The 57,671-nt window shown below is 38.6% G+C and carries 57 protein-coding genes and 1 other RNA gene (1 of these 58 cut by a window edge); 33 read left to right on the top strand and 25 right to left on the bottom strand.

The window, feature by feature from the left end; genetic code table 11:
• The 3 genes from ASF86_RS00765 to ASF86_RS00775 form a co-directional block, all read right to left on the bottom strand.
• Nucleotides 1-1,005, bottom strand: the 5' portion of a protein-coding gene (locus ASF86_RS00765; RefSeq protein WP_017391687.1) for a CitMHS family transporter. 333 nt of this gene lie to the left of the window's left edge; the window shows 1,005 of its 1,338 coding nt (coding positions 1-1,005); it begins with the start codon at nt 1,003-1,005; its stop codon lies beyond the left edge, outside the window.
• Nucleotides 1,006-1,574: 569 nt separating this feature from the next.
• Nucleotides 1,575-2,900, bottom strand: coding sequence for a hemolysin family protein (locus ASF86_RS00770; RefSeq protein ID WP_017391686.1), 1,326 nt, complete (start codon nt 2,898-2,900; stop codon nt 1,575-1,577).
• A gap of 110 nt (nt 2,901-3,010) precedes the next feature.
• On the bottom strand, nt 3,011-4,000 hold the full coding sequence (locus ASF86_RS00775) for a LysR family transcriptional regulator (protein WP_003653025.1): 990 nt from the start codon (nt 3,998-4,000) through the stop codon (nt 3,011-3,013).
• A gap of 587 nt (nt 4,001-4,587) precedes the next feature.
• On the opposite strand from ASF86_RS00775, the gene ASF86_RS00780 reads away from it, so the two are divergent.
• Complete coding sequence (locus ASF86_RS00780) at nt 4,588-6,192, top strand: isocitrate lyase (protein ID WP_003653024.1); 1,605 nt, start codon at nt 4,588-4,590, stop codon at nt 6,190-6,192.
• Nucleotides 6,193-6,251: 59 nt separating this feature from the next.
• Here the strand turns inward: ASF86_RS00780 and ASF86_RS00785 are convergent, their stop codons facing one another.
• Both ASF86_RS00785 and ASF86_RS00790 read right to left on the bottom strand, forming a co-directional pair.
• Nucleotides 6,252-6,722, bottom strand: a complete 471-nt coding sequence (locus ASF86_RS00785; protein ID WP_056478528.1) for a copper resistance protein NlpE — start codon at nt 6,720-6,722, stop codon at nt 6,252-6,254.
• 187 nt (nt 6,723-6,909) lie between these two features.
• Nucleotides 6,910-7,233: a hypothetical protein gene (locus ASF86_RS00790; protein ID WP_005042208.1), complete on the bottom strand. Its 324-nt coding sequence runs from the start codon at nt 7,231-7,233 to the stop codon at nt 6,910-6,912.
• Nucleotides 7,234-7,434: 201 nt separating this feature from the next.
• Between ASF86_RS00790 and ASF86_RS00795 the strand changes: the two genes are divergently transcribed.
• The 8 genes from ASF86_RS00795 to ASF86_RS00830 all read left to right on the top strand — a co-directional run bounded on the left by ASF86_RS00795 (nt 7,435) and on the right by ASF86_RS00830 (nt 13,196).
• Complete coding sequence (locus ASF86_RS00795; protein ID WP_056478530.1) at nt 7,435-8,310, top strand: urease accessory protein UreD; 876 nt, start codon at nt 7,435-7,437, stop codon at nt 8,308-8,310.
• A gap of 100 nt (nt 8,311-8,410) precedes the next feature.
• A complete protein-coding gene (ureA, locus tag ASF86_RS00800) occupies nt 8,411-8,713 on the top strand; it encodes an urease subunit gamma (RefSeq protein WP_056478531.1) in 303 nt (100 codons plus the stop codon).
• Between the two features lie 11 nt (nt 8,714-8,724).
• Nucleotides 8,725-9,033, top strand: coding sequence for an urease subunit beta (locus tag ASF86_RS00805; protein ID WP_056478533.1), 309 nt, complete (start codon nt 8,725-8,727; stop codon nt 9,031-9,033).
• Between the two features lie 37 nt (nt 9,034-9,070).
• On the top strand, nt 9,071-10,771 hold the full coding sequence (ureC, locus tag ASF86_RS00810; protein WP_056478535.1) for an urease subunit alpha: 1,701 nt from the start codon (nt 9,071-9,073) through the stop codon (nt 10,769-10,771).
• Between the two features lie 72 nt (nt 10,772-10,843).
• Nucleotides 10,844-11,326 (top strand): urease accessory protein UreE, encoded by a 483-nt coding sequence (gene ureE, locus ASF86_RS00815; RefSeq protein WP_056478536.1) that lies wholly within the window; start codon nt 10,844-10,846, stop codon nt 11,324-11,326.
• Complete coding sequence (locus ASF86_RS00820) at nt 11,313-11,978, top strand: urease accessory protein UreF (RefSeq protein WP_056478537.1); 666 nt, start codon at nt 11,313-11,315, stop codon at nt 11,976-11,978. The genes ureE and ASF86_RS00820 overlap by 14 nt, the downstream gene beginning before the upstream one ends.
• A gap of 24 nt (nt 11,979-12,002) precedes the next feature.
• Nucleotides 12,003-12,617 (top strand): urease accessory protein UreG, encoded by a 615-nt coding sequence (ureG, locus tag ASF86_RS00825; protein WP_017391680.1) that lies wholly within the window; start codon nt 12,003-12,005, stop codon nt 12,615-12,617.
• A 9-nt stretch (nt 12,618-12,626) separates the two neighbouring features.
• Nucleotides 12,627-13,196, top strand: a complete 570-nt coding sequence (locus ASF86_RS00830; protein WP_056478538.1) for a HupE/UreJ family protein — start codon at nt 12,627-12,629, stop codon at nt 13,194-13,196.
• Nucleotides 13,197-13,237: 41 nt separating this feature from the next.
• On the opposite strand, the gene rsmD is transcribed toward ASF86_RS00830, so the two are convergent.
• Together rsmD and mrdA are read right to left on the bottom strand one after the other, a co-directional pair.
• Nucleotides 13,238-13,789 (bottom strand): 16S rRNA (guanine(966)-N(2))-methyltransferase RsmD, encoded by a 552-nt coding sequence (rsmD, locus tag ASF86_RS00835; RefSeq protein WP_056478540.1) that lies wholly within the window; start codon nt 13,787-13,789, stop codon nt 13,238-13,240.
• On the bottom strand, nt 13,789-15,798 hold the full coding sequence (gene mrdA, locus ASF86_RS00840) for a penicillin-binding protein 2 (RefSeq protein ID WP_056478542.1): 2,010 nt from the start codon (nt 15,796-15,798) through the stop codon (nt 13,789-13,791). Before mrdA ends, rsmD begins: the two co-directional genes overlap by 1 nt.
• Nucleotides 15,799-16,033: 235 nt before the next feature.
• On the opposite strand from mrdA, the gene ASF86_RS00845 reads away from it, so the two are divergent.
• From ASF86_RS00845 to ASF86_RS20210, 4 genes are all read left to right on the top strand, one after another.
• Entirely contained in the window at nt 16,034-16,552 is a 519-nt protein-coding gene (locus ASF86_RS00845) for a hypothetical protein (RefSeq protein WP_005042185.1), read from the top strand.
• Nucleotides 16,553-16,611: 59 nt separating this feature from the next.
• Nucleotides 16,612-17,925 carry a membrane protein gene (locus tag ASF86_RS00850; RefSeq protein WP_017391677.1) on the top strand — a complete coding sequence of 438 codons (1,314 nt, stop codon included), beginning with the start codon at nt 16,612-16,614 and terminating at the stop codon, nt 17,923-17,925.
• Nucleotides 17,926-18,011: 86 nt separating this feature from the next.
• Nucleotides 18,012-18,665, top strand: coding sequence for an adenylate kinase (gene adk, locus ASF86_RS00855; RefSeq protein WP_003652994.1), 654 nt, complete (start codon nt 18,012-18,014; stop codon nt 18,663-18,665).
• 72 nt (nt 18,666-18,737) lie between these two features.
• A complete protein-coding gene (locus ASF86_RS20210; protein ID WP_162234628.1) occupies nt 18,738-18,875 on the top strand; it encodes a hypothetical protein in 138 nt (45 codons plus the stop codon).
• Nucleotides 18,876-18,912: 37 nt separating this feature from the next.
• On the opposite strand, the gene nth is transcribed toward ASF86_RS20210, so the two are convergent.
• Both nth and ASF86_RS00865 read right to left on the bottom strand, forming a co-directional pair.
• Nucleotides 18,913-19,602, bottom strand: coding sequence for an endonuclease III (nth, locus tag ASF86_RS00860; RefSeq protein ID WP_056478545.1), 690 nt, complete (start codon nt 19,600-19,602; stop codon nt 18,913-18,915).
• Complete coding sequence (locus ASF86_RS00865) at nt 19,603-20,394, bottom strand: RnfABCDGE type electron transport complex subunit B (protein WP_045434527.1); 792 nt, start codon at nt 20,392-20,394, stop codon at nt 19,603-19,605.
• Nucleotides 20,395-20,666: 272 nt separating this feature from the next.
• Here ASF86_RS00865 and gdhA point away from each other — a divergent pair, with 272 nt between their 5' ends.
• A complete protein-coding gene (gdhA, locus tag ASF86_RS00870; RefSeq protein ID WP_081407509.1) occupies nt 20,667-22,070 on the top strand; it encodes an NADP-specific glutamate dehydrogenase in 1,404 nt (467 codons plus the stop codon).
• Between the two features lie 55 nt (nt 22,071-22,125).
• On the opposite strand, the gene ASF86_RS00875 is transcribed toward gdhA, so the two are convergent.
• From ASF86_RS00875 to ASF86_RS00895, 5 genes are all read right to left on the bottom strand, one after another.
• Nucleotides 22,126-23,235, bottom strand: coding sequence for an META and DUF4377 domain-containing protein (locus tag ASF86_RS00875; RefSeq protein ID WP_056478549.1), 1,110 nt, complete (start codon nt 23,233-23,235; stop codon nt 22,126-22,128).
• 169 nt (nt 23,236-23,404) lie between these two features.
• The gene (locus ASF86_RS00880; RefSeq protein WP_056478551.1) at nt 23,405-24,181 is read right to left on the bottom strand and encodes a DODA-type extradiol aromatic ring-opening family dioxygenase; all 777 of its coding nucleotides are present in this window, start codon (nt 24,179-24,181) and stop codon (nt 23,405-23,407) included.
• Between the two features lie 116 nt (nt 24,182-24,297).
• Entirely contained in the window at nt 24,298-24,777 is a 480-nt protein-coding gene (gene rlmH / locus ASF86_RS00885) for a 23S rRNA (pseudouridine(1915)-N(3))-methyltransferase RlmH (protein WP_056478553.1), read from the bottom strand.
• Between the two features lie 304 nt (nt 24,778-25,081).
• A complete protein-coding gene (gene lon / locus ASF86_RS00890) occupies nt 25,082-27,511 on the bottom strand; it encodes an endopeptidase La (protein WP_045434518.1) in 2,430 nt (809 codons plus the stop codon).
• A gap of 459 nt (nt 27,512-27,970) precedes the next feature.
• A complete protein-coding gene (locus ASF86_RS00895; protein WP_056478554.1) occupies nt 27,971-28,555 on the bottom strand; it encodes a 5-formyltetrahydrofolate cyclo-ligase in 585 nt (194 codons plus the stop codon).
• 245 nt (nt 28,556-28,800) lie between these two features.
• Between ASF86_RS00895 and ASF86_RS00900 the strand changes: the two genes are divergently transcribed.
• From ASF86_RS00900 to ASF86_RS00905, 3 genes are all read left to right on the top strand, one after another.
• Nucleotides 28,801-29,145 carry a hypothetical protein gene (locus tag ASF86_RS00900; RefSeq protein ID WP_056478556.1) on the top strand — a complete coding sequence of 115 codons (345 nt, stop codon included), beginning with the start codon at nt 28,801-28,803 and terminating at the stop codon, nt 29,143-29,145.
• A gap of 115 nt (nt 29,146-29,260) precedes the next feature.
• Nucleotides 29,261-29,374: a hypothetical protein gene (locus tag ASF86_RS18855; protein ID WP_002117788.1), complete on the top strand. Its 114-nt coding sequence runs from the start codon at nt 29,261-29,263 to the stop codon at nt 29,372-29,374.
• 95 nt (nt 29,375-29,469) lie between these two features.
• A complete protein-coding gene (locus tag ASF86_RS00905; protein ID WP_056478557.1) occupies nt 29,470-29,790 on the top strand; it encodes a hypothetical protein in 321 nt (106 codons plus the stop codon).
• A 133-nt stretch (nt 29,791-29,923) separates the two neighbouring features.
• On the opposite strand, the gene ssrS is transcribed toward ASF86_RS00905, so the two are convergent.
• From ssrS to ASF86_RS00915, 3 genes are all read right to left on the bottom strand, one after another.
• Nucleotides 29,924-30,107, bottom strand: a non-coding RNA gene (gene ssrS, locus ASF86_RS18860) — 6S RNA.
• Nucleotides 30,108-30,295: 188 nt separating this feature from the next.
• Complete coding sequence (locus ASF86_RS00910) at nt 30,296-30,580, bottom strand: cell division protein ZapA (protein ID WP_003652859.1); 285 nt, start codon at nt 30,578-30,580, stop codon at nt 30,296-30,298.
• A complete protein-coding gene (locus tag ASF86_RS00915; protein ID WP_005042157.1) occupies nt 30,577-31,137 on the bottom strand; it encodes a hypothetical protein in 561 nt (186 codons plus the stop codon). The genes ASF86_RS00910 and ASF86_RS00915 overlap by 4 nt, the downstream gene beginning before the upstream one ends.
• Nucleotides 31,138-31,201: 64 nt before the next feature.
• On the opposite strand from ASF86_RS00915, the gene ASF86_RS00920 reads away from it, so the two are divergent.
• The 5 genes from ASF86_RS00920 to ASF86_RS00940 all read left to right on the top strand — a co-directional run bounded on the left by ASF86_RS00920 (nt 31,202) and on the right by ASF86_RS00940 (nt 36,145).
• Nucleotides 31,202-31,831, top strand: a complete 630-nt coding sequence (locus ASF86_RS00920) for a UPF0149 family protein (RefSeq protein ID WP_056478558.1) — start codon at nt 31,202-31,204, stop codon at nt 31,829-31,831.
• Nucleotides 31,832-31,898: 67 nt separating this feature from the next.
• A complete protein-coding gene (gene pepP / locus ASF86_RS00925) occupies nt 31,899-33,218 on the top strand; it encodes a Xaa-Pro aminopeptidase (protein ID WP_056478559.1) in 1,320 nt (439 codons plus the stop codon).
• Between the two features lie 31 nt (nt 33,219-33,249).
• Nucleotides 33,250-34,458: a 2-octaprenyl-6-methoxyphenyl hydroxylase gene (gene ubiH, locus ASF86_RS00930; RefSeq protein ID WP_056478560.1), complete on the top strand. Its 1,209-nt coding sequence runs from the start codon at nt 33,250-33,252 to the stop codon at nt 34,456-34,458.
• Nucleotides 34,455-35,687 (top strand): FAD-dependent monooxygenase, encoded by a 1,233-nt coding sequence (locus ASF86_RS00935; RefSeq protein WP_056478561.1) that lies wholly within the window; start codon nt 34,455-34,457, stop codon nt 35,685-35,687. The genes ubiH and ASF86_RS00935 overlap by 4 nt, the downstream gene beginning before the upstream one ends.
• Nucleotides 35,688-35,893: 206 nt before the next feature.
• Nucleotides 35,894-36,145: a hypothetical protein gene (locus ASF86_RS00940; protein ID WP_056478562.1), complete on the top strand. Its 252-nt coding sequence runs from the start codon at nt 35,894-35,896 to the stop codon at nt 36,143-36,145.
• Nucleotides 36,146-36,206: 61 nt separating this feature from the next.
• On the opposite strand, the gene ASF86_RS00945 is transcribed toward ASF86_RS00940, so the two are convergent.
• Nucleotides 36,207-36,608, bottom strand: a complete 402-nt coding sequence (locus ASF86_RS00945; RefSeq protein ID WP_005048318.1) for a MerR family transcriptional regulator — start codon at nt 36,606-36,608, stop codon at nt 36,207-36,209.
• Nucleotides 36,609-36,673: 65 nt separating this feature from the next.
• Here ASF86_RS00945 and ASF86_RS00950 point away from each other — a divergent pair, with 65 nt between their 5' ends.
• Complete coding sequence (locus ASF86_RS00950; protein ID WP_056478563.1) at nt 36,674-37,315, top strand: cation transporter; 642 nt, start codon at nt 36,674-36,676, stop codon at nt 37,313-37,315.
• A gap of 56 nt (nt 37,316-37,371) precedes the next feature.
• Here ASF86_RS00950 and ASF86_RS00955 read toward each other — a convergent pair whose 3' ends face one another.
• Entirely contained in the window at nt 37,372-37,974 is a 603-nt protein-coding gene (locus ASF86_RS00955) for a LysE/ArgO family amino acid transporter (RefSeq protein WP_056478564.1), read from the bottom strand.
• A 104-nt stretch (nt 37,975-38,078) separates the two neighbouring features.
• Between ASF86_RS00955 and ASF86_RS00960 the strand changes: the two genes are divergently transcribed.
• On the top strand, nt 38,079-38,969 hold the full coding sequence (locus ASF86_RS00960) for a LysR family transcriptional regulator ArgP (RefSeq protein ID WP_056478565.1): 891 nt from the start codon (nt 38,079-38,081) through the stop codon (nt 38,967-38,969).
• 3 nt (nt 38,970-38,972) lie between these two features.
• Here ASF86_RS00960 and ASF86_RS00965 read toward each other — a convergent pair whose 3' ends face one another.
• Nucleotides 38,973-39,359 carry a hypothetical protein gene (locus ASF86_RS00965; protein WP_017388776.1) on the bottom strand — a complete coding sequence of 129 codons (387 nt, stop codon included), beginning with the start codon at nt 39,357-39,359 and terminating at the stop codon, nt 38,973-38,975.
• A gap of 90 nt (nt 39,360-39,449) precedes the next feature.
• Nucleotides 39,450-40,286 carry a 16S rRNA (cytidine(1402)-2'-O)-methyltransferase gene (gene rsmI / locus ASF86_RS00970; protein WP_005042132.1) on the bottom strand — a complete coding sequence of 279 codons (837 nt, stop codon included), beginning with the start codon at nt 40,284-40,286 and terminating at the stop codon, nt 39,450-39,452.
• A gap of 210 nt (nt 40,287-40,496) precedes the next feature.
• On the opposite strand from rsmI, the gene ASF86_RS00975 reads away from it, so the two are divergent.
• The 3 genes from ASF86_RS00975 to ASF86_RS00985 all read left to right on the top strand — a co-directional run bounded on the left by ASF86_RS00975 (nt 40,497) and on the right by ASF86_RS00985 (nt 42,550).
• Nucleotides 40,497-40,898, top strand: coding sequence for a YraN family protein (locus ASF86_RS00975; RefSeq protein WP_003652834.1), 402 nt, complete (start codon nt 40,497-40,499; stop codon nt 40,896-40,898).
• 77 nt (nt 40,899-40,975) lie between these two features.
• On the top strand, nt 40,976-41,683 hold the full coding sequence (locus ASF86_RS00980; protein WP_017391659.1) for a BON domain-containing protein: 708 nt from the start codon (nt 40,976-40,978) through the stop codon (nt 41,681-41,683).
• Between the two features lie 3 nt (nt 41,684-41,686).
• Entirely contained in the window at nt 41,687-42,550 is an 864-nt protein-coding gene (locus tag ASF86_RS00985; protein ID WP_004641862.1) for an alpha/beta hydrolase, read from the top strand.
• Nucleotides 42,551-42,578: 28 nt separating this feature from the next.
• Here the strand turns inward: ASF86_RS00985 and nudC are convergent, their stop codons facing one another.
• The 3 genes from nudC to dnaQ all read right to left on the bottom strand — a co-directional run bounded on the left by nudC (nt 42,579) and on the right by dnaQ (nt 46,473).
• Nucleotides 42,579-43,322 (bottom strand): NAD(+) diphosphatase, encoded by a 744-nt coding sequence (gene nudC, locus ASF86_RS00990; RefSeq protein WP_004641863.1) that lies wholly within the window; start codon nt 43,320-43,322, stop codon nt 42,579-42,581.
• Complete coding sequence (locus ASF86_RS00995) at nt 43,322-44,965, bottom strand: hypothetical protein (RefSeq protein ID WP_056478566.1); 1,644 nt, start codon at nt 44,963-44,965, stop codon at nt 43,322-43,324. The genes nudC and ASF86_RS00995 overlap by 1 nt, the downstream gene beginning before the upstream one ends.
• Nucleotides 44,966-45,096: 131 nt before the next feature.
• Entirely contained in the window at nt 45,097-46,473 is a 1,377-nt protein-coding gene (gene dnaQ / locus ASF86_RS01000; protein ID WP_056478567.1) for a DNA polymerase III subunit epsilon, read from the bottom strand.
• Between the two features lie 232 nt (nt 46,474-46,705).
• Between dnaQ and ASF86_RS01005 the strand changes: the two genes are divergently transcribed.
• From ASF86_RS01005 to ASF86_RS01030, 6 genes are all read left to right on the top strand, one after another.
• Entirely contained in the window at nt 46,706-49,918 is a 3,213-nt protein-coding gene (locus tag ASF86_RS01005; protein WP_056478570.1) for a lytic transglycosylase, read from the top strand.
• A 15-nt stretch (nt 49,919-49,933) separates the two neighbouring features.
• The gene (locus ASF86_RS01010; RefSeq protein WP_056478574.1) at nt 49,934-51,769 is read left to right on the top strand and encodes an extracellular solute-binding protein; all 1,836 of its coding nucleotides are present in this window, start codon (nt 49,934-49,936) and stop codon (nt 51,767-51,769) included.
• Nucleotides 51,770-51,800: 31 nt separating this feature from the next.
• Complete coding sequence (locus tag ASF86_RS01015) at nt 51,801-52,853, top strand: microcin C ABC transporter permease YejB (RefSeq protein WP_056478576.1); 1,053 nt, start codon at nt 51,801-51,803, stop codon at nt 52,851-52,853.
• Nucleotides 52,853-53,863 (top strand): ABC transporter permease, encoded by a 1,011-nt coding sequence (locus ASF86_RS01020; protein ID WP_056478578.1) that lies wholly within the window; start codon nt 52,853-52,855, stop codon nt 53,861-53,863. The genes ASF86_RS01015 and ASF86_RS01020 overlap by 1 nt, the downstream gene beginning before the upstream one ends.
• Nucleotides 53,838-55,433 carry an ABC transporter ATP-binding protein gene (locus ASF86_RS01025; protein ID WP_155860150.1) on the top strand — a complete coding sequence of 532 codons (1,596 nt, stop codon included), beginning with the start codon at nt 53,838-53,840 and terminating at the stop codon, nt 55,431-55,433. The genes ASF86_RS01020 and ASF86_RS01025 overlap by 26 nt, the downstream gene beginning before the upstream one ends.
• A 184-nt stretch (nt 55,434-55,617) precedes the next feature.
• Nucleotides 55,618-56,862, top strand: coding sequence for an NADH:flavin oxidoreductase/NADH oxidase family protein (locus tag ASF86_RS01030; RefSeq protein ID WP_004641875.1), 1,245 nt, complete (start codon nt 55,618-55,620; stop codon nt 56,860-56,862).
• A gap of 5 nt (nt 56,863-56,867) precedes the next feature.
• On the opposite strand, the gene ASF86_RS01035 is transcribed toward ASF86_RS01030, so the two are convergent.
• Nucleotides 56,868-57,551, bottom strand: a complete 684-nt coding sequence (locus ASF86_RS01035) for a glutathione S-transferase N-terminal domain-containing protein (protein WP_056478582.1) — start codon at nt 57,549-57,551, stop codon at nt 56,868-56,870.
• Nucleotides 57,552-57,671 lie beyond the last annotated feature (120 nt).

Below are 57,671 nucleotides of genomic sequence, written 5' to 3' on the forward strand. Positions count from 1 at the left end.
ACCCATGCTTGGAGGAATCATTGCGACGAATTCTTTAGACATCGCCTCAACCATACCTGTACCAGATAAAATTCCTGTGAAAATACCTGCTGCAAAAATTAAGCCCACAACAGCTAAGACACTGTCTGCATGCATTGCAATGCGTTTTTTCTGCATATCAACATCTGGGTAGTTAATGAGCATTGCGATACAGAACGCTATCATGAACAACACAGACATAGGCAAGATGCCTTTGATCAAAGCAATCATAAGAAGGATGGTAAGCACCATATTTACTTTGCGTAAATGTGGGCGGGTCGCTTCAGGATCTTTCGATACAGTAATATTGTCGCCATGGTGAGTTTCAAGCTCAATAACGCCTAAACGTTTTTGCTCGTAACGACCATATAAGTACGCCAAGAAAAATAACCAACCAATACTAATGACCATAGGGATAATCATTGGTACGAAAATGTGGCTTGGGTCAATTTGCAGGGCGCTTGCAGCACGAGCTGTAGGGCCACCCCATGGTGTTAGGTTCATTACACCGCTACATAACAGCATAAGTGCAGTCATGATGAGTGTATTCATTCCTAAGCGTTGATAAAGTGGCAACATTGCAGCCACACAAATCATATAAGTTGTTGAGCCATCACCATCTAAAGAAACCATTGTGGTTAAGAACACGGTTCCCATTGTGATTTTTAAAGGATCGCCTTTAACCTTTTTTAAAATCCATTTAACTGGTGGATCGAAAAGACCTGCATCGATCATTAAGGCAAAATATAAAATTGCGAATAAAAGCATTACGCCAGTTGGCGCTAATTTTTTGATGCCTTCTAGCATCATCTCACTGAGACCTTTGAGTTCAATGTGACTCAAACTTTCAAAGTAGTGACCTAGGCCCCAGGCAATAAGAGAAAAAATAAATGGGATGAGAATTAAAGCAATAATAGGGCTTAAACGTTTGGACATGATTAAGTACATGAAGCACAAAATCATGCCAACACCAAGTAATGTCAGCATACAATCAATCCTTTGCCTATAGTTTTACTGAACAAGTTTATTCAAAACTCTGACCTTGGTTATTCTTATTAATTTTTATTAAAAAGACAAATAATATATTTAGTTTATTTGGTTAATATATATTCAGTTGGAGGGGTATATTTGGGCGAAATACTGAACATATATATTAGGGTTATAATAAGCATATAATAAATGTAATTCATTATAATGGATTATAAAGGTTTTATAAAAATAAAAATTATATGATATTTTTTTTAATTATATGTGGTTTGATGGGTGAAATGAGAAGAAGAACCATTTAAAGACTTGCTTTGAGCTAAGTTACATAAGTTTGTTTGCAATGTAAATGGGGGCTTAATCGCATCATGTTAATTGAGATATGTAGATTATTCTATTATTTTTCAGTATTTAAGATTTAATGTAAGTGATAATTTAAATAATATTATTTTTAGATTAAAAGAGCAAATTGAATTTATGGATCTAAAATAATTATTACATATATTTGAAAAATTTATTTAGATTAAAAAAATACCCCACATAAAATTGTGAGGTATTTAAATTAATAGAAATCAGTTTTCATCAATTGATGAATGTACTTCGCTTTGTTCTAAAATTCGAGTTACAAGAAGTTGGTCAATTTTAAAATGATCGACATCGACTACTTCAAACTTGTAACCACCGAATTCTACAAAATCTGCTGGACGTGGAATTTTGCGTAGGCGGTACATCATGAAGCCTGCTAATGTTTCATAATTTTCTTCATCAGGCATTTCATCAATTTCAAGTGCGTGTCTTAGGTCATCAATTGGTGTGCTGCCATCAATTAACCACGAGTTATTATCGCGTTTAATGATTTGTTGATCTTCTTCAATTGGTGTTACCCAGTCGCCCATAACCGTAATCATAATATCGCTTAAGGTAATAACCCCTACAACAAGCGCATATTCGTTTATAACAACCGCAAACTTTTCTTTGGTAGAGCGGAAGCGATCAAGTAATTCTGATAGGGTTAAGGTGTCCGGAATCATCAGGACAGTACGAATGGTTGTTTCATTCAATTGTGTTGGAGATTGATTATTTAAAATACGAACAAGAAAGTCTTTGGCGTCGACGTAACCAATGACCTGATCAATATTTTCATTACATACCAAAAATTTTGAATAAGGATACTCTGCTAATTTTTGACGAATGCTATCTTCATGTTCGTTTAAGGTGAAATAAACAACATTTTCACGTGTTGTCATGCTGGAAGGTACGTTGCGTTCTTCTAATTCAAAAACATTCTCGATAAAGTGATGTTCTTGTTTTTGCAGTACGCCTGCTTGTGCACCTGCATCCATTACTGCTGAAATATCATCAAAAGTAATGTTGTCTTCTCGCGTTGTATTCACTTTAAATAAACGGAATAGCAGGTTGGCAATTGCGTTAATTCCCCAAGCTAAAGGTTTACAAACCTTAATAAAAACCTGAATTGGATTAATAACACTAATTGCAATTTTTTCGGGTGCAATCATAGCCAAACGTTTTGGCATAAGATCGGCAAATAAAATAAAGAGTGATGTCACTAAAGTAAAGGATAGGGCAAAACCAATCGTTTGTGTCCAAGGACCTGCGTAGAAACGGTCAACTAAAGTCACGAAATAAGGACGAAAAGCAGCTTCACCCAAAATACCGCCTAAAATCGCAACTGCGTTCAGGCCAATTTGAGAGGCTGCAAAAAAGTCAGCAGATTGTTCTTGTAAATCTAGTACTTGTTGAGCGCGTTCTTCACCAGCTTCGGCTAGAATTTTTAGCTTAACTTTTCTGGCACCAGCGAGTGCAATTTCAGTTAAAGATAAAAAGCCTGCTCCGATGATAAGCAGTACGATGATAATGATATTTTGAAAGAGACTCACAAATCACCTGAGATTCATCATTATTATGACTATGTTTTAACATAAAAAAGCGCTGAGGTAATCAGATTGATTGCTCAGCGCCTGAAATCGACAATTAAATTAAAATTTATTTAATAGTGAGAAAATTGTGAATTATTGGTTAGAAATTCACGGTTTTCCTCTTCAATCATTTGACGAGCAACAAATAAGATAAGTTGGCGCAACCAGCGATGAGCAGGGTGATGATGTAACAACGGGCACCAAGCCATTTTAAGTTCGAACTCTGGAATATAAAAAGGAGGATCCTTTATAACCAGTTTAGGGTTCTGTGTTTGTAGACGTGCCATCCGTGTTGGTAATGTGGCAATAAGGTCTACGTTTTGAGCAAGTAAAGCTGGCATTTGGTAGTGGCGAGTAAATACAGAAATTTTACGACGTTGACCAATACGTTCTAATGCCTGATCAATCCAGCCTAAACCACCTTGTTTATCAGGGTTTACGCCAAAACCGACCCCCATACCTGTTTTAGAAACCCAGATATGCTGAGCATCTAAATAGCTTTTTAAATTCAAATGAGTTACAGCAGGGTGTTTGTCGTTAAGAATACAACTGAAACTATCACGCCAAACTAAAACCTGATGGAAACTTTGCGGTATTTCATTAAATCTATTAATTGCAAGATCAACTTTACCTTGTTCCATGTCTCTATAAGACACATCACTTGGTGTAAGAAAATCAAGAACAACGTTTGGAGCTTCAGAGCGGAGCGCTTTAACAAGACGAGGAACTAAAGTTGCCTCGGCATAGTCCGATGTCATAATGCGGAAAACACGATTACTTGTATAAGGGCGGAATTCGGTACGGGGTTCCAAAATCATGGAGAGATCAGCAAGTGCATCACGAATACGAGGTTGTAATTCAAGAGCACGTTCTGTTGGAGTCATCCCTTCAGAAGAACGGATAAGAAGAGGGTCATTAAATAAATTACGTAAGCGACGTAAAATATTACTCATTGCAGGCTGAGTTACCCCAAGCTGTTCGGCCGCGCGCGTAACATTTTTTTCACGAAGAAGTACATCAAGATATATTAATAGATTAAGATCTACTCGCTCCAGATTCATAAAAAAAATACCGAAAATAAAACCCTGAAATTGTTTCAAATTATGCCATATCTAATAACTATTGTGTGAAAAAATGATGAGAAAAACGACATTTTTTGTAGGAATTAAGTAGGGGTAAAAAGTACTTCAAAGGCTCGATTTTATTATCTTTGCTACATTTTTAAGTATGAAGGTGACAAATAGAATATATTTATATATAACTTATTAATTTCTAGCATGGAAATTGACTTTTTACATTGGCAAAAATAGCCTAATTTACAATTGACTTTTAAGGTTAAAAATGGGTGGAAAAACTTCAAAAATTGTATAAAAATAAGACTTACTAAGTTTTTAGAATAAAACTCTATACTCCTTTAGAATAATTTTATTTTTATAAACAAGGTGTTAATGTTTTTGGTTTTATCTATAATATCGGTTTATCAGTACATTTTTTAAATAAATACTGAAGATTAATAAAGGATATTGGATTAATTGATTGGCTAAGTCTAAGCTGTGTTCATGAAGAAGCAGCTGGTGTCATAAGAAATTTAAGTACATGACTCTAGGCTTCAATCGATGAAATCCTAAAATGAATACAGGACAATATCATGACTACATATCAAACAGCGATTGATGCAATCCGCGAACTAAAAGCAAAATTCGGTAGCACTTGGCGCGATATTAGCCCAGAAGATGCTGCACGTATGCAAATGCAAAACCAATTCAAAACTGGTTTAGACATTGCTAAATATACAGCTGCGATTATGCGTCGTGATATGGCTGCTTATGATGCTGACTCTAGCAAATACACTCAATCATTAGGTTGCTGGCACGGTTTTATTGCGCAACAAAAAATGATTGCGAACAAAAAATACTTCGGTACTACTGAGCGTCGCTATATCTACCTTTCTGGTTGGATGGTTGCTGCTCTTCGTTCAGAATTTGGTCCCCTTCCTGACCAATCTATGCACGAAAAAACTTCAGTACCTGCATTGATCGAAGAAATCTATACTTTCTTACGTCAAGCTGACGCAAAAGAATTAAACGATTTATTCCGTGCGCTTAAAAAAGCAAACGAAGCTGGTGATACTGCTAAAGCTGCTGAAATCACTGCTCAAATCGACGGTTTCCAAACTCACATTGTGCCAATTATTGCTGACATCGATGCTGGTTTCGGTAACGAAGAAGCGACTTACTTACTTGCTCGTAAAATGATTGAAGCTGGTGCTTGTGCGCTTCAAATCGAAAACCAAGTATCTGATGCTAAACAATGTGGTCACCAAGCTGGTAAAGTAACTGTTCCACATGAAGATTTCATCTCTAAAATCCATGCATTACGTTATGCATTCTTAGAAATGGGTCTTGATGACGGTATCATCGTTGCGCGTACTGACTCTGAAGGCGCTGACTTGACTCAAAAAATCCCAGTGGTTAAAGAGCCAGGTGACATTGCTTCTCAATACATCGGTTTCTTAGACACTGTTGAAATTGACATTGCTGATGCTCAAGAAGACGAAATCTTGATCAAACGTGATGGTAAATTACACCGTCCTAAGCGTTTACCTTCTGGTTTATATCAGTTCCGTGCTGACACACAAATTGACCGTGTTGTACTTGACTGTGTATCTAGCCTTCAAAATGGTGCTGACCTTCTTTGGATCGAAACTGCGACTCCAAACGTAGAAGAAATCGCTCACATGGTTAACCGTGTTAAAGAAGTTGTTCCAAATGCGAAGCTTGTTTATAACAACAGCCCATCATTCAACTGGACTTTAAACTTCCGTCAACAAGCTTACGATCGTTGGGTTGCTGAAGGTAAAGACGTTTCTGCTTACGACCGTGCTAAATTAATGAGCGCTGAGTATGATGCTACTGAATTAGCTGCTGATGCAGACGCTAAGATCCGTACATTCCAAGCAGATGCTTCTCGTGAAGCGGGTGTGTTCCATCACTTGATCACACTTCCTACTTACCATACTGCTGCTCTTTCTACACATGAGCTTGCACAAGGTTACTTCGGTTCTGAAGGTATGTTGGCTTATGTTGCTGGCGTACAACGTAAAGAAATCCGTGGTGGTATCGCTTGTGTGAAACACCAAGCAATGGCTGGTTCTGACATCGGTGATGATCACAAAGAAATCTTCTCTGGTGACAATGCACTTAAAGCGCATGACGATGCTAAAAACACAATGAACCAATTCGCTGCACACTAAGAATTGATTTCAAAAGAAAACCCGCTCAAATGAGCGGGTTTTTTATCATTAATAAATAATTATTTTTTCAATACATAGTGTTCAGCTAAAGAACCTTCAACTTTCTTACCTTCCATATCTAAAGCAGTTGCCGTATTTTCACCAATGAAGAATTTACGATTTTGTCCTTTATCATCTAAGGTAATTACTGAAGTATTATCTTTGTCAAAAGTAAATGTACCATGGGTTTCAAATGGTTTCTTATCACCTTTGCCAAGATAAGTTTCAGTCAATTCATAAGTTTTATCATCTTTTAACTCTAACTCAGTTTTGATGCCTTCACAGTCCGCACATGGAAGAGTACCTTTATATGTGCCATCCCAATCTAGTGAGTTTTCAGCTGTATGAGCAGTATCTACTGCATTGTTATTCGCTTCAGTAGTTTGTGCTGGAGCAGAGGCTTGTGGTGTTGTGTCGGCTTTATTTTCGTTTTTGCTACAAGCAACAAGAAGGGCACTTACAAGTGCAACTGATAATAATGTTTTTTTCATGATGATCTAAACCTCGGAAAATAAATAAAAAAGCAATCAACAGGCTATGAAATATAAGAGCTTAATAAAAGTTTAAGTATGTAATTTAATTTTAACAAAAGGTAAAGTGAGTAAATTTTGGAATAATTATTAAAACAAAAATTAAAAGCAGGTATTCACTAAAACGATTTAATGAATACCTTATAAATTACGGTTGCGCTGAAACTCCACCTAGAGAGTCACATGCTGATTTATAGAGTTGGTATTGTTGCTTTAAAACTTCATCTAGTGGCATGTCGAATAATTCTTCACCATTTTTGTAGCTCTCTACGTATGAAGTTGCTTTTTCTTTGCTTACCGCTAAAGATTGCTGGTAGTAAGAATTAATCGAGCTTGTTGCAAGCTGGCTTGTCTCAACATTTTTACATTCGAAATTGTGCAGGATCTTTTCTGCACGTTTGACCTCACTAGATTGGCCAAAAATACACCCAGTTAAAAAGACAAGTGGGGTTAACACGAAAAAAAGTTTCATGGAGAGCAAGTATGGAAGCAACGGTGGGCGCTATTGTATAAACAATTCCATAAGTTACTGTGGTTTTATGTTAGACATTGATGATTTTTTAACTCATTAAAATCGAAAAATTGTATCTAATTTTATCAGTCGGCTTATTTTCATATTTGGTGCGTATTTTGCTTATAAGTTTAAGCACTTATTTTGAACATATGAACCAGAATGAATCAGGCACAACCGTTTCCAAAAAACTCTTCAGCACCATTTTGGTATGCACAACTCGAGCTCGGTTTTTGTTTTGAAAATTCACGCACCATAATGAGTCATCGAAAACATCATGGCCCTGTTAGGGTGCAAAAAATGCTCTGGCCAGAAAAAACAGGTGTATGTCATGCGATTATTGTACATCCACCAGCAGGAATTGCAGGAGGAGATCATCTGACGTTTGAAATTGAAACCAAAGATCAAGCCCATGCGGTAGTGACTACTCCAGGCGCGGGGAAATGGTACAAAACCAATGGGAAACAAGCTTTTCAGCATATTCATTTGCATGTGAAAGATCAGTCTATTTTAGAGTGGGTTCCACAAGAAACGATGCTTTTTGATGGGGCTTTAGCGCATTCAGAAACTCATATTCATCTTGATAATGCTGCAAGTTTTATTGGATGGGATATGTTGGTACTTGGGCGACAGGCACGTGCGGAGCGCTTTGTTCAAGGGAGTTATTACAACCAGTTTAAATTGTGGCGCGAACATAAATTGTTGGTTGCAGATACATTGTATTTTGAAGGAGAAGATCGTTGGCTTAGTTCATGTTTAGGTATGAACAATCAAGCCGTGATGGGAAGCTTTTGGGCAGTTGTTCCAGAGAAATATCGTTCATCATTTTACTTAGAACAACAGCTAGAACTCATTCGTGAATTGATGATGCGCATGCAAGCACCTGTCACATTAACCTTATTGGATGATGTGGTTTCGGCCCGTTTTTTGGGAAATGATGCCCGACATTGTCATGATGCTTTTGCAGCTATACGGGCTAAATTGCGTAGATATTGGTTTGATTTAGAAGAAGAATTTCCAAGAATATGGAAAACATAAATTACGTTAAATTGCGTATTTAAAAAACAGTTAAAACAAGTATGCTGTTTTTGAGCACGTATTTTGCTTAAAGAATATAAATGAAATTTAGGAAAGAGATATGGAACTCAATCCAACAGAAAAAGATAAATTACTGATTTTTACAGCAGGACTGGTTGCTGAGCGACGTAAAGCGCGTGGCTTGAAATTGAATTATCCTGAAGCTATTGCTTTTATTTCAGCAGCTTTACTTGAAGGTGCACGGGACGGTATGACGGTCAGTGATTTAATGCATTACGGTACAACTTTATTAAAGCGCGAAGATGTGATGGATGGTGTACCAGAAATGATTACTGAGGTTCAGGTCGAGGCAACTTTTCCAGATGGCTCGAAATTAGTCACTGTCCATCAGCCAATCGTATAAAAGGAGTATTTATGACCCCTGGCGAAATTATTACTCTAGATGCTGATATTGAACTGAATGTTGGACGGCAAACTTTAAAAGTTGTAGTTGCCAACATTGGCGATCGGCCTATTCAGGTGGGTTCTCATTTTCATTTTTATGAAGCAAATGATGCACTACAGTTTGATCGTGAGCTAGCTAAAGGCTTTCGATTGAATATTGCAGCTGGTACAGCAATTCGTTTTGAACCGGGACAAACTCGGGAAGTTGAGCTGGTTGCTTTAGCTGGTAAGCGAGAAGTATATGGTTTCGCAGGCCGCGTCATGGGCAAGTTGGATTAGACATAACAACGATAATGAAAGAGATGAGTATTAAGTTATGAAAATGTCACGTCGTGCATATGCTGAGATGTTTGGTCCAACAGTGGGTGATCGTATTCGCTTGGCTGATACAGAGCTCTTTATTGAAGTTGAGCAAGACTTAACAATATACGGTGAAGAAGTTAAATTTGGTGGCGGAAAAGTCATTCGTGATGGGATGGGGCAATCCCAGCTTTTGTCCAATGAAGTTGCCGACACTGTCATTACCAATGCTTTAATTGTGGATTGGTGGGGAATTGTTAAAGCTGATGTAGGCTTAAAAAATGGCCGAATCTGGAAAATAGGAAAAGCTGGAAACCCCGATATCCAACCAGACATTACGATTCCTTTAGGAGCTGCAACTGAGGTTATTGCGGGTGAGGGACAAATTTTAACAGCAGGTGGTATTGATACTCATATTCACTGGATTTGTCCTCAACAAGTTGAAACTGCGCTTATGTCTGGTACAACAACAATGGTCGGAGGTGGTACAGGACCGGCAGCAGGAACCTCTGCAACTACCGTGACTCCGGGACCTTGGCACATTGCTACCATGTTACAGGCCATTGATGATTTGCCAATGAATATTGGTCTATTAGGGAAAGGTAATTTAAGTTTACCAGACCCAATTCGAGAGCAAATTAAAGCTGGGGTGATTGGCTTAAAGCTGCATGAAGATTGGGGTTCAACACCAGCAGCCATTGATAACTGCCTGAGCGTGGCGGATGAGTTTGATGTGCAGGTCGCGATTCATACAGATACTTTAAATGAAAGTGGTTTTTTAGAAGAAACTCTAGCCGCATTTAAAAATCGTACGATTCATACCTACCATACAGAAGGTGCAGGTGGTGGGCATGCACCAGACATTTTAAAAGCGATTGGACAAAGTAACGTATTGCCGTCTTCTACTAATCCAACACGACCTTATACGATTAATACCATTGATGAGCATTTAGATATGCTGATGGTATGCCACCATTTAGACCCAGCAATTGCTGAAGATATCGCTTTTGCAGAAAGTCGTATTCGCCGTGAAACGATTGCAGCCGAAGATATTCTGCAAGACTTAGGCGCCATTGCCATGATGTCATCGGACTCTCAGGCAATGGGTCGTGTGGGGGAAGTGATTTTACGTACTTGGCAAACTGCCCACAAAATGAAAATTCAACGCGGCCCTTTAGAGGGTGATAACGAGTTTCATGATAATAATCGGGTTAAACGTTACATTGCCAAATATACGATTAACCCAGCCATTACCCATGGTTTAAGCCATGAAATCGGTTCGATTGAAGTCGGAAAACTTGCTGATTTAGTGTTATGGAAGCCTGCGTTTTTTGGTGTAAAACCTTCCATGATTATTAAAGGTGGCATGATTGCAGCGGCACCGATGGGCGACATTAATGCCTCAATTCCGACACCTCAACCCGTACATTACCGTCCGATGTTTGGTGCCTATCCACGTGGTGTACATAACACCTGCATTACCTTTTTATCTCAAGCTGCGATCGATGAAAAAGTTGCTGAAAAATTAAACCTTAAGAAGTTAATTAGCCCATGTAAAAACACACGTGCAATTAGCAAAACCGACATGAAACACAACACATATTGTCCTGTTATGCATGTACACCCTGAAACTTACGAGGTGCGTGCAGATGGTGAATTATTAACGTGTGAACCTGCTGATGTATTACCCATGGCTCAGCGCTATTTCTTGTTTTGATGAGTTTTACCGATGTGATTTGCCTCATTAATTTATACACATGAATGAAATAAATAAGGAGAGAAGAGCTAAATGAAAATCTATACACAACGCCTTGAACATATTTCTCCTGATCAAATATTTGAAACGGTTGAACTGACTTTTGATACCCGCCAAAAATCAAGATTTCGAGCAACTTTAGCTGATGGCGTAGATATTGGTGCTGATTTACCACGTACTGGAATTTTGCGCAGTGGTTCATATATTGCAACTCAACAAGGTGATGTACTACGTGTTGATGCTAAGCCTGAACGTTTGATGCAAGTCAGCGCAGCAAGCGATTTTGATTTGCTTAAAGCAGCCTATCACCTCGGTAACAGACATGTACCATTAATGCTGACGCCTACAGCGTTGTATTTTGAACCTGATCATGTGCTTGCAGAAATGGTAGAAGGGCTGGGGCTTACAGTCTCAGAAACTGATCATCCGTTTGAACCTGAAAGCGGTGCCTATGCACAGCATAGCCATGATCATCGCTTAAGCCCAATCAAAGCTTTGCACCATGTCCATTCATAACGCGGCACAATTACTTCAACTACTGACACTGTCTTCTACGGCATTGCCAGTTGGAGCATATTGTTATTCACAAGGTGTAGAAACAGCCATTGATATTGGCTTAATACACGATGAAATATCGGCAATTGCTTATTTCGAAGAAGTGCTGGAGATGCTGTTAGTAAGGTTTGAGCTGCCAGTACTGAAACGCCTCATGCAACATCATGATGACCAAGATCAGTTTCTGGTTTGGGCAAATTTATATAAGGCGAGCCGAGAAAGCAAAGAGCTTTTAGCGGAATCTCAGCAGCTGGCATTTTCTTTAAATGCATGGATTAGAGATGTTTTAAAAAAACCTGTTGAGGTTAAAAAGCAGTTTGGTTTTGTACCTGTCTATGCACAGCTCTGCGGTCGCCTTGAGCTTAAAGATGTTGATGTGCTCACAGCTTATACCTTTACCGTTTTAGAAAATCAGGTTCTGGCTGCGGTAAAAACCGTACCTTTAGGGCAAATGGCTGGACAAAGAATTTTATGGCATTTACATGGTTTAGTACCACAGGCGATAGAAAAAGCCTTAAAACTTAATGATGAGCAATTGAGCAGCGCTTTACCTCGTTATGCCATGTTGAGCATGAAACACGAAACACAATATTCACGGTTATTCAGATCTTAAGTTTAGGAAAAAAGGATAAAAATCATGACAGAACGTAGTCCATTACGAGTTGGAATTGGCGGACCGGTGGGTTCAGGCAAAACTGCGCTTACACTTAATTTATGTTTAGCCTTGCGTAATAAATACAACATGGCTGTAGTAACGAATGATATTTATACCAAAGAAGATTCAAACTTTTTAACCCGTAACGAAGCGATGTCGCCAGAGCGTATTGTAGGTGTAGAAACAGGGGGATGCCCACATACAGCCATTCGCGAAGATGCTTCGATTAATTTGGCTGCCATTGATGATTTGTGCGAAAAATTCGAAGGCTTAGAGCTCATTATTATTGAAAGTGGTGGTGATAATTTAGCGGCAACATTTAGTCCCGAACTTTCTGATTTAACTTTATATGTGATTGATGTAGCTGGTGGCGAAAAAATTCCACGTAAAGGTGGGCCGGGTATTACCAAATCAGATTTACTCATTATTAATAAAACTGACCTTGCGCCAATGGTAGGTGCAAATCTTGATGTGATGGATCAAGATGCAAAACGCATGCGTGGAGAAAAGCCATTCTTATTTTCAAATATGAAAACGCAAGATGGTCTTGAAGAAATCATTCAATTTATCGAGAAACAAGGGCTGTTTAAAGCTTAAGGAGAGATTATGGACTTCATTAAAAAATGGGGCATAGGGCTCCTTGCATTGCTACCTACACTTGTAATGGCACATCCTGGGCATGACCATGAACATTCGGGTTTTCTGGCGGGTTTTATTCATCCATTTACTGGTTTAGATCATTTAGTGATGGCCTTAGCTTTCGGTGTTTTACTCTGGTCAGCAGCTAAGCAATGGAAAGTTGCAGGTGTAATGACTTTGAGTGTTACCCTCATTGTAGGTTTTTTAATTGGTGCTCAAGGTTTAGTACCTGCAAATGTTGCTGAATATGGGATTGTTGCTTCTTTAGTTGTTACAGCAATTGCACTGTGGACAAAATCAAATCGTATTTTACCAATTGCTGCGGCATTACTTGCAAGCTTTCATGGCATAGCGCATGGGGTTGAATTAGCACATGCAGGACATGTCGTTGCATTAGTGACAGGTATGGTTGCGGCTATGGCTTTAATTTATTGTGGTGGATTGGCATTAGGTGCTGTGCTTACACGATATGTGCCATATGGCAAAAAAATTGTAGGTGCTTGTGCGGCAATTGTTGCAGTGATTGGATTAAGTTAGTTATAACTTAGAAATTAAAAGGTAGCTTTAGGCTACCTTTTTTATTCAGCTACTTTTTGATAAAGCCCTGCGTGTACTGTACCAGCTTTCGTTGTTTTAACTTGCTGCCATGTTGAAGGAAGGTGAAGCTGAGATAAATCTCGGTCAGCTTCAACGTAAATATATCCATTCTTTTTAATGTGCGGCTCTGCCAAGTTCGAGAGTTCTTGCCATAAATCGAGACTATAAGGCGGATCTAAAAACACCACATCGAACTGTTCTTTTAAACGGGGTAAAGCTTGTTGAGCATTTGCATTGATTAAATGACAGTTTTGGGCTTTTAATAGCTCAACATTATCTTTTAAAAATCGTGCCTGAGTCTTGTCTGGTTCAATCATATAAACAGACGCAGCACCACGTGACAATGCTTCAAAACCTAATGCGCCAGAGCCTGTGCACACATCAAGGACATGCGCATTTTGAATATCCCACATTAACCAGTTAAACAAAGTTTCACGTACTCTGTCTGGAGTTGGGCGTAAACCATCAATGCTAGCAAAAGGAAGTACTCGTCTTTTCCATTTGCCGCCAATAATACGTAATTGATTTTTCATTATTCGTCGACCTCGGTTGCAGGACGAGCTGGTGTAGCTTGTGGTGTTGATGCTGCAGGTGCAGTTGAGGTAGTTGCTGCTGGACTAGAGCTTTCACCGCCGCTAGAGAGTTCACCTGGCTTAATCCCAGCTGTCATCAGTCCACCATTGACTTGATGGTTTGCTGGTCGGATTGGATTTTTCTTACGAGTTAGTAACCAATAATCAAAAATAGGTCTTGCAAGTTGGGCAGCAGAACCACCATGACGACCATTTTCCCAAATCACGGCAATCGCAATTTCTGGTTTGTCAGCAGGTGCAAATCCAACGAATAAGCCATGGTCAAGTTGGCGTTCGCTCAGGGCTGATTCATTGTAACGTTTACCCTGTGCAATACTTTTAACCTGCGCAGTTCCTGTCTTTCCTGCAATTTGGTACAAAGGAGTACGAATGCCTCGGCCAGTTCCCGATTGAATTACATCAATCATGGCATCGCGCATTTGAACCCAGTCTTCATCCGTTCCGTTGAAGTTGATTTTGCCATCAGGCGCATTACGTACAGTAAATGGTTTTGCACCATGAGTTGCACGTAAAACGTGAGGGGTGACATGAGAACCATGATTGGCTGTAATTGCAGTTGCCATAGCAAGTTGTAATGGTGTAGCTGTAAATGCACCTTGCCCAATACTGACTGAAATAGTTTCACCCTTCATCCATTTGGCTTTGCGAGTACGCATTTTCCATTCAGGATTTGGATAAAGACCTTCACTTTCACTTGGTAAGTCGACACCTGTTTTTTGACCGAACCCAAATTGACGCATCCATTGGTTCATTTGATCAATACCCATTTGATGGGCAAGAATATAAAAATAGGTGTCACATGACATAATGATGGCTTTATGCATGTTCACGATGCCATGACCAGATTTTTTCCAGTCGCGGAATTTATGCGAATCACCGGGTAGGTGAAAATAACCTGGGTCAGAAATTGCTGTTGACCAGTTTACAATACCGTAGTGTAAACCACCCATGGCTTCCATTGGTTTAATGGTGGAGCCTGGTGGATATGCACCTTGTACAGCGCGGTTATAAAGCGGTTGATCTAAACTATCACGTAAAGAACTATAATCTTTATGGTTAATACCAGTCACAAATAAATTAGGGTTGAAACTTGGGCTAGATACTAAAGCCAGAATTTCACCAGTACGAGGGTCGATGGCTACAATGGCACCACGACGGCCTGCGAGCTGTTGAGACGCAACGACTTGTAAACCATAATCTAAAGATAAATAGAGGTCATTCCCGCGAGTAGGGTCTTTGCGGCCTAAATGGCGCAATATGTTACTGTGGGCATCTGCTTCAACAGATTCATACCCTGGTGTTCCGTGTAGCAAATCTTCATAGCTTTTCTCAACGCCAATTTTTCCAATCAGGTTGGTTCCAGCATATAAATCTTTATCAATACTTTTTAATTCTTTATCGTTAATACGCCCTACATAACCAATCACATGAGCAAATAACTCACCATGTGGGTAATAACGGGTCATTTGTGTTTCGATTCTTACGCCGGGAAACTTATATTTCGCTTCACTGAACTTGGCAATATTGGCTTCGGTTAGATTAAGTTTAATCGCGACACGTTCAGTTTTGCGAGCAGTTTTTATACGACTTTTGAAGCGATCAATATCTTCTTGTGTTAGATCTAAAATAGGCTGTAGCTGCTCAACAACATGGTCGGCATCTTCCACATCTGTTTTACTTAAAGTTGCTGTAAAAACAGGATAGTTGTCTGCCAGCAATACACCATTTCGGTCATAGATATAACCACGAGCAGGTGGTAGTGGCTGTAAGCGAATCCGGTTTTTGTCAGATGCTGTAGAGAATTCGTCGTAGTGAAAAATTTGTAGATAAGCGTATCGGCTAATCAATACTAATAAGCAAACGATAACCAGACCTACGGCAAAAAAGATTCGTCCCCGATAAATGCGCTTTTCTTGCTGGATATCTTTTAAAGGAAAGTGCTGCTTCATAAGGATCGACTTAATGACATAGGGTAGAAAAATAGCTGCTTATTCTAACGCAAGAGAGCTTAAAATATTGCATAATTTTCAAAGTTTCATTGCCTTTTAATAAGATACGTTTTGACTTTGCAGACAACAAAATTGTAGATACTTGTATATAAGAAGCAAAATAATTCTGTTAAAGTCTCTCATTCAATAGAATAGGGTTGTTCTCACCATACGATTAGGGAAAATGGAGAAAATAATGAGAAAAATTTATCCCTTACTTGCAGTTTTGACGGTAAGTAGTTGGGCTCATGCTCAAGACTATTCGTTTCTTCCAGAAGCAAAATTAGCAGGACATACGGCATCTACGTGGAATGTGGGTGCAGGTTTTACACAAAAATTATTACATCTAAACGGCGAATGGGTAAACCCTTATGGTATTGCCTATGCAAAAGTTGGTGCTTTTTTGAATGGTGACAAAACTGCTGGTGGCCAAGTCGGGTTTCGCTATCCTTATTATCTTACCGGCACAGATAAAAATGGTTACTATATCGGTTTTTATGCTGGGCATCTCGATAGTAAAGAGGTCGATGGTGATTATAAATCCCGTTTAGGCGCTGGTGTCGATTTGGCCTATGTGTTGTTGAATTCAGAAAGAATTAGTACTTTTAGTGTGGGTATTGGTGCGGCGGAAAAATTAACTGACCAAAATGGAAATGTTGCCGCGGATACTAAACCACAAATTCAATTTTCTTATTCTCTAAGTTTTGGTTTATAAAAAAGCAGTTTATTGTTAACTCGCCATAAGCAGAGCACAAATAAATACGAGAGTCTTACATGTTAGAGTACGTCAGCGGATTGTGGCAGACCTTTTTACACAGACCTGATTTTTGGGCCGTTTTAAGTATTATTCCCGTCACTGCCTTTGTTACATGGGCACACGTGTGGATGGCTTTAAAAATGGTGTTTTACCCAATTAAATTTTGGGGTTTCCACTTAGGTCCATTACCAGTAGGTTGGCAAGGTATCGTGCCACGTAAGGCTGGACGTATCTCAGGCATTATTACTGACAATACTTTATCTAAATTAGGTTCATTGCGTGAATTTTTAGAAGCAATGGATCCTGAAGATATGGCACGTATTATTGGTGAACAAGTTGGGTTTGAACTTGAACATCTGATTGATGAAGTCATGATCGATCGTAATGCTGTACTTTGGGAAAACTTACCTTATTCAATTAAACGCCGTATTTATGCTCAGGCGCATAAACAATTACCGGGCGTGTTAAGAGAATTAGTGACTGAGCTGACCATGAACGTCGAGTCACTGGTTAATATGCGTGAAATGGTGGTTAGCCAAATGGAAGGTGATCGCCGTTTGATGGTACGTATGTTCTTGAAAGTTGGTCAAAAAGAAATCAACTTTATTTGGCATATTAGCGCTTTAATTGGAATGTTCTTTGGTATTTTCCAAATGGTTGTCTGGTTTGTCGTACCATGGCACTGGACAGTACCTTTTTGGGCTGCGATTTGGGGCTTTTTAACGAACTGGATTGCAATCTGGATGGTATTCAACCCGATTGAGCCACATTATATTCGTTATCCGCAGATTTTTAGATTAACAAAAGATCGTAAGTTCCCTTGGATTGTACCAGTTCTTCGAATTGGCACTTATAATGTCCAAGGTGCTTTTATGAAGCGTCAAGAAGAAGTTTCTGATGTGTTTTCAAGCGTAGTAACTGAAGATCTGATTACGTTAAAATCAATTATGACTGAAATGATGTATGGGCCGCGTAAAGACAAGACACGCCGCATTGTGAAGCGTCATATTAACGAAATTATGGAAACACCGTTAGTTCGTACATCTTTACAGCTTTCTTTAGGGCCAAGAGAGTACGCAAGGTTAAAGACGGACTTGATTGATCGTTCAATTGAAATTACGATGGGACCCGTATGTGACCCAGCGCTGAACGCAAGCCGGGCACAGAAGATTTTTCAAATGTTTAAAGAGCGTATTCGCGAACTGACACCAAAAGAGTTTCAGAATTTATTGCGTCCTGCATTTCAGGAGGATGAGTGGATTCTTATTGTACTAGGTGGGGTAACCGGATTTATTGCTGGTACAATACATTTGTTTGTGGCTTTCTTATAATTCGACGTCGGGCAGGATCTATTGAAGATTAATGAGACTTTTTCTGCCAGGCTTCACATTCATTGTTTTAAATGAGGATGTTTTTTATGCGCATTATCTTACTCGGACCACCTGGGGCAGGCAAAGGGACTCAGGCTCAGTTGATCTGTAAGCGCTACAATGTCCCACAAATTTCAACCGGTGATATGCTCCGTGCTGCAATTCGTGAAGGTACTGAATTAGGTCTAAAAGCTAAAAGTGTAATGGAATCTGGTGGTTTGGTTTCAGATGAACTTATTATCGGTTTAGTAAAAGAACGTATTGCTCAACCTGACTGTGCAAATGGCTGCATTTTCGATGGTTTCCCACGTACTATTCCACAAGCTGAAGCTTTGGAAAAAGAAGGGATTAGCATTGATCACGTGATTGAAATTGATGTTCCTGATGAAGAAATCGTACAACGTCTTTCTGGCCGTCGTCAGCATCCAGCTTCTGGCCGTGTTTATCATACAGTTTACAATCCCCCTAAAGTGGAAGGTAAAGATGATGAAACTGGTGAAGATCTTGTTCAACGTCCAGATGACCAAGAAGAAACGATCCGTAAACGTTTAGCGTCTTATCATACAGAAACCGAGCAATTGGTCGGCTTCTATCAAAGCCGTGCTGCATCTGGTGAGAATGCACCGACTTATGACAAGCTTAATGGTTTACGTACAATTGAAGATGTACAAACAGACTTGTTTAATATTTTAGATAAATAATTAAAATATTATTTGTGACAAGGAGCTCTCATCATGAGGGCTCTTTTCTTTCATTCAGTGCAGGAGAACAATATGAAAATCATATTGATTTTGGTGGTATTGCTAAGTCTGGCACTCGTCATATTTTTGGGTTATCAGAGCTATAAAATGCTTAGGCAGGTACAAAAACAAGCAAAAGAAGAGCGTAATCAGAAAAAGCGTCTAAAGTAAGATTGATTGGGTATGTTACCTATACCCAACCATATTTTTAAGCTTCAATATTTTTAATGGTAATTTGTTTTTGCGCGCCAAATTCAAAACGATCAGGCCAGTTGCAAACATCTGCAACCACACATTCTGCACATTTAGGTTTACGGGCTATACAACAATAACGACCGTGTAATATGAGCCAGTGATGTGAATCTAAAATAAATTCTTTAGGAATGACTTTAATTAAACGGTGCTCAACTTCAAGTACATTTTTACCTACGGCTAATCCAGTTCGATTTCCCACTCGGAAAATATGGGTATCGACAGCCATAGTCGGTTGTCCAAAAGCTGTATTTAAAACAACATTTGCGGTTTTACGCCCCACACCCGGCAAGGCTTCTAGGTCTTTCCTGTTACTTGGAACTTCGCCGTTAAATTGTTCCATTAAAATCTGACAGGTTTTAATGACATTTTCGGCTTTGGCGTTGTAAAGACCAATTGTTTTAATATATTCCTTTAACCCATCTACACCCAAGTTGTAGATTTTCTCGGCTGTATTAGCCACAGGGTAAAGTTTATCAGTTGCCTTATTCACACTCACGTCGGTAGCTTGAGCTGACAACATAACTGCAATGAGTAACTCAAAAGAAGATGAATATTTTAACTCGGTTTGAGGTGACGGCCGTTGTTCGCGAAGGCGTTCAAAGAAAATTTGAATCTGCTTTTTCGTCATATTTTTGACAGCCATTCAGACCTCCTGTAGTTGCATGAGTTGCTGTTGTAATTCTTCGAGTTGAAGACGCTTTTTAGCATCTTCACGCACACCTAGCTGTTTTTCCAGTTTCTTAATTTGGGTACGGATTTTGGCTAACTCAATTGTAGTTTTTGCATCAGTTAACACGGCTTCTTTAGGTTTCTCGATGAGCTCAATTGAAGGTAGTTCATCAAGTACCTGAGAGAACTGAGCAAACAGTTGCGTGTCAATTTCAGCGCGTACCACAGGACCTTTACGGTGACTGCGACGCTTTTCTTCACGTTGAATATGTGAGTAGTAGCGTTGCCTTAAATCATTTTGTTCTGCGGCACGCTGTTGTTCATTTGGTAAGGCTTGTGTGTCCTCAACCAGATCAATGCAGTCTACTGGACAAGGTGGAATGCATAACTCACAACCCGTACATAAGTCGGTCAAGATGGTATGCATGAGCTTACCACTGCCAATGATAGCATCTACAGGACAAGCACTAATACATTTGGTGCAGCCAATACATTCATCTTCACGAATAATCGCTTTCATTCGCTGTGGGCGACCATCTGTTTGTACAGGCCATACGCTACTTTCAGCGGTTAATGGAGAGCGATTGAGTAGATTTGCCAGTGCATCAGCAACAGGTTGTCCACCTGGAACACATTTATTTGCTTCTTCACCTTCAGCAATCGACTTTGCGTAGGGTAGACATCCATCACGATGTCCACATAGACCACATTGTGTTTGTGGTAATAACGCATCAATCTCGCGTATGAGAGAAATAGATGAATTCATAGTGGGCAAATAGCTTGGTTAAAACGATGCGATAATGAAGAAAAACCTAAGTAAGGTCAATGGATTTTAACGAATTTATCGGGTTTTTAATTGACCTAAAATGTAGCTAATATTGCACAATAATAGATCAATAAAAGTGAAGAGTTAAATTACTATTTCTTATCTTTGAGTAGTTTTTCTAAAAATAAGTTTTTGATAATTAAGATAAATAAAATAATTTAAAATAACTATTGTTAAAATTGATGGAAAGGGATTTAATATTTTGCTGCTAAATGATGCATTTAATAATGTATTGCACCAATTTAATTCATGACTATGCTGAGGACCGTGCATTGAAATACAACAATCTGAATGAATTCCTGAATTACGTGCAAGCGCGTGATCCGCATCAACCTGAATTTTTGCAAGCTGTCGAAGAAGTCATGACGAGCTTGTGGCCATTTATTGAAAAAAATCCAGAGTATGCAGAGCAGGGATTGTTAGAACGCCTTGTTGAACCAGAGCGTGTGATTCAATTTCGTGTTTCATGGATGAATGATCAAGGTCAGACTCAAGTTAACAGAGCTTTCCGTGTTCAATATAATTCAGCAATTGGTCCATTCAAAGGCGGAATGCGTTTCCATCCATCGGTCAATCTATCAATTTTAAAATTTTTAGGTTTTGAGCAGACTTTTAAAAACTCACTTACAACCTTACCCATGGGTGGGGGAAAAGGTGGTTCAGATTTCGATCCTAAAGGTAAATCTGATGCTGAAATTATGAGATTCTGTCAGGCATTAATGATTGAGCTATACCGTCATTTAGGACCGAATACTGATATTCCTGCGGGGGATATTGGCGTCGGTGCTCGTGAAGTCGGTTATATGGCAGGCATGATGAAAAAGCTAAGTAATGACACCGCTTGTGTCTTTACTGGTAAGGGAATTTCATTTGGTGGTAGCTTAATGCGCCCAGAAGCTACTGGTTATGGTACGGTTTATTTTGCAGAAGAAATGCTAAAAGCACGTGGGCAGTCTTTCGTTGGCAAAACAGTCTCTGTTTCTGGTTCGGGTAATGTTGCGCAATACGCGGCAGAGAAGGCCATGTTCTTAGGGGCAAAAGTTGTTACTTTATCTGACTCTAACGGAACTGTTTATGTAAAAAATGGTTTTACAGATGAATTACTTGATGAAGTCATGAATCTTAAAAACGTTAAGCGTGGCCGTATTTCCGAGTTTGCTTCTAAACATGGCTTTGAATATTTTGAAGGTAAAACCCCTTGGCATATTCCTGTTGATATTGCTTTACCATGTGCGACGCAAAATGAATTAACAGGTGAAGACGCTAAAACGCTTATTTCTAACGGTGTAATTTGTGTGGCTGAAGGCGCTAATATGCCGTCTACACTTGAGGCAGTTGAACACTTTATCAAAGCCAAAATTTTGTATGCGCCAGGAAAAGCATCTAATGCAGGTGGTGTCGCAACGTCTGGTTTAGAAATGTCTCAAAACGCAATTCGTTTAAGCTGGACACATGCTGAGGTAGATGAGCGTCTACATGCAATTATGAAAGCTATTCATGCCAATTGTGTAAGATACGGTACAAAAGAAGACGGTACTGTTAACTATGTTGATGGTGCCAATATTGCAGGCTTTGTAAAAGTAGCTGATGCAATGCTAGCTCAAGGTATTTTCTAAGAATAAAAATAAAAAAATCCGATGCATAAGCATCGGATTTTTTTAGTCTAAAAACTTATTTTTTAGGTTTTTTAACTAACTCTTGCTCTACAACCATATCCAACACATCTGCTAGGCTAGATTGGTCTGCTGCTGGATTTTTCACTTCAAAACGTTTTACACGTAAAATTACGCGTTGGTCAGGATTGTGTTCAAAACCTTCAATTTGACCATAATATAATGACCAGTTTTTGTCAGCGTAAGTTTTAACACCTTTGTCATCATATTTAATTTCACGAACTTGCATACATGTTTGTGGTGCTACACCAGTACATGATTTAGTTTGTGGAGCAACTTCTAGGAAAACAGTTTTGCCTTCAGATTGATATTTTGCTTCAGGTGTCATTTTACCTGTGAAAGTATATTTTTGACCTTGCGCATCAACAACAGTTAATGTTGGTTGGTCAATATTTGTTGTATTGAGTTCAAATGGAATCGCACGTTTTTGGAAGAGGCTGCTAGAGAATTGTTCCTGTTTCATTAAAGCAGGTTCACAAGCCATCATCGTTGACATTACGTCAGCCGTTACAATCGTATTATTTTCAACTTTCCAAGTTGTTCCTTGGCGGTTACAACCTGTTGCGATAGATAAACGGTCATTGCTAAAGTTAAGAACGATTGGTTTTTTTGTATTTTCAGGCTGATAAGACCAAGAATAATCTGTTAAAGCTTGAGTATTAACTGCTTTTTGACCTTGGAAAATATGCTTTTGACCAGTTTTATCTGTCACGCTTAAAATCACCTGACCATTATTGTTGCTAATTTCGATTGGTAATTTTGCTTCATTAAAGAGGCTAGTAGAAAGTTGTTCTTGTTTCATCAAGTCATCTTGACAAGCCATCAAAGTTGAAACAAGACTAGAGGTAACAAGTTGGTTACCTTCAACTTTCCAAGTACCACCTTGACCGTTACAACCGGTATTAATATTTAGTTGACCGTCTGCATTAAAATTAAGTACAAGTGGTTTAGAAGCTTTTACATTTTGATAAGTCCAAGCATATTCACCTAAAGTGGTTGCAAGGTTTTGTTGTTGCTCAGATACAATTGGAGCAGGAGTATTAGTAACTGTTTGACACGCCATCAAAGAAAAAGGTAATAACGCAAGAATTAAATATTTAATTTTCATTTAAAAACTTCAAGTAAAAAAACAACAGCAGTAAGCTTAAAACATTCTTAAAAAAAGAAAATGTAAACATTTGATTGTTTCGGTTTTTAAAATGTATAAGTTTGTAAGTTATTCTAATTTTCAACAAAAATAATGGTATACCCCCGAAAAACGGGGTATTTGCTAATAATTAATCAAAACGATAGATATCCATGCCTAGTGAGCCCATTGTGAAGCTGCTGTGAACAATCGTAAAGCGATTGCCTGAACCCATAGCAAAAAACAAAGGCGCAAAATGTTCAAGGGTAGGATGATTACGTTTTACATAAGGCAATGACTGCCATTCCAGTACACCATCATAATCTTGATGGGTAAGTTTATTAACAACAGCATTTCTAAAAGTTGAAGCCCATTCAGGAACTTTAGAGTTGTCTCCTTGCCAAGATAACTCTGCAAGATTATGGGTAATGCTACCTGAACCAATGAGTAGAACTTGTTTGTCACGTAAAGGTGCGAGAGTTTGCCCTATACGATAAATTTCCTGTGCGCTTAAATTGGTTGGCAAAGAAATCTCGACGACAGGAATGTCAGCGTCAGGGTACATATGCAATAGAGGCATCCATACACCATGGTCACGAGGACGGGTGCTATTGGCATGAGCAACAAAATGAGCATCTGCCAGTAGTTTTAAAATTTCTTCGGCGAGCTCTGGCTGCCCAGGTGCGCTGTAGCGAATTTCATATAGCTCTTTAGGAAAGCCGCGGAAGTCATGCCATGTTTCAGGACGAGTCGAAATACACACTTCAAGTGCTTTACTCTCCCAATGCGCAGACATCACAATGATTGCCTTTGGTGTAGGAAGATTTGCACCTAAACGGTGTAGAGCAGGTCCTACTTGTTCCGGGTCAAGTGCAAGCATGGGTGAACCATGTGAAATAAACAGTCCAGGAAGGGTTTGTAGTTCCATTGCATTACACCTGAGTTGAAAAACAGAATAATAGATAGTCATTATGCCAAAATCAGGACATGTTAAAAGTATCCTGATTTCAACGGATTGTTCCTAAAATGAAACGGTTGTTGTTTTTATGCACGGTGATAGGGATGATTATGATTAATAGTCATCGCTCGATATAGTTGTTCAATTAATAAAACACGTACCAAAGGGTGTGGCATTGTTAGTTTTGAGAGTGACCAATGCCATGCCGCTGCTTTACGTACCTGATCTGATAAACCATCTGGGCCACCAATCGCGAGTACTACATCATTACCTTCAAGCATCCACAGTTTCATGGTGTCAGCTAATTTTTCTGTACTGAGTTCTCGACCACCAACTTCTAGGGCAATTAAAGTTTCGTTCGGTTTTAACGCATTTAAAATACTTTCGCCTTCAACTTGGCAATATTTTAAAATATCGGCTTCTGAATCATTCTTACCACGTTTGGCCATAGGAAGTTCAATGACTTGGGTTTGCACAAAAGGTTGGATGCGTTTGAAATAATCTTCAAACCCAGTGAGAACCCAAGCAGGCATTTTTTGACCAATGGTCAGAATACGAATTTTCATATTATCTATTCATTCAAAGCATCTTGCGCATTATACCTGAGGAAAAGATAAGTTCGTGGTAGTAAAATAGGCATAAAAAACGCAGTCCAAAAAACGGTGTTGGACTGCGATCAAATGATCATCTGTCTGGAGTTCAGATGATCATAGAGAATAAAAACAAGGCTATCTATAAAAGAATAGATAACGAAGAGCACTTAATTTAATTAAATACTCTTAATACCTATTATGAGGATGGTTGGATATTTTTCAATCAAATTGTGTAACAAAAAAAAGAGAGCCGAAGCTCTCTTTTTTCACATTTCAATTAGTGACGTGCTGCTTTTGAACCTTCCACCGGTTTTACAATGGGTGTTTTTGGTAAAGGCTTTGGCATCGAAACTAATGCTAAAGGTAAGATGTCATCAATACTTTTTACAGCTTTGATTTCTAAACCTTCTTTAACATTGGCTGGAATTTCTGCCAAATCACGAACATTGTCTTGTGGAATAAATACAAGTTTGATTCCACCGCGGTGTGCTGCAAGAAGTTTTTCTTTTAAGCCACCAATACGCATTGCACGACCACCTAAACTTGTTTCACCAGTCATTGCAATATCTGGACGAATCGCAATACCTGTAAATGCTGATACAAGGGCAGTGGTTAACGCTAAACCAGCAGATGGACCATCTTTTGGTGTCGCACCTTCTGGTAAGTGAACGTGTACATCAGTTTCTTCAAAACGAGAAGCCTCAATACCTAGCTCATCGGCACGTGTACGTACTAAAGTCATTGCTGTGGTAATAGACTCTTTCATGACATCACCGAGTGAACCAGTGGTAATGAATTTACCTTTACCTTTTACAGCTGCAACTTCAATGGTAAGTAACTCACCACCTACAGATGTCCAAGCTAGACCATTTACGCGTCCTACTTGCGCTTCATCTTCTGCAATACCAAAGTCAAACTTGTGTGGACCTAAGTATTCTGGAAGATTGGCAGAGGTAATATCAAGCTGTAAGTTTTTAGACTTTTTGCTTACGGCTTCTTTTACCACTTTACGCGCAATTTTAGACACTTCACGTTCTAAACTACGAACACCAGCTTCACGTGTGTAGCGTTGAACAATGTCACGAATCGCTTCTTCATGAATTGTTAACTCTTTTGCACGTAGACCGTTGTTCTTAATTGCTTTTGGAACAAGGTAGCGTTCAGCAATGTTCACTTTTTCATCTTCGGTATAACCCGGTAGACGAATAACTTCCATACGGTCAAGCAAAGCTTCAGGAATATTCATACTGTTTGCAGTACAGATAAACATCACTTCAGACAGGTCAAGATCAAGATCTAAATAGTGATCGTTGAACTTACTGTTTTGTGATGGATCTAATACTTCAAGCAATGCAGAAGCTGGATCACCACGGTAGTCTTGTGCCATCTTGTCAATTTCGTCGAGTAAGAACAATGGGTTCTTCACGCCAACTTTTGTTAAAGACTGCACGATTTTACCTGGCATCGCACCAATATAAGTACGACGGTGACCACGAATCTCTGCTTCGTCACGTACGCCACCAAGCGCCATACGAACAAATTCACGCCCTGTTGCTTTCGCGACTGACTCACCAAGTGAAGTTTTACCGACACCAGGAGGGCCTACTAAACATAGAATCGGACCTTTGAGTTTTTTAACACGAGACTGAACAGCCAAGTATTCAACAATACGATCTTTAACGTCATCTAAGCCGTAGTGATCTGTATCAAGAATCTCTTGAGCTTTCGCAAGGTTAATACTCACTTTGCTCGCTTTATTCCACGGCGTATCTAAAATTACTTCTAGATAGTTACGTACAACAGCCGCTTCACTAGATGCAGGTTGCATTGCTTTAAGCTTACGGAACTCAGCTTCAGCTTTTTTACGTACGTGTTCAGGTAAATCAGCTTCAGCAAGACGTTTTTCTATTTCAGCAACGTCATCTTCAGCGCCGCCATTCATGTCAGAAAGTTCACGTTGAATGACTTTCATTTTTTCATTTAGAAAGTATTCACGTTGGTTTTTTTCCATTTGGCGTTTTACGCTGTCATGCAAAGTTTGTTCAATTTGCTGTTCTGCAGATTGATTCACCAAGTAGCTCATAAGCTCTTGCAAATGTGCTTCAAACTCATCGTGCTCTAAAAATTTCTGTTTAATTTCAATATTTAGAGGCACACGTGTTGCCACGAAGAACATAAGCTGTAGCAAGTCTTCAATTTTATTAGCAGCTGCAACCAGTTCACGTGCATTACGTAATTTTGCTTCAGCATATTGAGCAAATAAAGTACGTAACTCTTGTAAACGAGTTTCTTGGGTAGCTTTATCTACGTTAATTGTCATTGGACTTAAGCTATGTTCAGCAGTCAAATGGCTATCTTCATCGATAATTTTTTCAAGCTTAGAGCGCTGTAACCCTTCAATCAGTACTTTGATGCAGTTTTCATCATTCTCATGATTTACGACCTGAACAATCTTAGCGACAGTTCCGTACTGATAAAGGTTATCGTGATCAATATCTTCTGTAAGCGAATCTTTTTGCGCAACTACAAATACTAAATTGTCACTGTTACGAGCCACATCAACTGCATTGATCGATTTTTCACGACCCACGAATAACGCAATTTGCATGTGTGGATAGACCACTACATCACGTAACGCTAAAAGTGGTAATACACTTGGAACCTGAGGCTCTAAGTCAGTTTTTTCATTCATAATAAGTTCAGACATGGGCACTCCTAATGAGTGACAACGAGGTTGCCATGTTTTTATAGTGATGTGTATTTTGAAAATTACAAGGGCCTTTCAATAGAAAATGTGGAAAAAATGACTAATTTAGTCAACTTTTTTTAAAAATATTATGAATCAATGAATTAATTCTTAAGAAGAATAAAATTTTGTAGCAAGGATAAGTAATTTAGCTTAATAATTATGAAATATTCATATAATAAAAAATCCGTTTGGGTGGAAAGTAATCAGTTTCTTGTGCTATTTATAAGCAATGTATTGTTAACAATAATGCAAAACTTATTCGATATTGAACACTAAATAGGCGTGTTAATATAAATTGGTAAAGCGGTCTGTCACTTAAAAGTAACCATCCTTAGGGTGGTTACTTTTATGATTTTAGAGGCGTGAAAAGTAAATATTTATTTTAAGTTGTTGAATTTAAATTTTTTTATATAAAGATTATCTTTTAAAATAATAAATATGTTGAGGGGTGAGTAAAGCATCTAAGGGTTGATCCCAACTTTGACGTTTTAAAGTATGCTCAATAAATTGAAATTGATGGGCCACACCCAAACGATAAGGCTTATGTTTTGCACTTGCCAATGTACGGTCATAATAGCCGCCTCCCATACCAATACGCGTACCGTATCGATCACAAGCTAAAAGTGGCATGAGCAATAAATCAAGTTTAGATACATGTTTTCCTCTTGTTGCCATAGGTTCTTTCATACCCAATGGATGATGAGAAAAACGTCGATTTAAATATTGGTTTTTAGATATTTTTACCCAAACTAAATTTTGATTCATAGAACAAATCATAGGTAAGTAAATTTGCTTATTCTTTTTAAAACATAACTTTATGAGAAGGTCGGTATGGATTTCTCCAAAGGCATGTAAATATAAACCAATTTTTTTTGATGAATGAAAAATAGCAAGGGTATTTAGATGATGGAGAACATTAAGCTGAGCTTGTTTTTGCTCCAATTGGGTTAAAGAGCGTCTTTTAGATCTTAAATTTTTTCTAATAAAACTAAGTTCATTCATGTGTAAATCTAACAAAGATTTGAGATCAGTCGAGCAAAATTATACCTATTTTTTTATAGCTTTATGAAAATAGAAGAGTGATTAGAAAATAACTTTAAATTTATTTGGTTAGTTAATTGTCATAAAGTGATGTGAGGTATCTTCTTTAGCGATAAAAAATTCTATTTCTTTACGTATTACCAGTATTTATTTACATTTAATGAGATAAGAATATTTAAAAAGATGAATGCGAAATTGTTAAGCCTATGAAGTTAAAAATTTTAACCATTACAATAAGCACGGTATTACTACTTGGTGGATGCACAAAACAAACAGAACCTGAAGCTGCTGAAGTTGACTATAAAGCTCAATTTGAAGAGTCTGAACGTAAAATTGGAGAGTTTTTAGATCAATTGGATAATCCGAATACACCACAAGAGGTTAAAGTCAAAATCTTGTGCCATGACTATCCTGAGGTTTACAAGACCCAATATATGCCCGCATTAATAAAAATTTCACCAAAACCTTATACCGAAGAAAAATTGTTGTCAGATTTGAAAAGTGCAACTGACTACTACAAGGATGCCTTGGCGATTAGGTGTAATCAATAAATTAATTGATGTTTAAAGTCTCAAAAAATCCGATAAATGTGAATTGATTGGCATTATTGGGTTGTGGTAAATTTCATTTTGTCTTTTATCGGTGATAGTTTAGGGGGTTCTAGATATGGAAATCTTGAAATTCTTACAGAGTTTTAATACGGTCGGTACATACTTAACAATTGCTTCAACCGTTTTAGTGGGTCTGATTATTTATTTTTACGTGATTAATCCTGCGTGATCTTTTAAAAAGAAATAGTAAGAAATTTTCTATTTCTTTTTTTTTAATAATTAAATTCTGTCATTCGTTTTAAACTATAAAAATAGGGTAGGGACATGAAGTTTAGATTATTTCTTCTTGGTTTTTTGGCTTTAAGTTGTCATGCAGACGAAAACGTAAGTGATCCTGAGATTTGTAATGTAGTGAAAAAAGTCGCTCATACAGTCATGGAGGCTCGTCAACAAAAAGTTCCATCTCAAGACTTGCAACACATAGCGAATGGTCTAGAAGATCCTAAAGCAAAACAACTTTATCAGGATTTAATTAATTCGGCTTACTCTGCCAAAGTATTCAAAACCAGTTTCTTTAAAAGAAAAGCAATAGAAGATTTTCAAACAGCTTGGTATGAAGAGTGTCTTAATAGAAATGAAAAATAATATGGTAGAGGTGTAGAGTAAATTAATAGCGTAACAGGGTAATTTAATGTTTAAAAAGGAATTTTAGACTGACAGGTCTGTATGAAAGACTAAATTAAAATAAATATTTTGAATTTTTCTTAAAGTTAAAACTAAATGCTCCGAAGATGCCGCTGCATGTGTCGTTACCCTGAACCCGATGAGTTCAAGGTGGAGGCGACGTATACTTGCTGGGTTTCCTACACGAAGGTAGGCATACACTCTAAATATACAGAACACATCCATAAGTTTAAGTATCGGCAGGGGAATAGACCCGCTGGCGAACATCCCAGAGACAGTTTAAGTATAACCGATCTGACCATGTTGGCAATCACCTAAACCTCTGGAACTGTAAACTTAGTTTGCGTTTGATGAAGCTTTGTACACTAACAAGCATAAAATAATTTTCAATTGTCCTAATAGTCTAAATAAAAAACGCCTTGCATCTATTATTCATAGAGCAAGGCGTTTTTATATGGATAGTTTATTAAACAATTTGTTCAACATCATCCAATATCGTTTGCAGTAAGCGTTCACAGTGAGTGTATTCTTGCAAAGACTTATTAAGGCTCAGTACTTCTTGAGTCAGTTGTAGAGCCACCATAATGACCAGTTTATTGTGCTCAACACGTGGAGCACTACGACGCATCTCATTAAATTTTTCATTGAGAAGTTCTGCTGCACGTTCAAGTTCATCTTTTTTATCTAAAGTAGTCGCGAGTCTAAAGGTCTGCTCAATCAGCCTAAGCTCTACCATGACTTGTTCACTCATGATTGGGTCTCCTCACCAGTTTCAGCATTAGGATGGGCAAGCTGCTGAATTTCTTGAGCATGCTGATCTTGGGCAGTACCTAAAATTCCTAAACGTTGAATAATGGCTTCAACTTTTGATTTAGCAAGCTCATTTTTTTGTAACAAACGATCACGATCTTGTTGTAAATCATGAAGCTCTTGTTGAGTTTGACGCTGGTGGGCTTGTAACTTTTCTTTGGCAACACGTAATTCATTTCGTTCGGCAAGAATTTCTTGAAAACGATTTTTTAAATCAGTCGTACTTTTTTCTAATCGGCTATAACGTTCAGCAAGTGTGTTAGCATCCTGATTCAATTGTTGAAATTGACCTTTTAACTGAGATAGTTGCTCAGTTACCGACTCAATTTCCTCTTGTTTTTTAGTGATAATACTATTTTTTTGCACAACTTGTGCGTGATGCTCTGTTTCAGCCAGTTCTTTAGCTTCTGAGAGTGCCGCATGTTCACTCTCTAAATGATGTAAGCGTGTTTTTAATACGCTAATATGCGTTTGTAGCCGCTGTAATTGTTCTAACATAACGAGGTCGCACAGAATTGCAATCAAAGGTAATATATACAAAGTATAGAGATTGGATAAACGAATGCAAGACGATATTTCAGGCTGGACAGATTGGAACTCTCATTTTGAAGGAATTGAAGAAATTTCAAGCCCTAGTGAGTTACATGGTCTGTTAACAGGTATTGTTTGTGTGACAGAAGCGCCAACGCGTGAAGAATGGTCACAAATTTTAACAACCCTTAATGTGCCGGAGTTAAGTGAAGATGCTTTAGCACTTTTAACTGATGAAGCAGAAGATGTCGTTCACGCTATATCTGATGATGAATTAGATTATTTACCTATGCTTCCTGATGATGAACATACACTTCAAGAGCGTGTACAAGCATTATCAGATTGGTGTGCGGGTGTTGTATTAGGTTTTGGGTTGGCATCGGGTCATATTCGTGATGATGAACGTGAGTTGATTGAGAACCTTCAAGATATTGCAGCGGTCGAATTTGAAGACTCTGATAATGATGAGGAAGGTGAAAGCAGCTACGAAGAATTGTATGAATTTGTACGCTTAATACCTGTAAGCTTGTCTATTGGTAGAAAAAAAATCACTGTAGCTGACAGTTCTTTATTGAAAAACTTTCATGCAAAAATTAAATCTGCTGCTGTAGACACAGAACAAACTATTGTAGAAATGTTTACTCCACATCGCCCAAGCTAATTGAGGCGATGTGTTATTGGTTGTATTTTATTTTTTGACTTTAAAATTCTAAATCAAGTAGATCATTATGAAATTGCCTCAAGCTGATTTTAGACATCGTAGAGACCGTCTGGCAGAAAAAATGGGTCCAAACAGTATTGCAATTATTGCAACGCGTGAGGAAATGTACCGTAATCGTGATGCGGATTATAAATTCCGTGCCGATAGTAGTTTTTTCTATTTGACTGGCTTCGCTGAGCCTGAGGCAGTTGCTGTCATTGAAACCTTCGAGGACGATGACTATAGTTATAGTCTTTTTTGCCGTGAACGTAATCGTGAGATGGAAATCTGGAATGGTTACCGTGCAGGAATTGATGGTGCAATTGAAGATTATGACGCAGATGAAGCATATGCAATTGATTTGCTTGATGAAGAGATTATTGAAAAGTTATTAAATAAAGAGCGTCTTTATTATCGGATTGGGCACAATGCTGCGTTTGATGCACGGGTGAGCCAGTGGATTAAACAAGCAGATGCCGAACACCGACATGAGAGCGCTCCCGCTCAATTGGCACAGCTCGACCGTATTGTTGATGAAATGCGTTTAGTCAAGTCACCACAAGAGCTTGAGCTGATGCAAATTGCTGCAAATATTAGTGCTGAAGCGCATACGCGTGCGATGCAAATGGTACGTCCAGGCATGATGGAATATGCACTTGAAGCCGAGCTGAATTATATATTTGGGCAAAACGGTTGTGTACCGTCTTATAACAGTATTGTAGGCGGTGGTGCTAATGCTTGTATTTTGCACTATGTTGAAAATAATAAGCCATTAAAAGATGGTGATTTAGTCTTGATTGATGCAGCTTGTGAATATGAGTTCTATGCATCGGATATTACCCGTACTTTCCCAGTAAATGGCAAATTTAGTGCTGAACAAAAAGCCTTATATGAAGTTGTACTGGCTTCTCAATATGCAGCTATTGACGCAGTTCGTATTGGCAATTCTTACCGTGAACCTCATGAAGTTGCAGTCAAAATTTTAACTGAAGGTTTAGTTAATTTAGGTTTGCTCAAAGGTGATGTTAACGAACTCATCAAAACCGAAGCATACCGTCAGTTTTATATGCATGGCACAGGTCATTGGTTAGGTATGGATGTACATGATGTTGGATCTTACAAAAAAGGTGAGGACTGGCGTCAATATGAAGAGGGTATGGTTGTTACAGTTGAACCTGGTTTATACATTGCGCTAGATGATGAAACTGTAGATGAAAAATGGCGTGGTATTGGTATTCGTATTGAAGATGATGTGGTCGCAACATCGAAAGGACCACGAGTTTTAACTGCCAATGTGGTTAAAGATATTGCAGATATTGAACATTTAATGGCGCAAGCTAAAGCATAATTAAACGTATTCGCCAAAGGAGCAAAACTCGATGCAACAACAAGTGATTATTGTAGGTGGGGGTATGGTTGGTTTGAGCCTTTCACTCATGCTAGCGAAGGCCAATATTGCAGTAAAGCTATTAGAAGCTGTGAAATACCCAAACTATAATGATCAAAATGTTGCCCCTTACCATTCGAGTTTTGATGCACGTAATACGGCTTTATCGCGTCGTAGCGTACAGATTTATCAGAAGCTAGGGTTGTGGGATGCATTACAGCAACATGCTACTCCAATTTTACAAGTTCACATTACTGAGCAAGGCAGTTTTGGCAAGGCACGTTTAATCGCAGAACAAGAAAAAGTCGAAAGCTTTGGGCAGGTGATTGAAAATGCTTGGCTTGGTCGTGTTCTGTTAACTCAAGTGCGCCAGCAACCTTTGATTGAGTTGATTGATGGCGTACAGGTTACGGCTTTAAATCAAGATGCTGAACAAATACATATTGAAGCTCAGCGTGGTGAGGAAACCTTAAAGCTTGAGTCAAAACTATTGATTGCGGCTGATGGACGTGATTCTTTTTGTCGTCAGGCAATTGGTGTTGGTGTGGATGTTCATGATTATGATCAGGTTGCAATTGTCACTACCGTTCAGACATCGAAACCGCATGAGCATGTTGGTTTTGAGCGTTTTAGTGCATTAGGGCCTTTAGCCTTATTGCCTTTACCGGGTGAATATCGCCGTTCGGTTGTATGGCCTGTAAAAAAAGGCACCGAAAATGAATGGCTGGGCGATGAAAATGACCAACACTTCTTAAGTGCCTTGCAACAAACTTACGGTGACCGAGCGGGTAAATTTGAAAAAACGGGTAAACGTTTCAGCTATCCACTTTCACAAGTGCTTGCACATAAACAAGCTGTAGGTCGCGTTATTTTAATGGGTAATGCAGCGCATACAATTCATCCTGTTGCAGGACAGGGTTTTAATTTATGCCTACGTGATGCAGATGTTTTGGTGCGTTATTTAGTGAACCAGCTAAGCACTTCTGATGATTTGGGTAACCCTGATAATTTACTTGCCTATGAACAAGCTCGTTTATCAGATCAGCAGCGGGTGATTAAGTTCTGTGACACTGTAGTCCGTGGTTTTAGTAACCAAAATCCATTATTAAAATTAATTCGTAATACGGGATTAATTGCATTTGACGTCATTCCAGGTGTAAAACCGTTGGTGGCTAACTATGCAATGGGGTTAAAAGCATGAGTGAAGTGTTGGATGTCGTCATTGTTGGTGGTGGATTGGTTGGTGGTTTAACTGCTTTATTACTTGCGCAAGGTGGCGTACAACCCACAGTGCTTGATGCGGCTCCTGTACTTGATGTTGAGAAAACATTAAGTGTGATGAATCCACGTGTTTTAGCGCTTAGCCAAGCGACCATTCATTTGCTTAAAACGGTAAATGTTTGGGATGATCTTGCGCGTCAAATGCCTTATACGGGCATGCAAGTCTGGAATCTTAATGGTTATGGTGAAATTAATTTTGGCCATGAGTCCATACAAAGACCGATGCCGGAACAAGCGTTAGGTTCTATGGTTGAACCGAGTGTATTAAATGTTGCCATTCAACAAAAAATGTTAGAGCAATTAACAGATTACCGTACCCAAGTGCGTGTTACTCGTATTGAGCAGGGTGTTGGATGTTGGCATATTCAATTGGCAGATGGTACTACGCTTAAAACTAAACTGCTGATTGGTGCAGATGGCGCTAATTCATTTGTACGTGAACAGGCTTTTATTGACCTCGATGTACTGGATTACAAACAAGCAGCCATTAGCTGTGCCATTAAAACTGCAAAACCCCATCATTATGTTGCCCGTCAAATTTTCTTACCTACAGGACCTTTGGCATATTTACCTATGGCAAGTCTTGAAGAAACTGAAAACGGATACTGGCAATCAATTGTCTGGACACTACCAGATGATTATGCCGATGAATATTCAGCTTTAAACGATACTGCGTTTATGCAGCTTTTAACTCAAGAAAGCCAACACATGTTGGGTGAAGTGTTAGACGTTCGTTCCAGAGCACAATTCCCGCTGAAAGCTCGTGCTGCAAAACAATACGTAAAAGCAGGCTTAGCTTTGATTGGTGATGCCGCACATGTGATTCATCCACTTGCTGGACAAGGGGTAAATATTGGCTGTCTTGATGCAGCAGTACTGTGTGACGTGTTGCTTCACGATTTAAGCCGTGGTGTATGGGCACATGAACAAACTTTAATGCGTTATGAGCATCGCCGGAAAGGTCAGAATGATGCAATGATGCATAGTATGTCGGCAATTGGTTGGCTTGAAAGTAGTGAATTATTCCCAATAGTTTGGGCTCGTAATATGGGCCTTAAGCAAGTTGAGCAGATTCCGGTTTTAAAAGATAAATTTATGCAACAAGCAAATGGTTTAGGGGCTTTACAAAGTACCCGCTATAGGCATTAAAATATTTACTGGGCCTATACTCTACTAAGCGAATTAAATGCCAGTAGATATTTTTTGAACAATCATTTATATATCATTACCAATTTGGTCATAAAAGATACGTAATTGACCAAATTGGCTCTTTGCTAAATGCAAAGAGGTTGCTAAATTTCTGAGGTCTTGGGACCATAGCAATGATGCAATAAAATCATTCTGGGGAGTGTGAAATGTCAGATATCAATGATTATGAAGATGCAGAAGATTCTGCTGTAGATGAAGATGAAGCGAAGGCAGCAGAAAGCGGTGCAGCTGATGACGAAGCAGGCAGTATGAGTGATACTGATCTTGCTGAGGCAGAAACGCTGACTGTCACTGCTAAACAGAAACAGCGCCAAGCGCTGGAAGATGAAATCGCTGCATTTTTAGCTCGGGGTGGGAGAATTACCGAAGTTCCTCCTGATGAGCATAGCGACCATTAATCTTAAAAAAAGCATCACATGAGTGGTGCTTTTTTATTTGTATGAATTTACCAAAACAGGTTTAAGGAGAGCTTTGCAGTTCTTTTAAAATCCCACATTCATCTACTGTTCGATTGGTAGAGCAGTGCTGTTTTAAATCAATTAAAGATTCTTTTAAAAGCAATAATCGTTCAATTTTTTCTGATACTTCATTTAAGTATTTATCTACTAAATTATCAATTTTCGTACATGCCTGTTTAGGCTGAGTTTTCATTTCTTTTAACGTTTTAATATCACTGAGTGAAATATCTAATTCACGGCAATGCTTAATAAACAATAGGTCGCCAAGTGTTTGCTCGGTGTAAATACGATAGTTATTTTCTGAACGTTGGATACGATCAAGTACACCTACTTTTTCGTAATAACGGATCGTATCAATTGGGACATCCGCTTTTTTTGATAATTGACCAATAGAAAGACTCATAAGGCTTGACTCTGGAGCTACTCAAGGGTTTTTAATCACTATAAAAGAATTCTTGAGGAAATAAAATGGCTGGATGTGGTTGTGCTTCAACATGTTCTCCTTCAAAGAAAGTGAGTCCACGTTTTAGAAAAGCGTTATGGATTGCTCTTGTGATCAATGCGTTGATGTTTGTGGTAGAAATATTGGGTGGTTATAAGGCTCAATCTGTTTCGCTATGGGCGGATGCATTAGATTTTGCCGGAGATGCAGCAAACTATGCGTTATCGTTAGTTGTTCTTTCGATGAGCTTATATTGGCGTGCAACAGCGGCATTAATGAAAGGAATAACGATGACAGCTTTTGGCGTTTTTGTTATTGCAAAAGTGGTCTGGTCATATTTTCATGGTGTTCCACCTGAACCTATGGTGATGGGGGCAATTGGCGTGATGGCTTTAATTGCGAATGTTTCAGTCGCTCTGATGCTTTATGCGTTCCGTGATGGAGATGCCAATATGCGTTCTGTTTGGTTGTGCAGCAGAAACGATTCTATTGCCAATGTTGCTGTAATCTTAGCGGCGGTTGGGGTATTTGGAACAGGCAGTGTATTTCCCGATTTATTTGTTGCCTTTGTCATTGCCTACTTAGGTGTATCTTCTGGTTATGCTGTTATAAAGCAATCACAGCAAGAAAGAAAACAATCAAAGCTGGTGTTGGGTTCTCAAGCATAATCTTGAGCGCATAAAAAGTACCATTTAAACATGGTACTTTTTACTGTTTGAATGCATTAGATGAGAAGCGATATTGCGATACTCCACATAACAATACCGATAATGAAATCTAAAACTTTCCATGCTCTAGGATTGATAAATAATGGTTTTAATAATCTTGCGCCATAGCCCAAACTGAAAAAGAAAATCCAAGAGGCAACAATGCTGCCCAAAGCAAAACTAATTTTGTCTTCTAGCTGGGTTGCCACTGAACCAATCAGAACAATGGTATCCAAATAGACATGTGGGTTGAGCCAAGTAAAGGCAAGACAGGTCACTAGTGCTTGAGTTAGAGTCTGTTTTTGACCGCTACCAAGCTCCATGCTTTGGGTGGCCTTAAATGCAGCGTAGAATGCTTTCGCACCGTAGACGAATAAAAACGTTGCTCCTAAATATTTAGCAACTGTAATTAAGATCGGTGATGCTGTCATGATTTCGGCAAAGCCTAATACACCAAAAGCGATTAGGATCGAGTCGGAAAGCGCACAAATTAAACATAGCCAAAACACATATTGCTGTTTAAGGCCTTGTTTTAAAACAAAAGCATTTTGAGCGCCAATTGCTACAATTAGACCACTACCAATACCGAAACCTTTAAAAAATATACTAAGAGAGAACATAACAGTAAGGTGAAAAATCAGATGTGGGAATTATCTGACTTTTTATTAAGAAATAAGTAAAATTAAGAATATTTAGGTTTGGCTAAGAAAAATTTAGGTTTGATATGTTAGATAGCAAACAATGTGAAGCCTTTCTTGCAGTAGCAGAAGTGGGAAGTTTTGATGCGGCAGGTGAGCATTTATATATTACTCCCTCGGCAGTATCCTTACGCGTGCAGGCTTTAGAAAAGTATTTAGGCCAAATTTTAATTATACGTGGTCGTCCATGTGTACTCACTCAAGCAGGGCAAACTTTATTGCAGCATTTACGTCATACACGATTAATGGAGCAAAACTTATTACAAGGTTTGATGGGTAAATCATCTGAATCAGAGTTCTATAAAATTGCTCTGGCTTCAAATGCGGATTCATTAGCTACTTGGTTACTACCTACTATTCAGCAAACGCTTTTTAAAGAGAAAATAGTATTAGAACTAAAAATTGATGATCAATCTCACACGCATACTTTATTGGAAACAGGACAAGTCAACGCCTGTATCTCGGCAGAAGAGCAGGTTATGTCAGGCTGTTTAGCTCAACCACTCGGAAAAATGCGTTATAAAATGTTGGCTTCGGCTGAATTTGCTGCTGATTGGTTTAAACATGGCGTAATCCGAGAAACTTTAAGAAATGCACCAGCTGTCATTTTTAACCATAAAGATCTAATGCATTCAGAGTTATTGCTGAAATATTATGGGTTGCCTTTGCAGAGCTATCCTTACAGTTTTATTCCAGCTACAGATGCCTTTGTGAAAGCGATTCAATTGGGTTTAGGATATGGCATGGTTCCTGAACTACAGGTGCAATCTTTGTTAACCAATGGAACTTTAGTGGATGTTATACCCGAAGCTGAGCTCGACATTCCATTATATTGGCACCATTGGAAAAGGCAGTCTAAACAGTTGGATGCACTGACGGAGACTATTGTGGAGTCAGCGAAACACATATTGAGATAGTCTTTACATCTTTCTTCTTAAATGAAGATTTGAAATATGCTGAATATAAAACTCTATATCTTGTTCTGAGTAACCTAAAAGCTGTCCAACTCTTCGTTCAAGCTCTATGCATTTTTCAAAATTAGTTTCTTTAAATAAAGTTTCAATACATATTATTAGTTCATTTAAATTTGCTAAAGCTGCATCTTTATAGATCAGCATAATTGAAAAGGGTAAAGGCAGAGAGGTTTCAATATCTTTACTCAGTATAGATAAAGTACCTTGTTCTAGATGCCTTAAAAACTCGACAGGTAATAGATCGTAAAACAAAGCAATCGGTTTCTCGCCTGAAAGTAATAATTCTAGCTCTTGCCCTTCATGAGGGCCAAGTTTCCCAAGCTGTTCAGTCATATCAATACTCTTATTCTTATATTTTATTATGCAAAATTAACAGATGGTGACGACACTGGCTGTCTGTCATCACCATACTTAATTAAAAAATTAAGATTGTGTTAACTCCAGCGCACGTTGATAAGCGATTTTTTTCTTAATCCCTGTTAAATCGGCAGCAAGTTGAGACGCTGCTTTAACAGATAAGTCTTGGAGTAAGCGCTTTAAAAGCTCGTCTAGTTTTTCTTGCTCTAGATCTGTTTTTGCAGCTGCACCACCCACAACGACTACAATTTCACCTTTTTCTTGGTTATGGTCATTTTCAATGAAGCTGACCAAATCTTTTAATGTCATTTTTTTGATGGTTTCAAAGGTTTTAGTAATTTCACGTGCAAACCCTACAGGTCGATCTTCACCAAATACCTGAGCCATATCTTTAACAGACTCTAAAATACGATGAGGTGCTTCATAGAAAATTAAGGTCTGTGTTTCATTTTTGAGTTTTTCTAATTGAGAAATACGTTGTGAAGCTCGAGATGGCAGAAAGCCTTCAAAGCTAAAGCGGTCACTCGGTAAGCCTACCGCACTTAAAGCAGCAATCGCAGCACATGCACCCGGCACAGGAACGACTCTAATACCATGCTCTTGAGCAGCACGAACTAATTTAAACCCCGGATCACTAATGAGCGGTGTACCTGCATCACTAATTAAAGCAACGCTATCGCCAGCAAGTAGTTTTTGAACTAACTGCTCAATTTTATTGCTTTCATTGTGATCATGACATGCAGTAAGTTGAGTCGATATATTATAGTGTTTAAATAATTGTGCTGATTGGCGAGTATCTTCGGCAGCTACAATAGAAACTGATTTTAAAATATCAATTGCACGGAAAGTCATATCATCTAAGTGCCCGATTGGGGTGGCTACAACAAATAACTGAGCACTCATTTGGTTTTACTCCGTACAGATAAACAATTTTAATGGGGTAGTTTACCCGAAATTATGATTTGGGCGTGAACAATGTCTGCTAGCTTGATCTTTTCGAAAATGATCTGATTTTCATTTGTTCAATTCAGATCTGAAATAGCAGATGAATTTAAGAAAATAACTTACGCATAAAAACATGTAGAGCTACTTTTTAATTTGGGGGGAGTAAAAATGTTATTAGCACAGCAGTTGGGGAAATGGGCAGAGCAAACTGCGTTAAACCTTTTACAAGCACAAAACTATGTGTGGGTCACAAGTAATTACCATTCACGCCGTGGCGAAGTTGATTTAATCGTCAAAAGAGGGCAAGAGCTAGTTTTTGTTGAAGTAAAAGCACGCACTATAGGAAATTATGGGCAAGCTTGTGAAATGGTAACGTGGACAAAACAGAAGAAAATTATCAAAACTGCGATGCGTTTTTTACAGCGCTATCCATCTTATCAGGATTTTTATTGTCGTTTTGATGTGATTTGTTTTGATTTTCCACAGAAAATTGCAAAAACAGTACAGCATGACTTTTCAAAATTCCATTATGATCTGCAATGGATCGAAAATGCATTTACTTTGGATTAAGAGTTCATTACTCTTTTGAGCAAATTTAAGTCTGATGCTTTATGATCAAGCCAAGAAATTGATAGGAGTCTGGTGGAGTGTTAAAACGTATTGCTGTAACAATGCTTTGTGTCGCAAGTTTATCAGGTTGCGCAAGTTTTATTTCTGGTGGAACAGGCACAGCTCCAGTGGGCACAGATAGTGGTGTCCGCAGTCTAGGCCAAGTATTCATTGACTCTTCAATTAAACGTACAGCCAATATCAACATTTATAAACTTGATCAACGTTTCAAGCAGTCACGTATTAATATCGAAAGCTTCCATAGTACAGTTTTATTAACTGGCCAAGTGCCAGACCCGTACTTGAAACAATTGGCAGAAGACAACCTTAAAGCCATGAGTGATGTGAAAGCTGTACATAACTATATTACGGTGGGTAACAAAGTCAGCTATAACACCATCATGCAAGATGCAGGTGTAACAGCAAATACGCGTGCTCTTTTAATGAAAGCACCTGTAGTTTCTGATAGTAAGGTTCTGGTACATACCGAAGACGGCGTACTTTATGTAATGGGACGTTTAAATACAGCTGAAATTAATGATTTAAATAACGTCTTACAAAACGTCGGTAACGTTACCAAAATTGTCACTTTAATTGATAACGTTGATTTGGCGCCTGCACCAGCTGCAAGTACGGGTAGTGCAACAACTACACCGATTATTAATAACGTCATTGCTCAACCAACAGTTCAAACACCTGTTGCAATTGATCCTGACCAAACAGATCCTGCTTCGACTGCACAGTAATATATGAATCTGATTGAACAACTACAAAGCAAAATTGAACAGGCGCGAACTCTTTATAAAGAGTTCCGCCTGTATGATTTGGGGAGTTTTGCTTTAAACCGTTTTACACCAAAAGATGGTTTTGAACAGGTTCCAAATGTTCGTTATGGCCTAAAGCCTCGCCACCGTTTGGATGTTTACCGATCTGTTAAAAAGCTAACTCATCAGCCTCTCATTGTTTTTGTGCATGGCGGGGCTTGGCAACATGGTAATAAACGAGATTATCTTTTTATTGGTGAGACATTTGCCAAAGAAGGTTATGACGTTGCTGTTATTAACTACCAGTTAGCACCTAAAAATATTTTCCCAAGCTTTGTTGATGACTTAACTCAAGCATTGAATTATTTACATCAAAACCAAGGGAAATTGGAAATTTCTACAGAAAATATTGTACTTATGGGGCATTCGGCAGGGGCATTTAATGTGATGTCTGCTGTTTATCACCCTGATTCAACTAAAATTGAGTGTTTAGGGAAAATTAAGGCAATAATCGGTTTAGCTGGCCCATATCATTTTGACTATAAAGGTGATCCACTGGCCGAAGATGCTTTTGATCAAAGCACCTCTTATAAAGAAGTCATGCCATATTATTTCGTTAATCAAAATAATATTAAACATTACCTTTTGATGGCTGAAAATGATCAGATTGTAAAAAAACACAATACTTTAGATATGGATCAAGCGCTTAGAGAGAAGGGTAATCACAGCCATATCGCCGTGATTCCTAAAACTGGACATATTACAATTTTGGCCAGCCTTTCTAGTTTTATTAGTCATTATTTCAGGACTAAAAGAACTATTTTACATTTTCTTGAAGAAGTGTTTTAAACGAGAATATCGTTTAAAACACAACAGATTACCCAGCTTGGGTAATCTGCATAATCATTGAATGAGCAATACTACCTTTAAATGGAATTTCAGGTAATTGATCAATTTTGAAGAATTGTGCATCTGCAATTTCTTCTTCTTGCAGCTTAATTTCACCAGACTCATATTCTGCTCGAAACGCAACCATAAGGTTACTCGGGAAAGGCCAAGGCTGACTTGACATATATTGAACATTTTTGAGTCTTAGGCCTACTTCCTCAAAAGCTTCACGTTGTACCGCTTCTTCAAGAGTTTCACCAACTTCAACAAAACCTGCAATCAAACCATACATATTGGTTTTATTGTGGACTGACTTCGCCAGTAAGATTTCATCATCACCTCGAGTAATGACGGTAATAATGCATGGGTTTACACGAGGATATTGGTGATAGCGACAAGATGGGCACACCATTGCATATTCAGTTGGATGAACTTCTGTCGGGTGTCCGCAGTGACTACAAAACTTATGGTTGCGTCGCCATTCAAGTAACTGTACAGCACGGCTCGCTTGCAAAAACTGTTCTTTCGACCAACTTGTAATGAGTTGGCGAATTGGAACCAGTTGTAAGCCTTCTGGTATAGCTTCCTCGGCAAGCAAGTCACGTGCAATGACCTGCTCATCATGAGTGAAAAGTAAATCACTTGCTAACTTTTCGACTTTGGGTAGTTGAAGGTTTTGATCAACTAGTAATTGTTGATGATGGAAAATATAAGCAAGTGATAATTCAGACATTAAGCTGCCTTTTTTTGAAGTTGTTGACTACTCGACAATGCTACATTAAACATGGATTGTAGAACAGGTTGTTTATTTTTTAAATTGTCAACCAACATGTCAAGGCCTGCTAATACGTTAAAAATACAGTGAATTTGGTCTGTATTAAACGGCTGGTTTTGTTCAAGTTGTTGTTGAACAAATTGAGCAGTTTGAAGTAAAGCATCTTGTTGAATTGTACTTCCTAGAAATTCGGCTGCGCCAGCTAGCTCTTTTAATGAACCTGCAATTGCTTCAATATTTTGTGTCTGATCATTTGCATACAACGTAAGACTCTGACAAATAAAATCAATTAAATTTTTTGTCTCGGTGAGTAAGGCTTGATGTGCCTCATCAAGGCGATCTAAAGAAATATTTGTATTGTTCACATTAAGCTGTAAACGACTAGACGTATATTGGCGTACCAAAATACCAATTGAGTTCATGGCAGACAAAATGCTGTCCATAAGCTGTTGGGCATAGTTTTCATTACTTAGTATGTTGAGCTGACTTAAACTATTTGCCTGTTGAGATAGTTCAGATGCAGCTTCATCAAGATTAAGCAGTTTAAATGTATAGGCTAATTGCAAAAGACTCGTTTGTAATTGTTGTGCTTTTTCAGTCGACATATTTTGATAGTTATATTCAATATCATTACGCACTTTGTTCATTTCGTTCAAGATTAATTGGCTGACTGTGTGCATGGTGTCAAAGTCAGGCCCATAAAGATGACGGCTTAAAACGAGCAATTGAGTGTCTGTAGGTATTTCTTCACCGATATGGAGTTGGTTGCGAATATGGTGAGCAACCTCATCTTCTTGAGCGATAACTATACTTAAAATATCTGCAAGTGCAGCCAAATCAGGCTTAAAAGTTTCAGGACTTGTTAAGAACTGACCAATATAACTTTCAATATTAATGAGTACACGTAGGCGTGAATCATTTAAAAGCAGGTTATCAATATGGCCGAAAGCATAATTTACGAGTTGCCAATATTGTTGGCTTGGCTGATGGTTTGCCATGCTGACCAAATAGGTCCCAATAAGTTTAAAAGCTTGAAAATTATGATTAGCTTCTGTCTTGTTTAAAAATTGATGTAGAGATAGCTTATAGAGTTGATGAATAAATTGAGTTTTTTCATTAATCAATACTTCTGGTAATGGGAGTTCAAGCGCACTATTTGCAAGTAAAGAAGCAATCGCTTGTCCAGAAGATGTTAGTGGTTTATTTAAAGCTAATTCTAAATTGTTTAAGGTATTAAGAAGAAACTGAGGTACTTGTAATTCACGCAAACAGATAAACTCAATATACCGTTTTACCATGGTCGTGCCTTCACTCAGTGCAACGACATCATTGGTGTTAATTTGTGTTGGCTTCGCAATAATTTTTTGCATCAGCTCAGTTGAATATTGAGTGATTTTTGCAAGATAGGGGATATCAATTAAACGGAGGACTTGAGTGCATTGCTTAAATTGTTCTAATGCATCATCAATACCGAAAGGGAGTGTTTGCTCTTCAATTAAAGTACTTACTGCGCCTTCAACCAGTTTTATTGAACGATCAATTTCATGTTTAATGATGAGTAAAGCTGTTGGATCGAAATGAATCGAAGTATGCTCAGACATAAACGTTCCCCTTTGCAAAAAAAATCAATTGTTATATTCGTAGTGCTCGGTAATTTGAGCTAAAAATCTATGTGACTAATATAACTTAACTTACAAAGGGGAAAAGCTAAAAACGCTAAAGAATCAAAAATTTATTTTGCAAAAAGGCAAGGTTCTCCATGTTTTTTCTCAAATTCTTTGACCCAAGTCTCATGTGTATTTAGCTCTTCTTCGGAAGGAAGAATAACTGGTAGTTCAATTTGAACTCTGGTTTTATTTGCTGTGTTCAGGCTATTTTCACTTTGAGATAAGGCATCTATATCAAAAGAAACCTGCCCACCTGTCATTGCTAGGTAAACATCTGAAAGAATTTCAGCATCGAGTAATGCACCGTGGAAAGTACGGTCACGTGCTGGAATTTCATAACGTCTTACAAGGGCGTCAAGCGAGTTTTTTTGTCCGGGATGTTTGCTTTTCGCTAAAGCTAAAGTATCTGTTACCTCGCATACTTCAGAAAGCGCAGGAAGGCCTGCGCGTCTAAACTCCATATCAAGGAAGTTCATATCGAAGGTCGCGTTGTGGGCAATAATCTCTGCGCCTTTTAGATAATCAAAGAGCGTATCGGCAATGTCTGCATAGAGCGGTTTATCTTTTAAGAAATTATCACTGATACCATGGATATTTTCTGAGTCGCCCACTGGTTTTTGCGGGTTAATATAAATATGAATTGAGCTACCGGTGAGTTTCCGGTTAATCATTTCAATGGCGCCGACTTCAATAATGCGGTCACCATCTTGGAAATAGAAACCAGTGGTTTCTGTATCAAGAATCAGTTGTCGAGGTCCTTGTAATTGTAATTTGGCTTCGGTCACAACAATTTGAGGATGAATATTATTAATTGGTTGTTTACTTTCTGGCTCAGCAGCTTCAACTTCAATAACTTCTTCTTCCACAATAATCATCTCAACTTCTTCGGACTGTTCAAGATCAATATTATCTTCTTCGGTTACTTCTGCCATATCAAACCCAAAAGGGTCATCGAGTAACCAATCCTCTTCAGGCTTTTTTATATCTTGCAGGGCAGTTGCTTGAACTGTTTTTTTTTGCAGGGCAGTTTGATCAGCTCCAATATTTGCAAGCTCATCGGCCATTTCGTTGCCTGCATGTCCAGCATGGCCTTTAATCCAATGCCATTCAATATTTCGACCAGCACAAACGGCATCTAATTTTTGCCAAAGGTCAGGATTTTTTACATCCTTCCAGTTTTTCTTTTTCCAGCCATGAATCCATTCAGTAATCCCTTGCTTCACATAATTTGAATCTGTCCAGATAATTAAATGAGCATTGGTTGGGCAAAATGCAACGCCTTCAATCGCAGCAGTGAGCTCCATGCGGTTATTGGTTGTATCCGGTTCACCGCCAAATAATTTATGTTCACCCTGCTCGGTAATGACATATGCGCCCCAACCACCTAAACCTGGATTGCCACGACATGCACCATCAACATACAGTGTGATTGTTTGAGACATAAATCGAAACCTAAACTAAAAGAAAAAGAACTGAATATGGTGTATTGTATACGCAAAAAGTTCGGTTCCATCGTAACAAAGCAAGGTTTTTTTAATTTCTTGTAACATTTCCATGCAAATGACATCAAATTATTGCCTTGTCTATCTTGCACGCTTTAATACAATGGCATCGAAGACCTAGGGTTTGTGGCCAAACCCCAAAAAATATTACGCGAGTTGTTTGGAAGTTTTTATGTATAAACCAACCACATTTGTGTGGCAGCCATCTGCGGCATCATTGTTCAAAATTACCGTACTTAGCTCTGCTTTAGCTGCGTTGGGTATTACAACAGGCTGTTCATCGACTCCGCAATCTGCAAAAACCTCTAAATCGAAACAGGTCAGTGGTGCAGGTTATTTAGATGCGAGTAGTCTTGACTCTTTGGAAGACTTACTTTCAGCAACCGATATGCGCGCTGTAGAAGGTGATCGTCTGCTTATTTTGAAGCATGGTGATGTCTGGAAGCGTATGTCCGTTGGTTTCAAAATGGACTTGAATCACTGGGATTCACGTATTGAAGCTCAGCGTAGTTGGTTTATTTCTCGTCAGCCTTACCTTGATCGTTTAAGTGCTCGTGCCAGCCGTTATTTGTACCATACTGTGAAAGAAGCAGAACGCCGTGGATTACCGACAGAACTCGCATTATTACCGGTAATTGAAAGCTCTTATGACCCAGCTGCAACAAGTAGTGCAGCAGCAGCAGGGCTATGGCAGTTTATTCCAAGTACTGGTCGTATTTATGGCTTAAAGCAGACAGGTATGTATGATGGGCGTCGAGATGTGGTTGAATCGACTCGCGCAGCTTATGAGTTTTTAGGAAGTCTCTATAACCAATTTGGTTCTTGGGAACTTGCATTAGCAGCCTATAATGCTGGCCCTGGACGTATTCAGCAGGCGATTAACCGCAACCAAGCTGCGGGTTTACCAACTGATTATTGGTCATTAAAATTACCTCAAGAAACAATGAACTATGTTCCACGTTTCTTAGCTGTTGCTCAAATTATTAAAAATCCAAAGGCTTATGGCGTAGAACTACCACCTATTGCAAATAGACCCCATTTCCGTGAAGTGACTTTATCAGCACCTTTAACGTTAAATGAAATTGCTTCTACAGCAGGATTAAGCCGTGCAGAACTTTATGCATTAAACCCAGGATATCGTGGTGAAGCAGTAGACCCTGCGAGTCCAATGCGTATTTTGATTCCAGCAGATTTAAGTCCTTCAATTGATAATAAATTAAGAGGAACAAAATCGGGTGGTGGCTCAGGTTGGTGGGCAAATGTAACTTCACCGTCTACACCTACAATTGTTAATCCTTCTACTACAGTAACAACAAGAACAACTCCTACAACGCAAGTTCAGCCAGTCAAACCTTCTTCACCGGTGAAGAATACTTCAACGATTTCAAAATCTACACCACGTGGTTCTGATGCGTTAGCTGCCTTTGCTGCATCGGCAGATGTACCAAGTGCGCCGCGTATTCCTGTAGCTGTGACCAATGCAGCTAACATTAAGCAGCCTGTTAAAATGGAGCCACCAATTTCGGCTTCTGAACGTGAAAAGATTTTAGCGGCAGTTCGTGCTGAAGGCGCAAAAGAAACTGTAGATCAAGCTCTACAACCGCAAGCAACTCAAGCTGAAAAAGATCAAGTCGTTGCTGAATTAAAAGCAATTGCGCCGCAAGGAACTGAAATTGTCGATCCTTATGATGGCAAAATTAGGTTAACTGCAATTCAGACGAGCCAGTCAGTTGCAGAGCAACAAGGTAAAGAGGTAAGTAGAGGTTTTGCTTATCCAAAAACTTTAGCTGAAGATGCGACTGTAGCTAACTCTGAAGATGGACAACGTAATAAAGATAAGCCTTATATCAAAACTGATACTGATGTCGTAGTTGTACAGCCTAAAGGTAAGCGTAGTACTTATACAATTCAACCCGGCGATACTTTAGCAGTTATTGCCATGAAGAATGGTGTGAACTGGCGTGATGTTGCTAAGTGGAACCAGATTGATCCAGAAAAGACTTTGTTTGTAGGAACTAGTCTTTATCTTTATGATGCTAGACCACAAGAAACTCAAAGTACTTCGAAAAGTACGGCTAAACCAGATGTGTATGTGGTTCAAGCCAATGATAGCTTAAGCGGTGTTGCTAACCAGTTTAATTTGTCAGTAAAGCAATTAGCCGAATATAACGATTTATCAGTAACTGATGGTTTATTTGTTGGACAAAAACTACAGTTAAAAGAGCCGAAGAATAGCCGCTCAACTGCTAAAGCAGAGCCGAAAGCAGTTCAGGCAAATGCAAAACGTATAGCAACTAAAAACTATACTGTGAAGCGCGGTGAATACCTTAAATTGATTGCAGATCGTTATGCGCTCTCTAATCAGGAACTTGCTGAATTAACTCCAGGTTTAACTGCAGGTAGTAACTTGATGGTAGGCCAAAAAATTAATGTGCCTACACAAGATATTTCGGTAGGTGAAGTTGCTGAAACTAAGACTGCTAGTAAATCTGAGAAAGCGATGCTAAGTGTTTCTTATAAAACAGAAGGCTATAAAGTACAGCGTGGTGATACTTTATCGAGTATTGCAACTAAATCAAAAATTAGCTTAGCTGAGTTAGCCGAATTAAATAACTTAAAAGCGAGTAGTCATGTACAGCTTGGGCAAACTTTAAAAGTACCTGCTACTAATACTGTTCCAGAACAATACGTTGTACAGTCTGGGGATAGTCTAAATGCTATTGCTAGTAAATATAACTTACAAACAGGCTATTTGGCTGACTTAAATGGTTTGTCTCGTACGGCAGGACTACGTGCGGGTCAACGTTTAAAACTCACAGGTACAGTTGAAGAAGCACCAAGTAAACCTTCTAAAAATACTAAAGAAGAAACACCTGAGAACTACACAGTTAAATCTGGTGATAGCTTAGGTAATATTGCTAACCGTTACCACTTACAGTTGGATTATCTTGCTGCATTGAATGGTCTTTCACGTAACAGTAGCGTTCGTGTAGGGCAACGTTTAAAGCTAACAGGTGATGTGCCTACAGTAGAAACAGCTAAAGTTGATACCAAGTCTTCAACTAAAACAGTTGCGGCTGGTAAAAACACTGAAAGATATACTGTTAAATCTGGTGAGTCTTTAAATAGTATTGCGAGTCGTGCAGGTATTTCAGTGCGTGAACTTGCTGAAATGAATGCATTAAAAGCGAGTGCTAATTTACAGCGCGGTCAAAATATTGTGATTCCAAAAACTGTTGTGGAATACAAAGTGAAGCGTGGCGATACATTAATTGGCCTTGCAAGCAAATATGGTTTAGAAACCAATTTCTTGGCTGATCTGAATAATTTGACACCTTCTACTCAGCTTCGCATTGGCGATGTCATTAAAGTGCCTAATTTATAAAATAATTAGTAACTTATGCATAAATCATATTTTCAACTGAGCCTGCTAGTCGGGCTCAGTGTCGTTTCTCATGTTGTTTTTTCTGCACAGCAAACTACCTCATATATAGCGATTCATTCCAAGCCTAAATATTTAGGAATGATGGCTATGCCATATGCAAATCCTAATGCACCTAAAGGTGGCTTGTTAAGTCAGGCGGCTCAAGGAACTTTTGATAACCTCAATAGTATGAATGGTAAGGGGAATGCTACAGAGGGCGTTAATTATCTTTTTGATACTTTAATGACCCAATCGCTAGATGAGGTCGGGGTTTTATATCCTCTTTTGGCAGAGAAAGTTACTTATGATCCAGAAAAAACGCAGTCTGTTAGTTTCTATTTAAACCCTAAGGCGCGTTTTAGTAATGGACAGCCAGTCACTGCGGCAGATGTTAAATTTAGCTTTGATGCATATCAGACTAAGTCCAATTTAGGTTTGCAGATGTACCTTGCTGATTTGGCAAAAACAGAAGTAATAAATGCCCATCAAGTAAAGTTTAGTTTTAAGTCTACACATAATCCTAAAATGCCTTTCATTTTGGCAACCTTGCCGATTTATTCAAAAACAGATTGGCAAAAAAGAGATTTTAGCCGAATTACTCTACAACCAATTGTTGGTTCGGGACCTTATGTGGTTGAACGAGTTGATGCAGGTAGAAGCATTAGTTATAAGCGTAATCCGAATTACTGGGCAAAAGATTTGCCTATTAATAAGGGGCGCTATAATTTTGATCGTTTAAAATATGTCTATTATCGAAATTGGGATATTGCTTTTGAAGGGTTTAAATCTGGGCAATACACCTTGCATGAAGAAACTAACCCCAAAAAATGGGTAACAGATTATCGTTTTCCGGCAGTAAAAGCAGGGTTAGTTACTCAATATAAGTTCCGTCACCATAATCCCATCGCCACTGAAAGTTATGTCTTTAACACACGACGAAAACCCTTAAATGATATTCGTTTTAGACAAGCCTTAACCTATGCCTATGACTTTGAATGGCAGAATAAAGCTTTGTTTTATGGTCAATATCAACGCCTTCAAAGTTATTTTGCAAATAGCGAATTGGCTGCAACGGGTCAGCCTTCGAAAACTGAATTAGCAATATTGAAACCATTGCTGCCTAAGTTATCTCCAATAATGCAAAAGGGTGTCTTAGTAGATTGGAAATACCCAGTGTCGGATGCGAATGGATTTAACCGTCAAAATTTATTAACTGCGCGGCAGCTACTTATACAGGCTGGTTATAAAGTTAAAGATGGGCAGTTGTTGACGCCTGAAGGTAAAAAAGTTCAGCTTGAGTTTTTAATTCAACAAGATGGCAAACAACGAACACTCATGCCTTTTGTCCGTAATCTTAAAAAACTTGGTGTTCAGGTCAATTTACGTCAAGTCGACGCTCCGCAATATTTAGAGCGCACCCGCCGTTATGACTTTGATATGACCACCATGAATTTGCCGCAATCTCTCAATCCGGGCAATGAGCAGACTCAGTTTTGGGGGAGCATCGCAGCAGCGCAGGATGGAAATTACAATTATGCGGGTATTCGTAACCCCGTAATTGATCAAGTGATTTCAAAACTTGTTGCTAGTAAGAGCCGTGACCAACAGATTATTTATACTCGTATTCTCGATCGATTACTGAGGGCTGGTTATTATCAAATTCCGACCTATGGTAAAGGTGAAAACTGGTATGCTTATTGGAATATGTATCAACAACCTAAAATTAAACCAGCACTTTCGTCTGGAATAGATTATTGGTGGAGTGATGCAAACAAAGCCAAAAAAGTTGCTAAATATTTACATCAACAATAAAAAGCACCTGCCATAAAGGAAATCCTGTTATATGGGTTCATATATTCTCAAGCGACTTCTTTTAATGATTCCCACATTGTTTGTCATTTTATTGATTAACTTTGTGGTTGTGCAAATTGCACCGGGTGGGCCAGTTGAGCAAGCAATACATCAAGCTGAAGGTGATTTGGGAATTGGACGTGCATTAAGTGCAGAGACTTATTATCAAGGTGCTCAAGGTTTAAGCCCTGAAATGGTTGAACAAATTAAGGCGCAATATGGCTTTGATCGATCTGCTCCAGAACGTTTTTTCCTCATGTTAAAAGGCTATTTAACTTTAGATTTTGGACAGAGTTTTTTTAAAGATAAACCAGTCGTGCAATTGTTGTGGGACAAAATGCCTGTTTCTATTTCACTTGGGCTGGTAAGTACTTTTCTGATTTATTTAATTTCTATTCCGCTTGGTATTAAGAAGGCCAGACAGCAAGGTTCATGGTTTGATCGCTCCACTTCGTTAGTACTTGTGGTGGGGTATGCTGTACCAAGTTTTGTATTCGCTATTTTGCTTGTGGTTTTTTTTGCAGGTGGCTCTTATTTTCAATGGTTTCCATTACAAAATCTTGTGTCAGATAATTTTCATCAACTCAGTCTTTGGGGTAAAGTTACCGACTATTTATGGCATATGACTTTACCGCTTATTACAATGGTATTAGGCGGTTTTGCCAGTTTAACGTACTTAACCAAATATTCGTTTTTAGAAGAACTCAATAAACCCTATGTTTTAGCTGCTTATGCAAAAGGATTGAATAGCCAGCAAGTCTTATATAAGCATGTATTTCGTAATGCTATTTTAGTCGTGCTCGCAGGGCTGCCAGAAGTGTTAGCGGGTATTTTCTTTGTGGGTAATCTCTTTGTAGAAATTATTTTTCACTTAGATGGTGTGGGTTTATTGGGCTTTGAAGCCATTGTCCAGCGGGACTATCCTGTTATTTTTGGTGTCTTATTTTTCTTTACTTTATTTAGTCTAATTTTACGTCTCATTTGTGATGTGCTGTACCAATGGATTGATCCTCGGGTTCACTTTGATGCGCAAGGAGGCAAATGATGTCTTTGATTGTGCGGACACGATTACAACGTTTTAGACAACATAAATTAGGTTGGGCTAGCTTTATTTTATTTAGTCTAATTTTGATTTTGTCATTAGCTGCGGAGTTGATTGCTAACGATAAACCGCTGTTAGTGAAGTATGAAGATTCTTACTATTTGCCTGTGTTTAAGACATATCCAGAAACGACGTTTGGTGGCGTGTTTGAAACAGAAGCAGATTACAAAGATCCGGCTGTGCAAGAACTTATTCATGCTCAAGGATGGGCAGTCTGGCCGCTTATTCAATTTTCATATCAAACTCCCAATTTAGACTTGGCAGTTCCTGTGCCATCACCACCCTCTAAGCAGAACTGGTTAGGAACTGATGATCAGGGAAGGGATGTTTTGGCCCGTATTCTTTATGGTTTAAGAGTATCTTTACTTTTTGGTTTGGCCTTAACCTTTTGTTCCGCTTTGTTTGGCATTACTGTGGGCGCCATTCAAGGTTACTATGGCGGTTGGGTAGATTTATTGGGACAACGTTTGGTTGAAGTCTGGAATGGCTTGCCCATGCTTTTTATGGTCATGATTTTGGTCAGCATGTTTGTACCCAATGTATATTGGCTATTTTTCATTATGTTATTTTTTGGCTGGACAGTTTTAGTAGGGATTGTCAGGGCAGAATTTTTAAAAGCTCGCCAGCTTGATTATGTTCGTGCCGCTCAAGTGTTAGGAGTGACTGACCGCGTTATTATTTTTAAGCATATTTTGCCGAATGCAATCAGTTCGAGCTTGTCCCAATTACCATTCATTTTAACAACTAATATTAGTGCCTTAACTGCTCTTGATTTTTTAGGCTATGGCTTACCACCCGATGCAGCATCGTTAGGGGAGTTATTGCTCCAAGGTAAAAATAATTTAGATGCACCATGGCTAGCGATTTCAGGTTTTTTTAGTCTGGCTATTGTTCTTTCACTTTTAATTTATATTGGGGAGGCTGCTCGTGATGCTTTTGACCCAAGAAAATAATACAAATGTTACTCCTGCATTGTTGAAGGTAGAGCATCTTTCGATTCAAACGCTAGATCAAAAGATTTTGTTAGAAGACCTTAATTTGCAGCTTAGTGATGGGGAAACACTGGCTATTGTGGGTGAGAGTGGTTCAGGTAAATCACTTAGCTGTTTAGCAATCATGGGGTTACTACAAGAAAAATTAGAAATAACAGGTCGTGTTTGGATTGGTTCCCAAGATATTCTTGAGATAGATGAAAAAGCTCAATCCAATGTGCGTGGCCGACAAATTGCCATGATTTTTCAAGAACCTGCCACGACTTTAAATCCACTACATCAGGTTGAAAAGATTGTGGGTGAAAACCTTCTTTTATTAGGTTTGAGTAAAAAGGATGTTCGACAACAAGTCATTGAGTTACTTACAGATGTCGGAATTAGTGAGCCAGAACAGATTCTAAAACGGTATCCACATGAGCTTTCTGGAGGTCAAAGGCAACGTGTCATGATTGCCATGACATTGGCACTGCAACCCAAGATTTTGATTGCTGATGAGCCGACTACAGCACTTGATGTAATTTTACAGATCCAGATTTTAGAACTCTTAAAATCTTTACAATCAAAATATGGAATGGCACTCATTTTAATTAGCCATGACCTAAATTTGGTACGTCAATATGCTGATGAACTGGTTGTCTTGCAAAGTGGGCGTGTTGTAGAGCAAGGTGAGCTTAGCCAGATTTTTGAAAATCCTAAAACCGTTTATACACAGCAATTATTAGAACATGATTTTGGAAATGCAGAACCTGTTGAAATAGGAAAGAATGTTTTGTCCGTTCAGCAGCTTAGCGTGCAATTTCCAATTAGAAAAGGTATTTTCAATCGCGTTCAAGGCTATGTGACTGCAATAGAAGGTTTAAGTTTTGATCTTGCTCAAGGTGAATCACTTGGGGTCGTTGGGGAAAGTGGCGCTGGAAAATCATCTTTGGCTCTGGCTTTAGTACGGCTGATTAAAAGTGAAGGGCGGATTAATTTTTTAGGACAAGATTTGAATCAGTTGGCTCCCAAAGCTTTACGTTTGGCGAGATCTGATTTTCAACTTGTATTTCAAGATCCGTTTGGTAGTTTGAACCCTCGAATGACGGTGGGGCAGATTATTGCTGAAGGTTTAAAAGTAAAAGAAGTATTGAACAGTCAAACTCAAGATCAAATTAAATCTGTGCTTAATAAGGTTGAACTGCCTGAAGATTTTCAGCACCGTTATCCACATGAACTTTCAGGTGGCCAACGTCAACGGGTTGCTTTGGCAAGAGCTTTAGTGGTTCAGCCTAAACTTTTAATTTTGGATGAACCGACTTCTGCATTAGACCGAACTACACAAAAAGCCATCATTAAGCTTTTACGACAATTACAGAAAACTGAACATTTGAGCTATATCTTTATTAGCCATGATCTAAATATAGTCAAATCGTTGTGCCATAAAGTCATGGTATTGCGCCATGCACAAGTTGTTGAATATCAGAAAACCGAACTGTTGTTTTCTAAGCCTAAAACTGAATATACAAGACAATTAATTAAAGCAAATTTTTAAAATAAATTATTAAACAATTGTTTTTAAATGGATAGTTTGTTTTTAGATTTTATGCAAAAAGTTGCATATTTTTATATTCTTTAAAATTGACATATGCTATTGTCAGCTATCGATTATGACTTGACATGCCCTATAACTCGTCTAAATTAGAGTAATTGCTCTAAAAACTAAAAAGAGGTTAACCATGAACCAGATTGCTCAACCCATCACAATTCGCAATACCACATTCAAAAACCGAATTATTAAAGGTGCAATGAGTGAGGCGCTTGCAAATTATGAAGGTCAACCAAATGACTTGCATTTAGGCTTATATGGGGCGTGGGCAAAAGGTGGGCTTGGCTGTGCAATCACAGGCAACGTCATGGTCAATGTGGGCGCAAAAAATGAACCCGGTGTTGTTGTTATTGAAACCGAACGGGATTTAGAGCGCTTAAAAGAGTGGGCAGCATTAGGTAAAAAATATGGAATGGTGCAGTTAATCCAATTGTCCCACCCGGGACGTCAGTGTCCAAAAGGATTAAATAAAGAGACTGTCGCGCCGTCAGCCGTACCATTTAGCCCAGCTTTAGCGACTATGTTTGGAACGCCACGTGAACTGACTCATGATGAAATTCTAGATATCATTAATCGATTTGCAACCGCTGCTCGTATTTGTGAAAAAGCAGGTTTTGAAGGGGTGCAATTACACGGTGCGCATGGTTATTTGATTAGTCAGTTCTTATCGCCTTTAACGAATAAGCGTACCGACCAGTGGGGTGGTTCAGTTGAAAACCGTACACGCTTTTTATTAGAAGTTTATAAGGCTGTTCGCGAAGCAACTTCCGAGAATTTTATTATTTCAGTCAAACTGAACTCTGCTGATTTCCAACGTGGTGGAATTACTGAAGAAGATGTGATTTCCGTATTTAAAGCGATAGATGAAGCTGGCATTGATTTGATTGAGATTTCAGGCGGCACCTATGAAGCACCTGCCATGGCTGGGGCTAAAGCTGACAAGCGCAAGACAAGTACAATTGCTCGTGAAGCATACTTTTTAGATTTTGCTGAAAAGATCCGCCAACACGTTAAATGTAAACTCATGGTGACAGGTGGATTCCGTACTGTAGAAGGGATGAATGCAGCACTCGCAAGTGGGGCTTGTGATTTTATTGGTATTGCGCGTCCGCTTGCAGTTGAGACTGATTTAACAGACCGTTTAATTGCAGGGCAGGACGTACGCTATGCAGTAAAACCAATTAAAACAGGCCTACCTTTTGTCGACAAAATGGCAATTATGGAAATTATTTGGTATGCCGCTCAATTTAAGACAATTGGTAAAGGCAAAAAGCCAAATCCAAAACTTTCACCACTAGTCGTCTTTTTTAATTATGCCAAAGGCAATATTAAAGCTGTGGTAAAAGGGCGAGTGAATTCCCGTAAATCTGCATAAATTAATTACCATGCAATAGTCCAGTAAGCGTTAAATGTAGAAGCAGACCATTGGCCTCTAATTAAAGCATTTTTAAAGGCAGGTCTGTTTTCTATTTGGGCAAGATAACGCTGTATATGTTTAAACTGGCTGTAATTTTGTGAGCAAGCCAGTAATGGGAACCACATTAAAATATCAGCAATAGTAAACTGATCTTCAGCAAACCATAAGTGATCCTCTAAATGTTTATCAATCATGCTCATTTGTCGTTGTAATGATTGATTTAGATAGCCTTGATCAAATCCATATTTTAAAAGTTTAGGAATGAAACGGATTGGAAAAGGTGTACGTTGTACAATTTGGTGAAAGATTTGTTTGAGTACCAAATCGGGAATGAATGTCGCCTCACAATAATTTTTCCAATAATAAAAATTTTGGCGATGCTGGCTTAATAAATTGTTCTGTCCCAATTGGGGATGTAAATGAGATAAGTAATCTAAGATTGCTGAGGTTTCAGCTAAGATTGAAATCTCTCCTTGTTCAATGATTTCGATAGTAGGAAATTTTGATAATTGGTGGGGTGAGTTTTTATTTTCGTCTACGTCTGAATGGTATTTAATAATGAGCTCATAATTGAGTCCTAATTCTTCTAAAAACCAAATAATGCGTTGAGAGCGTGAATTTTGTAGATGAAATAATCGAATTTGCATGTCATGTTCAAATTATAGTTTTGATCTACTCTTAGTATAGGGCAGAAGATAACTTAAGTATAATAAAGTATTTATAAATCAAAAGATTATATTTTTATGAGAGAAGATCAATAAAAAGCC

It is taken from the genome of Acinetobacter sp. Leaf130 (assembly GCF_001423205.1).
GTDB classification, from domain to species: domain Bacteria; phylum Pseudomonadota; class Gammaproteobacteria; order Pseudomonadales; family Moraxellaceae; genus Acinetobacter; species Acinetobacter calcoaceticus.

What these genes read in the sequence shown, in the direction of transcription:
- ASF86_RS00775 (WP_003653025.1), bottom strand. Translation starts at nt 4,000, where the DNA reads ATGAATCTGGAGCGAGTAGATCTTAATCTATTAATATATCTTGATGTA.
- ASF86_RS00780 (WP_003653024.1), top strand. Translation starts at nt 4,588, where the DNA reads ATGACTACATATCAAACAGCGATTGATGCAATCCGCGAACTAAAAGCA.
- ASF86_RS00785 (WP_056478528.1), bottom strand. Translation starts at nt 6,722, where the DNA reads ATGAAAAAAACATTATTATCAGTTGCACTTGTAAGTGCCCTTCTTGTT.
- ASF86_RS00790 (WP_005042208.1), bottom strand. Translation starts at nt 7,233, where the DNA reads ATGAAACTTTTTTTCGTGTTAACCCCACTTGTCTTTTTAACTGGGTGT.
- ASF86_RS00795 (WP_056478530.1), top strand. Translation starts at nt 7,435, where the DNA reads ATGAATCAGGCACAACCGTTTCCAAAAAACTCTTCAGCACCATTTTGG.
- ureA (WP_056478531.1), top strand. Translation starts at nt 8,411, where the DNA reads ATGGAACTCAATCCAACAGAAAAAGATAAATTACTGATTTTTACAGCA.
- ASF86_RS00805 (WP_056478533.1), top strand. Translation starts at nt 8,725, where the DNA reads ATGACCCCTGGCGAAATTATTACTCTAGATGCTGATATTGAACTGAAT.
- ureC (WP_056478535.1), top strand. Translation starts at nt 9,071, where the DNA reads ATGAAAATGTCACGTCGTGCATATGCTGAGATGTTTGGTCCAACAGTG.
- ureE (WP_056478536.1), top strand. Translation starts at nt 10,844, where the DNA reads ATGAAAATCTATACACAACGCCTTGAACATATTTCTCCTGATCAAATA.
- ASF86_RS00820 (WP_056478537.1), top strand. Translation starts at nt 11,313, where the DNA reads ATGTCCATTCATAACGCGGCACAATTACTTCAACTACTGACACTGTCT.
- ureG (WP_017391680.1), top strand. Translation starts at nt 12,003, where the DNA reads ATGACAGAACGTAGTCCATTACGAGTTGGAATTGGCGGACCGGTGGGT.
- ASF86_RS00830 (WP_056478538.1), top strand. Translation starts at nt 12,627, where the DNA reads ATGGACTTCATTAAAAAATGGGGCATAGGGCTCCTTGCATTGCTACCT.
- rsmD (WP_056478540.1), bottom strand. Translation starts at nt 13,789, where the DNA reads ATGAAAAATCAATTACGTATTATTGGCGGCAAATGGAAAAGACGAGTA.
- mrdA (WP_056478542.1), bottom strand. Translation starts at nt 15,798, where the DNA reads ATGAAGCAGCACTTTCCTTTAAAAGATATCCAGCAAGAAAAGCGCATT.
- ASF86_RS00845 (WP_005042185.1), top strand. Translation starts at nt 16,034, where the DNA reads ATGAGAAAAATTTATCCCTTACTTGCAGTTTTGACGGTAAGTAGTTGG.
- ASF86_RS00850 (WP_017391677.1), top strand. Translation starts at nt 16,612, where the DNA reads ATGTTAGAGTACGTCAGCGGATTGTGGCAGACCTTTTTACACAGACCT.
- adk (WP_003652994.1), top strand. Translation starts at nt 18,012, where the DNA reads ATGCGCATTATCTTACTCGGACCACCTGGGGCAGGCAAAGGGACTCAG.
- ASF86_RS20210 (WP_162234628.1), top strand. Translation starts at nt 18,738, where the DNA reads ATGAAAATCATATTGATTTTGGTGGTATTGCTAAGTCTGGCACTCGTC.
- nth (WP_056478545.1), bottom strand. Translation starts at nt 19,602, where the DNA reads ATGGCTGTCAAAAATATGACGAAAAAGCAGATTCAAATTTTCTTTGAA.
- ASF86_RS00865 (WP_045434527.1), bottom strand. Translation starts at nt 20,394, where the DNA reads ATGAATTCATCTATTTCTCTCATACGCGAGATTGATGCGTTATTACCA.
- gdhA (WP_081407509.1), top strand. Translation starts at nt 20,667, where the DNA reads ATGATGCATTTAATAATGTATTGCACCAATTTAATTCATGACTATGCT.
- ASF86_RS00875 (WP_056478549.1), bottom strand. Translation starts at nt 23,235, where the DNA reads ATGAAAATTAAATATTTAATTCTTGCGTTATTACCTTTTTCTTTGATG.
- ASF86_RS00880 (WP_056478551.1), bottom strand. Translation starts at nt 24,181, where the DNA reads ATGGAACTACAAACCCTTCCTGGACTGTTTATTTCACATGGTTCACCC.
- rlmH (WP_056478553.1), bottom strand. Translation starts at nt 24,777, where the DNA reads ATGAAAATTCGTATTCTGACCATTGGTCAAAAAATGCCTGCTTGGGTT.
- lon (WP_045434518.1), bottom strand. Translation starts at nt 27,511, where the DNA reads ATGTCTGAACTTATTATGAATGAAAAAACTGACTTAGAGCCTCAGGTT.
- ASF86_RS00895 (WP_056478554.1), bottom strand. Translation starts at nt 28,555, where the DNA reads ATGAATGAACTTAGTTTTATTAGAAAAAATTTAAGATCTAAAAGACGC.
- ASF86_RS00900 (WP_056478556.1), top strand. Translation starts at nt 28,801, where the DNA reads ATGAAGTTAAAAATTTTAACCATTACAATAAGCACGGTATTACTACTT.
- ASF86_RS18855 (WP_002117788.1), top strand. Translation starts at nt 29,261, where the DNA reads ATGGAAATCTTGAAATTCTTACAGAGTTTTAATACGGTCGGTACATAC.
- ASF86_RS00905 (WP_056478557.1), top strand. Translation starts at nt 29,470, where the DNA reads ATGAAGTTTAGATTATTTCTTCTTGGTTTTTTGGCTTTAAGTTGTCAT.
- ASF86_RS00910 (WP_003652859.1), bottom strand. Translation starts at nt 30,580, where the DNA reads ATGAGTGAACAAGTCATGGTAGAGCTTAGGCTGATTGAGCAGACCTTT.
- ASF86_RS00915 (WP_005042157.1), bottom strand. Translation starts at nt 31,137, where the DNA reads ATGTTAGAACAATTACAGCGGCTACAAACGCATATTAGCGTATTAAAA.
- ASF86_RS00920 (WP_056478558.1), top strand. Translation starts at nt 31,202, where the DNA reads ATGCAAGACGATATTTCAGGCTGGACAGATTGGAACTCTCATTTTGAA.
- pepP (WP_056478559.1), top strand. Translation starts at nt 31,899, where the DNA reads ATGAAATTGCCTCAAGCTGATTTTAGACATCGTAGAGACCGTCTGGCA.
- ubiH (WP_056478560.1), top strand. Translation starts at nt 33,250, where the DNA reads ATGCAACAACAAGTGATTATTGTAGGTGGGGGTATGGTTGGTTTGAGC.
- ASF86_RS00935 (WP_056478561.1), top strand. Translation starts at nt 34,455, where the DNA reads ATGAGTGAAGTGTTGGATGTCGTCATTGTTGGTGGTGGATTGGTTGGT.
- ASF86_RS00940 (WP_056478562.1), top strand. Translation starts at nt 35,894, where the DNA reads ATGTCAGATATCAATGATTATGAAGATGCAGAAGATTCTGCTGTAGAT.
- ASF86_RS00945 (WP_005048318.1), bottom strand. Translation starts at nt 36,608, where the DNA reads ATGAGTCTTTCTATTGGTCAATTATCAAAAAAAGCGGATGTCCCAATT.
- ASF86_RS00950 (WP_056478563.1), top strand. Translation starts at nt 36,674, where the DNA reads ATGGCTGGATGTGGTTGTGCTTCAACATGTTCTCCTTCAAAGAAAGTG.
- ASF86_RS00955 (WP_056478564.1), bottom strand. Translation starts at nt 37,974, where the DNA reads ATGTTCTCTCTTAGTATATTTTTTAAAGGTTTCGGTATTGGTAGTGGT.
- ASF86_RS00960 (WP_056478565.1), top strand. Translation starts at nt 38,079, where the DNA reads ATGTTAGATAGCAAACAATGTGAAGCCTTTCTTGCAGTAGCAGAAGTG.
- ASF86_RS00965 (WP_017388776.1), bottom strand. Translation starts at nt 39,359, where the DNA reads ATGACTGAACAGCTTGGGAAACTTGGCCCTCATGAAGGGCAAGAGCTA.
- rsmI (WP_005042132.1), bottom strand. Translation starts at nt 40,286, where the DNA reads ATGAGTGCTCAGTTATTTGTTGTAGCCACCCCAATCGGGCACTTAGAT.
- ASF86_RS00975 (WP_003652834.1), top strand. Translation starts at nt 40,497, where the DNA reads ATGTTATTAGCACAGCAGTTGGGGAAATGGGCAGAGCAAACTGCGTTA.
- ASF86_RS00985 (WP_004641862.1), top strand. Translation starts at nt 41,687, where the DNA reads ATGAATCTGATTGAACAACTACAAAGCAAAATTGAACAGGCGCGAACT.
- nudC (WP_004641863.1), bottom strand. Translation starts at nt 43,322, where the DNA reads ATGTCTGAATTATCACTTGCTTATATTTTCCATCATCAACAATTACTA.
- ASF86_RS00995 (WP_056478566.1), bottom strand. Translation starts at nt 44,965, where the DNA reads ATGTCTGAGCATACTTCGATTCATTTCGATCCAACAGCTTTACTCATC.
- dnaQ (WP_056478567.1), bottom strand. Translation starts at nt 46,473, where the DNA reads ATGTCTCAAACAATCACACTGTATGTTGATGGTGCATGTCGTGGCAAT.
- ASF86_RS01005 (WP_056478570.1), top strand. Translation starts at nt 46,706, where the DNA reads ATGTATAAACCAACCACATTTGTGTGGCAGCCATCTGCGGCATCATTG.
- ASF86_RS01010 (WP_056478574.1), top strand. Translation starts at nt 49,934, where the DNA reads ATGCATAAATCATATTTTCAACTGAGCCTGCTAGTCGGGCTCAGTGTC.
- ASF86_RS01015 (WP_056478576.1), top strand. Translation starts at nt 51,801, where the DNA reads ATGGGTTCATATATTCTCAAGCGACTTCTTTTAATGATTCCCACATTG.
- ASF86_RS01020 (WP_056478578.1), top strand. Translation starts at nt 52,853, where the DNA reads ATGTCTTTGATTGTGCGGACACGATTACAACGTTTTAGACAACATAAA.
- ASF86_RS01030 (WP_004641875.1), top strand. Translation starts at nt 55,618, where the DNA reads ATGAACCAGATTGCTCAACCCATCACAATTCGCAATACCACATTCAAA.
- ASF86_RS01035 (WP_056478582.1), bottom strand. Translation starts at nt 57,551, where the DNA reads ATGCAAATTCGATTATTTCATCTACAAAATTCACGCTCTCAACGCATT.